The organism is Phocaeicola faecalis, assembly GCF_021730445.1.
Taxonomy (GTDB): Bacteria; Bacteroidota; Bacteroidia; order Bacteroidales; family Bacteroidaceae; genus Phocaeicola; species Phocaeicola faecalis.
The window spans coordinates 57,672-115,342 of sequence record NZ_JADNRM010000006.1 but is presented as its reverse complement, the minus strand read 5'-3'; the positions used below and the strand labels follow the sequence as shown (position 1 = coordinate 115,342).

Annotated in this window: 40 protein-coding genes (2 of these 40 cut by a window edge); 17 read left to right on the top strand and 23 right to left on the bottom strand. The window is 43.7% G+C overall.

Annotated features, from left to right (window positions below; translation table 11 throughout):
- Positions 1–670: the start of a BT4734/BF3469 family protein gene (locus IR173_RS08430; RefSeq protein ID WP_237039212.1), read on the bottom strand. It extends 1,421 nt beyond the left edge of the window; only the first 670 of its 2,091 coding nucleotides appear in the window; it begins with the start codon at positions 668–670; its stop codon lies beyond the left edge, outside the window.
- A gap of 155 nt (positions 671–825) precedes the next feature.
- Between IR173_RS08430 and IR173_RS08425 the strand changes: the two genes are divergently transcribed.
- Positions 826–1,269, top strand: coding sequence for a DUF6078 family protein (locus IR173_RS08425; RefSeq protein ID WP_237039211.1), 444 nt, complete (start codon positions 826–828; stop codon positions 1,267–1,269).
- A gap of 365 nt (positions 1,270–1,634) precedes the next feature.
- Here the strand turns inward: IR173_RS08425 and IR173_RS08420 are convergent, their stop codons facing one another.
- The gene (locus tag IR173_RS08420; RefSeq protein WP_237039261.1) at positions 1,635–2,669 is read right to left on the bottom strand and encodes a LacI family DNA-binding transcriptional regulator; all 1,035 of its coding nucleotides are present in this window, start codon (positions 2,667–2,669) and stop codon (positions 1,635–1,637) included.
- A 150-nt stretch (positions 2,670–2,819) separates the two neighbouring features.
- On the opposite strand from IR173_RS08420, the gene IR173_RS08415 reads away from it, so the two are divergent.
- From IR173_RS08415 to IR173_RS08405, 3 genes are read left to right on the top strand one after another with little or no spacing between them, the layout of a single operon-like run.
- The gene (locus tag IR173_RS08415; protein WP_237039210.1) at positions 2,820–3,752 is read left to right on the top strand and encodes an aldo/keto reductase; all 933 of its coding nucleotides are present in this window, start codon (positions 2,820–2,822) and stop codon (positions 3,750–3,752) included.
- A gap of 12 nt (positions 3,753–3,764) precedes the next feature.
- Positions 3,765–4,688: an amidohydrolase family protein gene (locus IR173_RS08410; protein WP_237039209.1), complete on the top strand. Its 924-nt coding sequence runs from the start codon at positions 3,765–3,767 to the stop codon at positions 4,686–4,688.
- A gap of 29 nt (positions 4,689–4,717) precedes the next feature.
- Positions 4,718–5,740, top strand: coding sequence for a zinc-binding alcohol dehydrogenase family protein (locus IR173_RS08405; protein WP_237039208.1), 1,023 nt, complete (start codon positions 4,718–4,720; stop codon positions 5,738–5,740).
- Between the two features lie 100 nt (positions 5,741–5,840).
- Here the strand turns inward: IR173_RS08405 and IR173_RS08400 are convergent, their stop codons facing one another.
- Entirely contained in the window at positions 5,841–9,935 is a 4,095-nt protein-coding gene (locus IR173_RS08400; protein WP_237039207.1) for a hybrid sensor histidine kinase/response regulator transcription factor, read from the bottom strand.
- Positions 9,936–10,205: 270 nt separating this feature from the next.
- Between IR173_RS08400 and IR173_RS08395 the strand changes: the two genes are divergently transcribed.
- From IR173_RS08395 to IR173_RS08365, 7 genes are all read left to right on the top strand, one after another.
- The gene (locus IR173_RS08395) at positions 10,206–13,496 is read left to right on the top strand and encodes a SusC/RagA family TonB-linked outer membrane protein (RefSeq protein ID WP_237039206.1); all 3,291 of its coding nucleotides are present in this window, start codon (positions 10,206–10,208) and stop codon (positions 13,494–13,496) included.
- 10 nt (positions 13,497–13,506) lie between these two features.
- Positions 13,507–15,528 carry a RagB/SusD family nutrient uptake outer membrane protein gene (locus IR173_RS08390; protein WP_237039205.1) on the top strand — a complete coding sequence of 674 codons (2,022 nt, stop codon included), beginning with the start codon at positions 13,507–13,509 and terminating at the stop codon, positions 15,526–15,528.
- A gap of 36 nt (positions 15,529–15,564) precedes the next feature.
- A complete protein-coding gene (locus tag IR173_RS08385; protein ID WP_237039204.1) occupies positions 15,565–18,045 on the top strand; it encodes a hypothetical protein in 2,481 nt (826 codons plus the stop codon).
- Positions 18,046–18,060: 15 nt separating this feature from the next.
- The gene (locus tag IR173_RS08380) at positions 18,061–19,683 is read left to right on the top strand and encodes a glycoside hydrolase family protein (RefSeq protein ID WP_237039203.1); all 1,623 of its coding nucleotides are present in this window, start codon (positions 18,061–18,063) and stop codon (positions 19,681–19,683) included.
- 116 nt (positions 19,684–19,799) lie between these two features.
- Positions 19,800–20,645, top strand: a complete 846-nt coding sequence (locus tag IR173_RS08375) for an alkaline phosphatase family protein (RefSeq protein ID WP_237039260.1) — start codon at positions 19,800–19,802, stop codon at positions 20,643–20,645.
- Between the two features lie 86 nt (positions 20,646–20,731).
- Positions 20,732–22,264 carry an alpha-L-fucosidase gene (locus tag IR173_RS08370; RefSeq protein WP_237039202.1) on the top strand — a complete coding sequence of 511 codons (1,533 nt, stop codon included), beginning with the start codon at positions 20,732–20,734 and terminating at the stop codon, positions 22,262–22,264.
- Between the two features lie 41 nt (positions 22,265–22,305).
- Positions 22,306–24,768, top strand: coding sequence for an outer membrane protein assembly factor BamB family protein (locus IR173_RS08365; RefSeq protein ID WP_237039201.1), 2,463 nt, complete (start codon positions 22,306–22,308; stop codon positions 24,766–24,768).
- 286 nt (positions 24,769–25,054) lie between these two features.
- Here the strand turns inward: IR173_RS08365 and IR173_RS08360 are convergent, their stop codons facing one another.
- The 9 genes from IR173_RS08360 to IR173_RS08320 all read right to left on the bottom strand — a co-directional run bounded on the left by IR173_RS08360 (position 25,055) and on the right by IR173_RS08320 (position 35,513).
- Positions 25,055–26,368: a hypothetical protein gene (locus IR173_RS08360; RefSeq protein ID WP_237039200.1), complete on the bottom strand. Its 1,314-nt coding sequence runs from the start codon at positions 26,366–26,368 to the stop codon at positions 25,055–25,057.
- A gap of 11 nt (positions 26,369–26,379) precedes the next feature.
- Positions 26,380–27,939: a WG repeat-containing protein gene (locus IR173_RS08355; RefSeq protein ID WP_237039199.1), complete on the bottom strand. Its 1,560-nt coding sequence runs from the start codon at positions 27,937–27,939 to the stop codon at positions 26,380–26,382.
- Positions 27,936–29,525: an FHA domain-containing protein gene (locus tag IR173_RS08350; RefSeq protein WP_237039198.1), complete on the bottom strand. Its 1,590-nt coding sequence runs from the start codon at positions 29,523–29,525 to the stop codon at positions 27,936–27,938. Before IR173_RS08350 ends, IR173_RS08355 begins: the two co-directional genes overlap by 4 nt.
- Before the next feature lie 23 nt (positions 29,526–29,548).
- On the bottom strand, positions 29,549–30,139 hold the full coding sequence (locus IR173_RS08345) for an FHA domain-containing protein (protein WP_237039197.1): 591 nt from the start codon (positions 30,137–30,139) through the stop codon (positions 29,549–29,551).
- 17 nt (positions 30,140–30,156) lie between these two features.
- The gene (locus IR173_RS08340) at positions 30,157–31,545 is read right to left on the bottom strand and encodes a PP2C family protein-serine/threonine phosphatase (protein WP_237039196.1); all 1,389 of its coding nucleotides are present in this window, start codon (positions 31,543–31,545) and stop codon (positions 30,157–30,159) included.
- The gene (locus tag IR173_RS08335) at positions 31,542–32,513 is read right to left on the bottom strand and encodes a serine/threonine protein kinase (RefSeq protein ID WP_237039195.1); all 972 of its coding nucleotides are present in this window, start codon (positions 32,511–32,513) and stop codon (positions 31,542–31,544) included. Before IR173_RS08335 ends, IR173_RS08340 begins: the two co-directional genes overlap by 4 nt.
- Positions 32,510–34,213: a serine/threonine protein kinase gene (locus tag IR173_RS08330; RefSeq protein WP_237039194.1), complete on the bottom strand. Its 1,704-nt coding sequence runs from the start codon at positions 34,211–34,213 to the stop codon at positions 32,510–32,512. Before IR173_RS08330 ends, IR173_RS08335 begins: the two co-directional genes overlap by 4 nt.
- Positions 34,214–34,251: 38 nt before the next feature.
- Complete coding sequence (locus IR173_RS08325; protein ID WP_237039193.1) at positions 34,252–34,956, bottom strand: FHA domain-containing protein; 705 nt, start codon at positions 34,954–34,956, stop codon at positions 34,252–34,254.
- Positions 34,957–35,150: 194 nt separating this feature from the next.
- Positions 35,151–35,513, bottom strand: a complete 363-nt coding sequence (locus tag IR173_RS08320) for a YkvA family protein (protein WP_237039192.1) — start codon at positions 35,511–35,513, stop codon at positions 35,151–35,153.
- 116 nt (positions 35,514–35,629) lie between these two features.
- Between IR173_RS08320 and IR173_RS08315 the strand changes: the two genes are divergently transcribed.
- Complete coding sequence (locus tag IR173_RS08315; RefSeq protein ID WP_237039191.1) at positions 35,630–37,129, top strand: sensor histidine kinase; 1,500 nt, start codon at positions 35,630–35,632, stop codon at positions 37,127–37,129.
- A 9-nt stretch (positions 37,130–37,138) separates the two neighbouring features.
- On the opposite strand, the gene IR173_RS08310 is transcribed toward IR173_RS08315, so the two are convergent.
- The 5 genes from IR173_RS08310 to IR173_RS08290 all read right to left on the bottom strand — a co-directional run bounded on the left by IR173_RS08310 (position 37,139) and on the right by IR173_RS08290 (position 44,751).
- A complete protein-coding gene (locus IR173_RS08310; RefSeq protein WP_237039190.1) occupies positions 37,139–38,329 on the bottom strand; it encodes a mechanosensitive ion channel family protein in 1,191 nt (396 codons plus the stop codon).
- Positions 38,330–38,415: 86 nt separating this feature from the next.
- Entirely contained in the window at positions 38,416–41,532 is a 3,117-nt protein-coding gene (locus IR173_RS08305) for an efflux RND transporter permease subunit (RefSeq protein WP_237039189.1), read from the bottom strand.
- Between the two features lie 3 nt (positions 41,533–41,535).
- Positions 41,536–42,672: an efflux RND transporter periplasmic adaptor subunit gene (locus IR173_RS08300; protein ID WP_237039188.1), complete on the bottom strand. Its 1,137-nt coding sequence runs from the start codon at positions 42,670–42,672 to the stop codon at positions 41,536–41,538.
- A 48-nt stretch (positions 42,673–42,720) separates the two neighbouring features.
- A complete protein-coding gene (locus tag IR173_RS08295; RefSeq protein ID WP_237039187.1) occupies positions 42,721–44,112 on the bottom strand; it encodes an efflux transporter outer membrane subunit in 1,392 nt (463 codons plus the stop codon).
- Between the two features lie 96 nt (positions 44,113–44,208).
- On the bottom strand, positions 44,209–44,751 hold the full coding sequence (locus IR173_RS08290) for a hypothetical protein (protein ID WP_237039186.1): 543 nt from the start codon (positions 44,749–44,751) through the stop codon (positions 44,209–44,211).
- 184 nt (positions 44,752–44,935) lie between these two features.
- On the opposite strand from IR173_RS08290, the gene IR173_RS08285 reads away from it, so the two are divergent.
- From IR173_RS08285 to IR173_RS08265, 5 genes are all read left to right on the top strand, one after another.
- On the top strand, positions 44,936–45,316 hold the full coding sequence (locus tag IR173_RS08285; protein ID WP_237039185.1) for a DUF4891 domain-containing protein: 381 nt from the start codon (positions 44,936–44,938) through the stop codon (positions 45,314–45,316).
- Between the two features lie 129 nt (positions 45,317–45,445).
- Complete coding sequence (locus IR173_RS08280) at positions 45,446–46,339, top strand: electron transfer flavoprotein subunit beta/FixA family protein (protein WP_237039184.1); 894 nt, start codon at positions 45,446–45,448, stop codon at positions 46,337–46,339.
- A 5-nt stretch (positions 46,340–46,344) separates the two neighbouring features.
- Positions 46,345–47,364: an electron transfer flavoprotein subunit alpha/FixB family protein gene (locus tag IR173_RS08275; RefSeq protein ID WP_237039183.1), complete on the top strand. Its 1,020-nt coding sequence runs from the start codon at positions 46,345–46,347 to the stop codon at positions 47,362–47,364.
- The gene (locus tag IR173_RS08270; RefSeq protein ID WP_237039182.1) at positions 47,364–49,070 is read left to right on the top strand and encodes an acyl-CoA dehydrogenase family protein; all 1,707 of its coding nucleotides are present in this window, start codon (positions 47,364–47,366) and stop codon (positions 49,068–49,070) included. The genes IR173_RS08275 and IR173_RS08270 overlap by 1 nt, the downstream gene beginning before the upstream one ends.
- Before the next feature lie 184 nt (positions 49,071–49,254).
- Positions 49,255–49,863 (top strand): histidine decarboxylase, pyruvoyl type, encoded by a 609-nt coding sequence (locus tag IR173_RS08265; RefSeq protein WP_237039181.1) that lies wholly within the window; start codon positions 49,255–49,257, stop codon positions 49,861–49,863.
- 124 nt (positions 49,864–49,987) lie between these two features.
- On the opposite strand, the gene IR173_RS08260 is transcribed toward IR173_RS08265, so the two are convergent.
- From IR173_RS08260 to IR173_RS08235, 6 genes are all read right to left on the bottom strand, one after another.
- Entirely contained in the window at positions 49,988–50,398 is a 411-nt protein-coding gene (locus IR173_RS08260; protein WP_237039180.1) for a PaaI family thioesterase, read from the bottom strand.
- Between the two features lie 3 nt (positions 50,399–50,401).
- Positions 50,402–51,493, bottom strand: coding sequence for a DUF2027 domain-containing protein (locus IR173_RS08255; protein ID WP_237039179.1), 1,092 nt, complete (start codon positions 51,491–51,493; stop codon positions 50,402–50,404).
- A gap of 168 nt (positions 51,494–51,661) precedes the next feature.
- A complete protein-coding gene (locus tag IR173_RS08250) occupies positions 51,662–52,249 on the bottom strand; it encodes a hypothetical protein (RefSeq protein ID WP_237039178.1) in 588 nt (195 codons plus the stop codon).
- A 4-nt stretch (positions 52,250–52,253) separates the two neighbouring features.
- Positions 52,254–54,800 (bottom strand): GH116 family glycosyl-hydrolase, encoded by a 2,547-nt coding sequence (locus IR173_RS08245; RefSeq protein ID WP_237039177.1) that lies wholly within the window; start codon positions 54,798–54,800, stop codon positions 52,254–52,256.
- 19 nt (positions 54,801–54,819) lie between these two features.
- The gene (locus IR173_RS08240) at positions 54,820–56,451 is read right to left on the bottom strand and encodes a RagB/SusD family nutrient uptake outer membrane protein (protein ID WP_237039176.1); all 1,632 of its coding nucleotides are present in this window, start codon (positions 56,449–56,451) and stop codon (positions 54,820–54,822) included.
- Positions 56,452–56,462: 11 nt separating this feature from the next.
- A protein-coding gene (locus IR173_RS08235; protein WP_237039175.1) for a TonB-dependent receptor crosses the window boundary here: on the bottom strand, positions 56,463–57,671 show its final stretch. Its footprint extends 2,022 nt past the window's final position; the window shows 1,209 of its 3,231 coding nt (coding positions 2,023–3,231); the start codon falls outside the window, past its right edge; it ends in the stop codon at positions 56,463–56,465.

The window sequence follows — 57,671 nt, the reverse complement described above, 5'->3', positions numbered from 1 at the left end:
ACCAAGATTTTCCGACACTCTCCACAGGTGTCAATTTATGAAAATTCTCTTGAAATCCCGTTTCCACAGGCATTTGCGTAGGTTGTTCAAGATGAATGGCAAGCGCCTGAGAGTTATGATAGACTTCAGGGTCATAACTCAGACGGCAACTTTGGGCGAGATGAGGTTCCTTCAGTTCGATGGGATAAGACAATCTGGGTTCGTAAGTTTTGACAGCATGACGAAAAGCATGCGCATGAAACAACGCCGCTTCCGTTTCCGTTTGCGGCAAGGTTCCGTCAGGACGGGTGTAAGGAACTACAAATTTCACACTTCGCCCGCTTGCCCCCACAAAAGCCCACAACGTTTGAGGATAGGCAGCTATTTGAGCACGCAGTTCACGTGCCTCTTCCAATCCTTTCAAATGTTTGATTTCCAGCAAGACACACCCGGTATACTCTTTTAGGAGCAACCGTTCTCCATCCATTTTGAATATTCCCGCAAAGAGCAGCCGAGGAATTCGCTGTATAAATTTATAAGACCTATCGGGCATTGCCGACTGTAATTTTTCACGAACTTTCTCAATTAGTGTTTGTGTATTACCGGCCGTAAGAAGAGAGAGTACACTTTCGTCATCCAATTTCCGATGTGTAGTTTTACTTCCTCTACATCCTAATTTTGTTATCTTCATCCATTATTTTATTAGTCACTGTAAAAGTAATGCTTTTCTTCCACAAAAACAAATATACGCCCGCTTATCATTAAAATAATATTACTTTTCTTCTATTTGTTTTTCCGATAGTTTTTGATTACCTTTATACACTTTAAACTTAGAATAAAAACAAGATGAAAACAAAAGAATTTGATTACAATTCAGTTCCCCAAGGCTTCGCTCATTGCCTGAATGAGCAGTGTCCGCAATCCGCTGACTGCCTGCGCCGTAAAGCGGCTCTTCATATCCCGGCAGACTGCCAGTTTATCAAAATAGTGAATCCTACCTACACTCCTGAAACGAATGCGGAATGTCCATATTACCGTTCGGGAGAAACAGTCCGATTCGCCCGCGGAGTGGCGCACCTGTACGACAACCTTCCACACAATGCGGCTATTGCCATCAAACAGAGTTTATTGTATTATTTCGGCAGAAGCGGCTATTATCGTTTTTATCGCAAAGAATCTCTTCTTAGCCCGAAAGACCAAGCATTTATCCGTCAGGTATTCCGTAACTACGGCATAACATCCGAACCGGCTTACGATGACTTCGTGGATCAATACGTTTGGTGGCAATGATAGCTCCTTTCGGCAGCGGTGAAATATGCAATTATTCGAATCAATGTGTTTCCCGAATGATACAGATTGTTTTCCCCTATTAAACAACCTGTTTCTGCCTATTGAACACATTGTCCTCCGCCCCGGAACAGAGTGTTTCAACCGCATGAAACACATTGCAGGAAAGTATGTAAGTGAAAAAAGCAAAGGAAGAATGTATCAACTTGTATAGCAGGAAGTGCACAAAAGATACAGCATTAGGCAAAAGTGAGAGCATCGTTCTCACTTTTTTGCTTATCTCTCATCTCCATCTCTCACCCCTGAAAGTCTTTGTCCATCGACACTTCAGCTATATTGATGAGAGTATGAGAGCAAAAAATCAAAATTCATTCTATTTTGGAGAAAGGCTGTTTTACAGACGACCCCCGCACTATCAGACGAGTAGGAATCACTACCTTCTTCGGCCTTTGAGTTTTTTGCAAATGTTGCAGGAGCAAATTACATGATGCCACCCCCATCTCATAAGTTTGATGGGTAATGGCTGTCAACGCCGGTTCCACATAATTAGAGTGCAACTCATCGGTATATCCAATTAATGCCACATCTTGCGGGATGCGCAGTCCTTGCTCTTTTATTTCTTTCATCGCAGCAAAAGCCAACGTGTCATTCATGGCAAGAATGGCTTCGGGAGGACAGGGCAATGCCAGCAACTTCCGAGTTGCCCCACGTCCCTCTTCATAAGTCATTTTTCCACAAACAATCAATTCCCTCTCAATGGGAATCTGATATTGCCTCAGCGCATCCAAATATCCATGCTTCCTTTGTTTTACTATATCCAGATGATTCGCTCCGCCAATAAAACCAATCCGTTTCACCCCATGCTGCAAAAAATGTTCGGTAGCTACCTTACCCGACTCTGCATTATCGGCAACTACGCAAGAGCAACGACTGTGCAGACACACCCGGTCAAAGAATACCAAGGGCACACGCTGCATGGTCAGAGATTCAAAGTGGGCATAGTCCGTCGTTTCTTGTGAAATGCAGGCAAGAATTCCTTCCACACGAATATTCACCAAATCTTCCACACACTGCTTCTCCAGCTCATATTGCTCATAAGAAGAGGTAATAATAACAGAATAATGATTTTGGCGCGCCACATCGCTAATGCCGCTAATAATGGAAGAATAGAAATGAGTCACAATATCCGGCACAATGATTCCGATGATTCGCGGGGTGTTCTTGAGCAGACTCATTGCAAAAGGATTGGGACGATAATTCCACTCTCCGGCCAACTTCTTTACTCGTTCACGCATCTCCTCCCCTATCTCGGGGCTATCTTTCAATGCCCGTGAGACAGTAGATACAGAGACACCCAGCTCTTCTGCCAAATCTTTTAGAGACACATGCTTTTTACCACTCATACCCATCCCAATCAAACTTTCCACAAAGGTAACCATAAGAATTGTTTACGCAAAGGTTTGCGTGCTTTTTCTCAAGGGATACCCTCACACTTTAGCCATATATTGCCTTAATTTGAAGCCATTAACTGATTAAACAACATTTTACAACCAATGAAATACAATGAAATCGGAAAAACCGGAATGTGCGTTTCAAACCTCAGTTTCGGTGCATCTTCGCTGGGAGGAGTATTCCATGATACCACTGAAGCGAGAAGTATTGAAGCCGTATTTACCGCAGTGGAGAAAGGAATAAACTTTATCGATGTGTCTCCCTACTACGGTCATTATAAAGCAGAAACGGTGTTGGGGAAAGCACTGAAACAGATTCCGCGCAACAAGTACTACTTGTCTACGAAGGTAGGACGTTATGGCGAAAACGGAGTCAATAAATGGAACTACTCGGCGAAATATGCCACAGAGAGTGTCTATGCAAGTATGAAAAGATTGAATGTCGATTATATTGACCTTATCAATGTACACGATATCGAATTTGCCGACTTGCATCAAGTTGTGGATGAAACACTGCCTGCATTAGTTGAGCTGAGAGACAAAGGCATCGTGAAACACGTAGGCATCACCGATTTGCAACTGGAAAATCTGCAATGGGTAGTAGAACATTCTGAGCCCGGCGTAGTGGAGAGTATATTGAATTTTTGTCATTATTCTCTAAATGACGAAAAGCTGAGCGATTACTTCAACTATTTCGAATCGAAGAATATCGGCATTATCAATGCTTCTCCTCTTTCAATGGGATTACTTTCGCAACGTGGCGTTCCCACATGGCATCCGGCCCCGAAAGCACTGGTCAGAGCATGCCAAAAAGCGGCCCTGCATTGTATGTCCAAAAATTACCCGATTGAAAAGCTGGCAATTCAGTATTCCACCGGTAACCCGCGCATTGCCACTACTTTGTTCAGTTCCGCCAATCCCGACAATGTATTGAAGAACATCGCTTATGTCGAAGAGCCTGTCGACTGGAATTTGGTGAAAGAAGTACAAGAGATTATCGGCAAGCAAATGCGTGTCAGCTGGGCCAATTCGTAACGAAGGAAAGATATGGACTTTAAAATAATAGATGCTCATTCTCACCTTTGGCTCCGGCAAGACGCGGAAGTCGACGGCATGCCCATCCGTACATTGTCCGACGGACGTTCGCTCTTCATGGGTGAGGAACGCCAGATGCTTCCGCCTTTTATGATTGACGGACGAAACAGTGCGGAAGTATTTCTATCGAATATGAACTATGCACAAGTTTCGGCCGCCGTTGTCACTCAGGAATACATTGACGGCATACAAAATGATTATTTGCTGGAGGTGACCGAAAAGTATCCCGACCGATTCTTTGTATGCGGTATGTGCGAATTCCGAAAACCCGGTTTCTTACAACAGGCCAAAGAACTGATAGCCAAAGGATTCAAGGCGATTAAAATTCCTGCCCACCGCCTCTTGCTAAAAAAAGGCAGAGTGATGCTGAACAGTCCCGAAATGGTGGAGATGTTTCGATACATGGAAGCACACGGCACGATTCTTTCCATTGATTTGGCCGACGGCAATACCCAAGTTGGGGAAATGGAAGAAATCATCAGTGAATGCCCCCGGCTTAAGATAGCTATCGGGCACTTCGGCATGGTAACTACTCCTCACTGGCAAGAACAAATCAAACTGGCGCGCCATGAGAATGTCATGATAGAATCGGGTGGCATCACTTGGCTGTTCAACGACGAGTTTTATCCGTTTACCGGAGCTGTGAAAGCCATTAAGGAAGCGGCCGATTGGGTGGGAATGGACAAACTGATGTGGGGTTCGGACTACCCACGTACGATGACCGCCATTACCTACCGCATGTCTTACGATTTCATCCTGAAATCGAGCCTGCTGACGCAAGAAGAGAAGGAAGTGTTTTTGGGTGGAAATGCAGCACGATTTTACGGCCTGCAAAATCTGTGCTCGCTGCCCTATATAAAGAATATGTCTGAATAACCCTAAAAATCAATTGATAAAATAATAATATGAAAGCTATTCAAATTACCGCCCCCCACAACATGGGAGTGACAGAGATTGAGAGACCAACCCTGCAGCCGGATGAAGTACTCGTGAAAATAGAATATGTAGGATTCTGCGGCTCAGACCTCAATACTTTTTTAGGCCGCAATCCGATGGTGAAACTGCCCATCATCCCCGGACACGAGATTGGCGCCGTTATCGAAGAAATAGGAAGCGCCGTACCTGCCGGCCTGTCAAAGGGGATGACCGTCACCCTCAATCCTTATACCCATTGCGGCAAATGCACTGCATGCCGCAATGGGCAAACAAATGCCTGCGAGTACAATGAAACATTCGGTGTGCAACGAAATGGTGCCATGTGTGAATACAAGGCTGTACCTTGGAGCAAAGTGATACCTGCCGATTCCTTGTCAACCCGCGAAGTCGCTCTGATAGAACCGATGAGTGTAGGTTTTCACGCCGTATCACGTGCCGAAGTGACAGACAGTGACACGGTGACGGTAATAGGTTGCGGCATGATAGGCATAGGTGCCATAGTGCGTGCCGCCCTGCGCGGTGCAACGGTCATTGCCATCGATTTGGACGACAGCAAACTGGCACTGGCCAAACGGGTGGGCGCGCATTACATCATTAACTCGAAGACAGAAAATGTACACACACGTTTGTCAGCGCTCACCAATAGTTCCGGCCCGGACGTAGTAATAGAAGCGGTAGGTAGCCCTGCCACTTATGTCATGGCAGTAGAAGAGGTTGCCTTTACCGGACGAGTAATATGCATCGGATACGCCAAGTCTGAAACCTCTTTCCAGACCAAGCTATTCGTCCAAAAAGAAATGACAATCAAAGGCTCGCGCAATGCCACGCCGAAAGACTTCCGTGCCGTCATTCACTATCTACAACAAGGAACTTGTCCTATAAACGAACTCATTACAGCTTGCGTGAAACCGGAAGAAGCATTGACCGCCATGAAACAATGGACAGATACGCCGGGAAAAGTATTCCGCATCCTGGTAGATTTCACACGATAGCCCAAACGAATAAATGGAAGGCCTGCTAAAGGACAAACGCTATCTTGGTGGCTTCCTGACCATAGGGACCGTAAAATATCCAAACCCGGTCCCCCTGTTTTCAACCTGGTATATATTCACTCGGATTCACCCCAAATTCCTTCTTAAAACAAACGCTGAAATATTTCGGATCACTAAATCCTACTGCATACGCCAGTTCAGAGATGCGAATATTCTTTTTCTCTTCCATTATCCGGCAAGCAGCCTTCAAACGTACATTCTTCACAAAATCCGTATAAGTCATCCCCGTAAGTGATTTCAACTTACGAAATGCTGTCGAACGACTGACTGCCATATCATTCACAAAGTCATTCTGACTATAATCGGCATCATCCAAATGCTCGTTGATACAAGCAAAAGCCTTTTGCAAGAATTCCTCGTCCATACTGGTATATTCCAGCTTTTTCGCCTCGAACACAAATTGCTTTTTAAAGTCACGGTTCATTTGCTCTCTGGCTTTCAACAAATTACTGATACGTGCGTGCAACACACTTAAGTTAAAAGGCTTGCTGATAAATGCGTTGGCACCAGAATCATACGCCTCTATTTGATCTCTCTGCTGATTCTTTGCCGTCAATAAAATAACAGGAATATCGCACGTTTCCATATCGCTTTTAATGATTTTGCAGAATTCTATTCCGTCCATTTCGGGCATCATTATATCCGAGATAATCAAGTCTATGCTGTTCTCTTTTAATACATCCAATCCTTGTTTACCATTTTCCGCAGTAAAGACCTTATAGTCCACTTCCAGCAGGCTTTTCATCAGATGTAATAATTCCACTTCATCTTCTACTAACAAGACGGAGTAATTTCTTTCTTTTTCCTCCGTTACAGGCTCCGTTTCCTCTTCCACAAGAGGCTGAGAAAGTTCGGCAGACAGAGGAGCCGAAGGAATAACGAATTCATGATCCACCTCTTCCGGAGTAAAAGCATTCTCATCGACAGGCAGAATGATTTCAAAAGAGGTACCTTTCCCTACCTCACTTCTCACCCGGATGGTACCATGATGCAGGTTTACCAAATTCTTAGTCAATGCCAATCCGATACCGGTCCCTGTGGTATTGAATCTCCGGTAATCCCCTTCATAGAAGAAAGAGAAAAGTTTCTCTTGCTGCTCTTGGGTCATGCCCAAACCATTGTCTGTCACAGAGAGGCTTATCTGCTCCTTCTCCGGTAAGCGCTCAAGCCGCACGCAAACCCGGCCTCCGACACGATTGTACTTTATGGCGTTTGAAAGCAAATTATAGACTATTTTATCTATCTTGTCCGGATCAAAATACGCCGGAAGCACTTCATCTGTACTTTCAAAAGAGATTTCTATTTGTTTCTTTTCGGCAAAAGGGCGAATGCTGTCTACGCTGTTGCGGACGAACAAGGCGATATTTCCGCGTGACACCTTCAGTTTCAAGTGTCCGGTTTCCGCCTTTCTAAATTCCAGTATCTGTTGGATAAGCCGGATAAGGCGATTTACATTGTCACCTATAATAGTATCATACTCCGACTTTTGGTTACCCTGTTTCCGGTTGTCCACTGCTGCCGAAATGATGGCAAGTGGAGTCAGCAACTCATGAGTGATATTGGTGAAGAACTGCAGTTTGGCATGACTCAGTTCTTCCAACTTGGCATTTTCCAACTCGCGCATACGGATTTCATTACGAAGCATCATGCGGTTGCGTAGTGTCCTGAATATTAAAAATGCAGCCAATATAGCAACAAGCATATAAATAGTATAAGCCCACCAAGTGAACCAAGGCGGCGGTAATATACAAACTTCTATACTCTGCGGCATTTCCATCCACCCTCCATTTCCGGTATTGGCTTTCAGATGAAAAGTATAGCAACCGGATTCCAAATTATTATAATAGGCAAAGGGACGCATTCCGTCTGTGTGCACCCAGTCCGGCTCCACCCCTTCCAAACGATAAGCGTATTGCACATCATCCAGTCCGGCAAATTGCAGTGTGGCAAATTCAATGCTGAAATTGTTCTGCTTATAATTCAAGGTTATTTTACGGGTGAACTCGGGGGCAACGAGAGATATCTTATTTCTTTCTTCTTTATCCAGTGTCCGCCACGAACGGTCGAATATCTTGATATCCGTTACAATAACGGGGATTTGCAAAGTATCCTTTTTCAATCGTTCCGGGAAAAAGGAATTGTATCCGTTATTACCACCGAACAGAAGTTCGCCGGCGGAAGTCTTGAAGGAAGCGTTCCGGTTGAAGATATTTCCCTGCAACCCGTCGGCGGTAGTATATAAATAATAGGTGGATTGCGAAATGTCTTCGGGTATATTCAGTTTCACCAGTCCCACATTAGTTCCCAACCACAGGTTTCCTTCATTGTCTTCTTCCATACTGAAAAAGGCATCGCCGGGCACTCCCAGTTTCTCATCCATCTGGACAAATCTGTCTCTATCCTCCTGATACAAGAACAATCCTCTCACTTCGGAAGCTGCCCAGATACGCCGATATCTGTCCTGACAGATGCACGAAATGGCAGAACTTCCCAGTTTTCCATCATAAGGCAGATAAAAGGACATATCGGGCACCGTATCCTTACCATTTCCATTAATGCGTACTATTCCATTATTACTGCTTGCCACCCATATCCGTTTTCGTTCATCTTCCATTATCTGATTAAACTGATAGGTGCTTCCTCTTTCACCGTTCAGATAACGCGAAGCGAAGCTATGCTTCTCACCTTGCGCATTGAGCATAGACAGCCCCATATTAGTAGCGAACCAATAATTTCCACGTGAATCCTCTAAGATGTCGTTTACCACACTTCCTATCCACGAATGATAATTCCAATCCCATACTGTCAATCTCTTACCCGCATCAGCTCTCTTATCATAAATCCATACTCCTTTGCCATAGGTTCCCAACCATACCCTTCCGTCTGCAGGTGACTGCATAATGCAAAGAATGTTTGTTTCCAATGCCAACAGTTTCTCTAAATCCTTATCTTTATAGGGCATTCCGGTTTTCCGGTCCTGTATCATGACCCCCTTCGAGCCACTCCCCAACCATAACAAATCATCCTTATCCACCAAAATGCTTTGCACCGTATATGAGGTATTCTTTCCACCTGTTTCCGGTTTAAACTGATTCAGTCCAATCTGTTTCCGCCGCGCATTGACAAAATTCATTCCGCCGCCATACATTCCCAGCCACATGTTCCCCTCACGATCACAAACGATGGAATATATTTCATTATATGAAACAGTCTTTCCCAGTTCACCGGGCAGGTAATTCTGAAAAGACACCGTCTTGTCATCTTCATGCAATATGCTAAGTCCGCTGCGAGTGCCAAACCACAAATCGCCCGAATATTTGTCCTCTACTATTGAATAAATATAATTGTCGGATATGCTTTTACTGTCCAAAGCACTATATTTGAAGTAGCGGGGAGCAGCTTTTCCATCTTGATAAGGATTCTCCAACAAAATTAATCCTTGTCCCCATACGGCTATCCACATCCTGTCCTTCCTGTCTACGTAAAGCGCCGAAACATTTAAATTTTTATCTAATCCGGGAAAATGATGAAAGCTGTTCTCTTTCCTGTTATAGCAGGTTAAGCCATCGGCCCATGTTCCTGTCCAAATATTACCATATTGGTCCTCAATTATTGTGATGACACTTCCGCCGGGGAATTTTGCTCTGCCTTCCTGACCATCAAACTCCTGAAAAGTCCGCTTCTCTGCATTATATCTAAACATTCCATATTCCGTACCTATCCAAAGCTCCCCTTTGGTTGTCACAAGGATTTGCTGAATGCCGGTATTATTAAAGTCTTTATAGTCCACACACGACATATTCCAGGTTGTCTTATCTATGACCGCCAACCCCATCCGTGTCCCTACCCAAAGATTATGGTTGTTGTCCTCGGCTATGCAAAGAATTTCGTTATTAGGTAAAAAGTTCTCTTCATCAGCCATTCTGACAGGAATTGCCTTATAACCGTCATACATAAACAGTCCGTTAGGAGTTCCTATCCACATATACCCTTCCTTATCCTGATAAAGACACCTTATATAATTGGTGGGAAGTTTGTCTAGAGCAGGAATGGAACTGAAACGTAAGTTCGAATCAGCAGACATCAAATTACAGGCAAAGCACAAAAGAAGGAATAGAAAAAAAATACGCTTCATAATCACAAATTAGCATTAAGGATGCTCAAAGGTAGAAATTTGAGATAAACTACACAATTTTTCTTGAAATATATTTCATTCATTTTCTTCAATATCAGATATTTCCTTCAATACTCCAAACAGGTGGTGGACACATGTTTCAATAAAGGTAGAAAAATATGTCTTTCCCCCTGTTTCTCCCTTTCTGAAACAAGAGAAGCCCCTATGTAAAAGAGATCAGGCTACATTTGCCGGCAACAAACAATATGTTTTATTTTAATCTTAAATGTAATGAAAAAACATGCCTTCTATTGTAAGACATTACCTGTTGTTTTCTTATCAGGTATAATTTGTTCCGTTCCTCTTACGGAAGCAAGAGCCGAAAAAACGGAAATAGAAATCGTGCAGCAACAATCGGTCAAGATTACAGGTAAAGTAGTCGATGCCGCCGATGAGCCTGTCATTGGTGCTAGTGTAACCGTGAAAGGTAACACTTCTTTAGGTACTATTACTGATATTGACGGCAATTTTACTTTATCCGTACCGGCCCATTCCAAACTTGTCATCAGCTACATAGGCTATGCACAACAGGAAATAACGGCAGTATCGAACAAACTGATGAAAATTACGCTGAAAGAAGACAGCGAAATGCTGGAAGAAGTAGTTGTAGTAGGTTTCGGCACACAAAAGAAAGTGAATCTTACCGGAGCTGTCAGTACTGTTTCGGCCAAAGAAATCAAGGAACGCCCGGTAGTCAATGCAGTACAGGCCTTGCAAGGAGTAGTGCCGGGCTTACGCATCTTTCAAGAAAACGGAAGTCTGGAAGACAAGCCCAGTATCAATGTACGTGGTACAGCGACTATCGGTGAGGGAAGTAGTGGTGACCCGCTAATTCTAATTGACGGTATGGAAGGTGACTTGAATTCCATCAATCCCCAAGACATTGATAACATATCTGTATTGAAAGATGCCGCTGCCTCTTCTATCTATGGCTCACGTGCACCCTTCGGAGTCATTCTGGTCACAACCAAATCAGGAAATACAGAAGGTAAAATCCGAATCAACTACAACAACAATCTACGTTGGTCCACTCCCATCAATCTTCAGCATATGATGAATTCCGTAGACTTTGCAAGTTGGTACAATGATACTCATACCAATGGAGGTGGAAGTATATTTTTCAACAACGAGCATATGCAAAGAATTGTCGCTTATCATAATGCAAAACCTTATGGCAACGGTAAAAGAATAGCTGCAGATGGCACTATCCTGACAAACCTTCCGGTTGCCTCTGATGGAGTGCATTGGGCAGATAAGTACGACCATGGAAATGACGATGTGGACTGGTTCGACAAGATATATAAAAAATGGAATTTCGCACATGAACACAATCTGAGTGTTGACGGTGGCAGCAAGAAATTAAATTATTACGCCTCTATGAACTACATGAAACAAGAGGGGCTGATGAAACTAGGCAACGAAGCATTGAACCGTTTTACAGGAACGGCAAAAATAAATTCTCAAATAACAGATTGGATGGAGTTTAACTACAGTATGCGTTTCACTAGAGAAGATTTTGTCCGCCCTTCTGATTTACTAGAAGGTATGTATGCCAATCTAGTCAGACAAGGCTGGCCTACGGTTCCTTATTACGATCCGAACGGCAATGAAATCACATCCTTCGCCACAGGATTGGAGCACAGCGGCAATGACAGAAAACAGACCGACAACACTTATCACCAGCTAGGCTTCTCTATAGAACCTATCAAAAACTGGATTACCAGCGTCAATTTCAATTACCGTATATTGTCAGCCAACCGCCATTGGGACAAGCAAAAGCTTTATGATTACGACATCAACGGTAATCCCTATGTCAACAATGACAACAAAGAGACGAATGTACATGAAGACTTATACAAAGAAAACTATTACAACTTCAGTGTCACCTCACAATACAGTCGTCAGATTATGGAAAAGCATAATTTCCACACTATGGTGGGATTCCAAGCGGAAGAAACCAAACAAACTCAATTCGGTTTACAGCGCAACGGTATATTAATTTCCGGCAAACCGGAAGTGGATATCACTACCGGACTGGATGCTAACGGCAATCCTGTCACTCCCTCTGTAAACGGATCACGCAATGAGTGGGCAGTAGCAGGATTCTTCGGACGACTCAATTATGACTATGCAGGAAAATACTTGTTGGAAGTAAATGTCCGTGCCGATGGAACATCCCGTTTTCGCAAAGGCAATCGCTGGAAAGTATTTCCATCCGTATCCTTGGGCTGGAACATTGCGCGTGAAAAGTTCTTCGAACCCATCAATCATGTTATCGGTACATTGAAGGTTCGCGGTTCATTTGGCTCACTGGGTAATCAAAATACAGGAAACTGGTATCAGACTTATCAAACAATGTCTGTAAAGACTGCAGACGGCAAATGGCTCATGAATGGTTTAAAGCCCAATATTGCCTCTGCACCGGGATTGGTATCCACCTCATTGACATGGGAAACAGTAAAGAACTATAATATCGGCTTAGACTGGGGATTATTAAACAATCGTCTGACCGGTTCTTTTGAATACTATATCCGCGATACAAAAGATATGGTAGGTAAAGCTCCGGACCTTCCTTCTCTATTGGGTACTGATGTTCCCAAAACCAATAATACGGACCTACGTACTTCGGGCTGGGAACTTTCCATAGGTTGGAACGACCGACTCGCCAATGGAATAACATATGGTGCCAAATTCAATATCTATGATTCACGTACCAAAATAACCCGTTATCCCAACAATCCGACCAACTCCATTGACAGTTACATCGCAGGATGCTATACAGGCGAAATCTGGGGATATACCACTATCGGACTGGCCAAGACCAATGAAGAGATGCAACAGCATTTGGCATCACTTCCCAATGGCGGACAAGATGCAATCGGTTCCAGCTGGGCAGCCGGTGACATTATGTATGCCGATATAAACGGTGACGGAAAAATAGACGGCGGTACTGGCAGACTGGGTGATACAGGCGACCGCACCGTCATTGGTAACAGTGCTTCCCGCTATATGTTTGGCTTGGATTTGAACGCATCTTGGAAAGGATTCGACCTTCGCATGTTTTTCCAAGGAGTGGGAAAACGCGACTACTGGCAGGGCAGTTATGTAATGTTCGGAAGTAATAGCAGTGGACAATGGCATTGCGCCGGACTGGAAGCTGTACATGATTATTTCCGCGATGAAAATACTTGGTCTGTAAAAGAAGGATATCAGGCTGCCAACACAGACGCTTATCTTCCCCGTCCTCTTTGGAACGACAAAAATTTACGAACACAAAGCCGCTATCTCCAAAATGCAGCCTACATTCGTATGAAGAATCTACAGATAGGATATACATTGCCGAAAAAGATAACCACACGTTGGAATATCGAGAATATACGCCTATTTTTTTCAGGCGAAAACTTGTTCACTATTACTTCACTGGACAAGCAATTTGACCCGGAGACACTCAATGGCGGATATGGAGGCAATGCTTATCCTCTATCCAAAACTTTATCTTGCGGTTTAAGTGTAACATTATAAAAATAGGAATATGAAAACTCAATTATTAAAATACTTTACCATAGCGTTTACTGCTATATCCACCATTTCTTGTGAAGACTTCTTGGACAAAGAACCGCCTTCATACGTAGTACCCGAAGATTACTATCACACCGAAGAACAAATTCAGGCCATAGCCAATAATTTTTACGAAAATCTGCCTTCACATGGAGACAGCAGTTGGGGCTATGGTTACTTCGATGATGACAACGGTACAGACAATCAAGCCGGTAACAGTGCCGATGGAAAATATGCGAAAGGCCAATGGAAAGTAGGAATGGGCAACGACAACTGGTCATGGGGAACCATCCGCAATGTGAATTACTCATTAAATACCATTTTGGAACATTACAACCAGGGAGGCATTAGCGGATCTGACAGAAATATACGACATTACATAGGCGAACTCTATTTTTTCCGCGCCTACGCCTATTTTGGTATGTTACGCAGCTGGGGAGATTTACCTATTGTAACAGAAGCATTTCCCGATGACGAGGCCATTTTGGTGGCAGCCAACAAGCGTATGCCTCGTAATGAAGTTGCCCGTTTCATTCTTTCGGATTTAGACAATGCCATAGCCTATATGAGTGACATTGATAACCGACGGAATCGCTTGTCACCCGATGTGGCACAACTGATAAAGTCACGCGTCGCATTATTCGAAGGCTCTTGGCTGCATTATTTTAAGGGAACGGCATTCGTTCCTAACGGAGAAGGTTGGCCCGGCAAGTCCAAAGACTATAATGCCAACTATGAGTACCCTACCGGAAGCATTGAGAAAGAAAGTGAGTATTTCTTTCAAGTAGCAGCCGAAAGTGCACAAATTGTAGCCGAAAAATATAAAGGAAAACTAACTGCAAACACGGGAAAAGTCCCACAAGCCATGACAGATGCAGCCAATCCCTATATGGAACTCTTCGCTAGCACAGACCCATCGGGATTTGCAGACGTATTACTATGGAGAGAATACAACTACGGACTGGGCATTTATCATAACGTAGAAGTATCTGTACAACATGCCAATGACGGAGTAGGGCTGACACGAAGCATGGTAGAAGGCTTTGTAATGAAAGACGGAAAACCTATTTATGCCTCTCATGAAGGGTTCACTTACGATGATACCACTATCGAAAATGTAAGGACGAATGCCGACCCCCGTCTTCACATATTTCTCAAATCGCCCAACCAAAAGAACGTATTCAAGAACATGGATGCACAGACAACCCACTCTGTTCCCATAGAGCCCATTCCATCTATTATGGCGACAGGCGACCGAAAATATACTACCGGATATTGTCTCCGCAAAGGAGGGTCATTTGACAAAGCACAATGCGGTAATGGTCAGGGCAGTGTAGCCGCTGTTTCTTTCCGAGCCACAGAAGCATTACTAAACTATATAGAGGCTCAATATATGCTCACAAACGACATCAATTCAGGACATGTATTAGAGTATTGGAAAATAGTTCGTACGACCGCCGGATTTACAGGAGATGCTGCAGACCCACGTATAACCATTGCCGCTACCGATATGACAAAAGAAAAGCTGGACTGGGGAGCATATTCAGGAGGTCAATTGCTTACCGATGCTACATTATATAATATCCGACGCGAACGTCGTTGCGAACTAATGGGAGAAGGTAGCCGCTGGAGAGATCTTATACGCTGGAGGGCTTTAGAACAAATGAGTAAAGAACCTTATTTTGTCGAAGGATTCCATTTATGGAACACCCCTATGCAAACATGGTATGAAGCCCAAGAACTAATTGCTGACGGAAGTTCATCAGCAACGGTGTCTAATGCTTCTCTAAGTGAGTATCTGCGTCCTTACCAACGAGACATGACGGCTAACAATCTGTACCGTAACGGATTTACTTGGTCAATGGCACATTATCTGCAACCTATGCCGCTCAAACAATTCTTGCTGACAGCACCGGATCATACAACAATGGAATTATCACCTTTGTACCAAAATCCCGGTTGGCCAATGCAACCCAATATGCCTGCTGAGTATTAATATATCCCAACGAATAAAAAAATCGACTTTGCAAAAATGATGATTTATAAGTCCAGATATTATTTAATAGTAGCTTTATCGCTATCCCTTATAAGTTGTTCATCAAAAAAAGACCTGAAAGACACTCCGGAATCTATTTCCGGAGTGTACCCCGGTCTTGCCATGTACAACAATGAAGGCGAATGCGGAACAGGAGCGGTAGTGCCCTGGGCCGACCGCTTATGGGTGATTACCTACGGGCCTCACTTGCCTAACGGCTCTTCGGACAAACTTTACGAAATCACTCCAGACTTTCATCAAATCATAAAAGATGAAAGTATAGGCGGAACACCTGCAAACCGCATGGTACACAAAGAAAGCAACCAGCTTTTCATTGGTCCATACGCAATTGACAAAACAGGAAACGTACGTGCCATACCTTATACTACTATGCCCGGACGACATACCGGCAATGCCCGCCACCTCACTGACCCGACCAACAAGATTTATTATGGAACCATGGAAGAGGGATTTTATGAGGTAGATGTAAATACATTGGAAGTGAAGGAACTTTATACAGATGGCAACGGAGATAAAGCCTACGAAGGAGCCGGTCCGCAAAATGCCTTACTTCCGGGTGTACACGGCAAAGGCTTATACTCGGGACAAGGAGTCATGGTTTTCAGCAATAACGGTGAGGGAACTATGGAAGCCTTGAAAAAATTCGATGTAGAAGCCGGAGTGTTGGCCGAATGGAACGGCAAAGACTGGAAAGTGGTCCGTCGCAACCAATTCACCGAGGTGACAGGTCCCGGCGGCATTTACGGCAACCCAAACCCGGACACCGACCCGCTGTGGGCTACCGGATGGGATTATAAATCTGTATTGTTAGGCGTACGAGACGCTGAAAAAGGATGGTCGTTCTTTCGTCTGCCCAAAGCCAGCCATAGCTATGACGGCGCACATGGATGGAACACCGAATGGCCCCGCATCCGTAATGTCGGTACGGACGAAAAGCCGGAATACCTGATGACCATGCACGGCATGTTCTGGCATTTTCCCGGACAATTCACCGCAGACCACAGTTCAGGTATCCGCCCACGTTCCGCTTATCTGAAAGTAATAGGTGACTTCGCCAGATGGAACGAGCAACTGGTTTTTGGTTGCGATGACTCTGCTCAAAAAGAGTTTTTGAATACCCGCAAGGCAAAAGGAAACATAGAAGGTCCGGGACAATCCAATTCCAATCTGTGGTTCACCTCTTCTACCAAACCGGACGAACTGGGACCTACTACTGCCGAAGGTGCCGTGTGGGTAAAAGAAATAATAAAAGCAGGACAGACATCGGAACCCTTTCTATTCGCCGGTTGGACGGAACGCATGAGTTGGATAAAAAATTATGGGAAAGAACCTGTTACTTTTACTTTTGAAACAGACGCAACAGGAACCAACAAATGGAAAATGCTAAAAGCTATCTCCGTTGCTCCCGGAAAAGCCGCAAACATTATTTTCTCCAAGCAGGACAAAGGAGAATGGATACGTGTAAAGACTGATAAAAGAACATTGGCAACCCTAACTTTTTCATATACTTCTCCTGATAATCGTACAACAACCCCGGATGATATGTTCAAAGGGTTAGTAGCTGTGAACTCCACTGCACATTCCGAAGGGTTGTTGTACGGATTGGGAGATAACCGCCGCGCATTAGGACTTTTGGCCACTTCGACTGAAAAAGGAGAAACGGTGGAAACCGGTTACTATGAAATGGGCGACAAACTGACATTAACCAAGAAAGAAGATTCTAAAACCGCTGATTTCATCCGCAACAAGTTCTCCATTCCGCAACAAGTGGTCAACATAGAAAAATCATCCGTGCTGATTGTGGATGATTTAGGAAGAAAATGGCGCTTGCCCTTAGGAAATGAAGCATACACATCCTTGACAAACGAAGGAAAGGTGCGCATCTGCCGCGAAGTGGCTACCGAACGCGACCTCTTCTCGTGCATGGGTACTTTCTATGAACTGCCCGCTGAAAATGCGGACGGTTATGCCAAAATCCGCCCTATCTCCACTCACGGATATCGCATCAACGATTATGCTTCTTATCGGGGAATGCTGGTGCTGACCGGAATTAATCCCGAAGCAGGCAAGGACAATGAACACATCATTGTATCCAAGGACAAAAAAGCGGCTGTATGGGTAGGCGTAATTGATGACTTATGGAAACTAGGAAAACCGGTAGGAAAAGGCGGTCCGTGGATGAACACAGACGTAAAAGCCGGAGTACCTTCCGACCCTTATCTGATAGCTTGCTACGATAAAAAGGAAATGCAATTGTCTCACCAGTCACAAAAAAACATTACCTTTACAGTGGAAACCGACCCGACCGGATGCGGCGACTGGATGGAATATGCTACCTATACGGTGAAACCGGGCGAGACCTTGAAACAAGTACTGCCAACCGCATTCCAAGCACGATGGATTCGGTTCAAAACCGATATGCCGACCCAAGCCACTGCTTGGCTGGAATATAAATAAAAAACGAATGAACCTATGAATGCAAAAATAAGAAGAATAACAAGTATAACCATAGTCGCATGCGCCACCGCTCTCTCGGCATCGGCTCAAATCACCGAAAGACAACGCCCTGCCGAATGGGATAAATTAATACCGGGCGGAAAATATGTAGACCGCTTTGAAGCCATGCAAGGCAGCAAACTATCCGATAAGGTGTGGGGAGCCCAAGAAGTACTTCCCCGGTTCGTGGACAATGGAATAGAACATCCGGATATTTCTTTTTGGGGTGGAAATATTCTAAAGGGAAAAGAGGGGAAATATCACCTCTTCGTATGCGGATGGCCGGAAAATGCAGAAAAAGGGCACATGGAATGGCCTAACTCTACCGTTTATCATGCTGTCAGCAAGCAACTCCATGGGCCGTATGCCATACAGGACACCATAGGAAAAGGCCATAATCCCGAAGCATTCACTTTAACAGACGGTCGTATTGTGGTTTATGTCATCAATGGTTACTACATAGCCGACAGTGTGGATGGTCCATGGGAATTCAAACAATTCGATTTCAACCCACGCGACCGGAAAATCATAGAAGGACTTTCCAACCTTACCTTTGCCGAACGTCAGGATGGCTCACGCCTGATGATATGTCGCGGCGGGGGAGTATGGATAAGCCGTAGCGGTCTTTCACCTTATAACCAAATAACCGAAAGACGCGCCTATCCCAATGTGAAAGGCGAATTTGAAGACCCGGTAGTATGGCGTGACTCACTGCAATACCACCTGATAGTGAACGATTGGTTGGGAAGAATCGCCTTTTACCAACGTTCTCTGGATGGGGTTCATTGGGTTACGGAACAAGGTGAAGCGTATGTACCCGGCATCTCCCGACACAAAGACGGGAAAGTGGAAAACTGGTTTAAATATGAGCGTGCCAAAGTATATCAGGACAAGGAAGGACGCCCCATACAAATGAACTTTGCCGTGATAGACACCATCAAATGGGAAGATTATGGGAATGACCACCATAGTTCCAAAAATATCTGTATTCCGCTGAAAAAGGACTTGCTTCTATCAGTGCTCAATACAGCGCCCATCGATGCTTCCACTCCGACTATCGAAGTAAGGATAGCCGCTGAAAAAGGATTCAATCCGTCCAGACAATTGGACATACCCTCTTTGCGTTTCGGTTCCTTTAATGAAGTGAACTTCGGCCGGGGATGCAAGCCATTGAGCTGGAAAAAGGAAGGAAAAGACTTAATCGTCACTTTCGAGGGAAAAGAGAGTGGTATCACTGCCGAGGAATTCGCTCCTAAGTTAATAGGCAAGGATAAGAAAGGCGAATTTGTCATCGGTTACGCTCGTTTGCCTTATATCAATTATACACCGGCTATCCTCTCTGCTTTGCGCCCTCGATATGATGAGGCAGAGAAGCTATGGAAGGTGGAAGTACAAAACTTCGGGCTTTCCACTTCGGAAGAAACGACATTAAAGATAACTTCCAACGGACTGACCGTGGTAGAAACCTTATTACCGCCATTAAAGCCTTACGAAACCAAGACACTCTCCATAAAAGGCGAGAATCGACTGGAAGACCAACGGTTACTGAGCGTCAAATTCTATCGAAACGGCAATGAAATAGCCGTGAATAAATTTTAGATTTTCAATAGGTATCAATCATATTGAATTTAATACTTCATGTCAAAATGAAAAGAATATACACAAAAATCATATTGGCCGTTGCCGCCTTGTGCATATTGGGAATCCATTCCTCTATGGCACGTTCCAAAGCAAAAAGAGTGGTGATTATCGCTCTTGATGGAATCTCCGTACCCGGTTTCACCACGGCCAAGACTCCCAATTTGAACGAATTGCTAAGTGAAGGTGCACTATCTATGACTACCCGCGTGGTGATGCCTTCGGTAACTTTGCCCAACTGGACCAGCCATCTGACAGGAAGCGGTCCCGAACAGCACGGAGTAGTAAACAACGATTGGGAAATAGACAAAGAACACTTCCCCGCAGTAGTGACTGATAATCAAGGGTATTATCCTTCTGTTTTCCAGATTCTAAAAGAAGAAATCCCCACATGCAAGACTGCTTTTTATTATAATTGGATTAATTTGCTCTATCCATACAATAAGCAATATTTGGATGAAATAAACTATTTGGAAAAAGACGCTTATATTCCCAACTATGAAAAAGCTTTCAATTTTATTATCAACAATAGAGATTTTCCTACCCTCGTTTTCTTGTATTCCGTACATACTGACCATGCCGGTCATGCCTTCCAATGGATGTCACCCGAATATATCCGTTCTATCGAAGAGGCTGATGTGGAAATAGGTAAGCTCATTGAGAAAATGAAAGCCGAGGGATTGTATAAAGACACCCATTTCTTCTTCCTCTCCGACCATGGAGGAATCAATTATGGACATGGTGGAATGAGCGAAGATGAAATGATTGTTCCATGGGGGATTACCGGTCCCGGCATCCGCAAAGGATTTAAGTTGGCGGAACCTAATAACACAGTGAATACGGCAGCTACAATCTTATATCTGTTCAAGGTTAAAAAGCCATTGCCCTGGACAGGTGAAGTGCCATTCTCTATATTTAAATAGTCATTTTTATTTTATCCAACAAAGATAGCATACTAAGTTTTCAATAGGTATTCAAACAATATTCAACCCACTTAACAGTCAATTACATGAAAAAGATTTTCGCATATATAGCCCTTACCGGAGCTTTGGCTGCTTGCAGCAATCATGCTGACACTTATTCTCCAGACATTACCACTGTTGCCTCACCCAAAGGGACAACAACATTTCAGCCGGACTCTGCTTCCATAACCCAACATTACCAAGAGCCCGAATGGTTCCGCGATGCCAAATTCGGTATCTTCATCCATTGGGGAGTTTATTCAGTACCTGCATACGGCAGTGAATGGTATGCCCGCTTCATGTATCAAAAAGGCAGTGACATCAACCAATATCACGAAAAAACGTATGGCAAGTTGACGGAATTCGGTTACAAGGATTTCATCCCCTTATTCAAAGCCGAGAAGTTCAATCCGGATGAGTGGATGGAAATAATCAAGGCTTCGGGTGCACAGTATATCGTCCCGGTGGCTGAGCATCACGATGGATTCGCTATGTACAACAGCACTTTCAACAAATGGAATGCAGTAAACATGGGTCCCAAACGCGACATTATCGGCGAACTGAAAAAGGCCGCCACAAAAGCGGGACTTCGTTTCGGCCTATCCTCACACCGCTGTGAGAATGCATGGTTCTATGAATATGGAATGCAAACTCCTTCGGATGTACAAGACACCACCATTACGCTGTATGGCGAACGTCTGCATGAACCGGACGGTCCCCCCGGTGGCATGAACCCTGCCGTGGACAAATACGAAGGCACCAACGCACGTTCCAGAGAACAGTTTCTGAAGCACACCTACGAACTGATAGACCAATACCAACCCGATTTAATCTGGTTTGACTGGACGGTGGGAAAGACTTCTTTTCAACCTACTTTCTACAAGTTCATGGCCTACTATTATAACAATGCAAAGGACTGGGGCAAGGAAGTGGTAGTAAACACCAAATTCGGTTATGGCGACAACATTCAGGTATTCGACATAGAACGGGGAAAGAGTGATGAAATACGCCGTTTCCCTTGGCAGACTGATACCTCTATCGGTAAAAAATCGTGGAGCTATTGCGTAGGCGAGGAAAATAAAGACCCGGACCACATTATTGATGATTTTGTGGACATCGTCAGCAAAAACGGAAATCTGTTACTGAACATCGGTCCGAAAGCCGACGGCACCATCACCGACGAACAAAAACATGTATTACAAGAAATAGGCAAATGGTTGAAAGTGAACGGAGAGGCTATCTATGCTTCCCGCCCTTGGGTAGTATCCGGAGAAGGAGACACCAAAGGAACTTCGGGCTACATGACCGACAACCAAAAAACGGCATATACCGCACAAGACATCCGTTTCACCACCCATGAAGAAGCTTTATATGCCATCTCTCTAGCGTGGACTGATGGAAAAATAACAATCAGAAATCTGGCAAAAGGCAATGCTAATATACCGGAAATCAAATCCGTATCCATGTTGGGTTGCAACGAAACGTTACAATGGGAACAGACGCTAAAAGGATTGGAAGTACAATTTCCCAAAAACGCACCGACCGATTACGCACATGTGTTAAAGATAGAATATAAATAAACCGGAATAAATATGTAAGACTCAAAATGAAAAAGCAATATATGAAAAAAATTCTCTTATTATCCGCTTTATTAGCCACCGGCTCCTCATTATCCGCTTCCTATACCGGAAGAGTTTTTGTTGATAAAAACAACAACGGAATTTGGGAGAAAGGAGAAAAGACATTAAAAGGTATCAAAGTTTCCGACGGACTGAATGTAGTAGAGACCGCCACAGATGGGACCTATACGTTACCAGGACATGGTCGTGAAAAATTTATCTTCATCACCACCCCGTCAGGATACAAGACAATGAACCGCCATTACCACAGAATAGAAACCAAGGAAAAAGGATACGATTTCGGTCTAATCCCCTATAATCCGGGCATACGTAAAGATGGTTCGCACCGATTCATCCACATCTCGGACACCGAGATATTCAACACCACTCATCACGAAGGCTGGGTGAATAATGTGCGCGACTATGCCGCCAACGAGCAGGCCGCCTTCATTGTCCACACTGGAGATATCTGTTACGAAAAAGGTCTTAAAGCACATATCCGACTAATGAATACGGAAAACATGAATTGTCCTGTATTCTATTGCATCGGTAACCATGACTTGGAACGGGGGAAATATGGAGAAGAAATCTTTGAAAGCGTGTACGGTCCGGTCTATTATTCCTTTGATGTGGCGGGAGTGCATTACATCGTTACTCCGATGCCCTATGGAGACGCCCGCCCGGAATACACCACGGAAGATGTGTGTAACTGGTTGAAAAATGATTTAGCGCACATCAAACCGGGTACACCCATCATGATATTCAACCACGACCTGCTGACCAACGATGACGCCTTTATATACAAAGGGAAAAATGGCAACAGCATCAATTTGAACGACTATAATTTGAAAGCATGGATTTACGGTCATTGGCACATCAACTACATGAAAAAACAAGGTAATGTATATACCATCTGTACCAGTTCGTTAGATAAAGGTGGAATAGACCATGCCAAAAGCGCTTATCGCGTGATGACTGTCAACCCTAAAGGAAACCTTTCCACCGAACTGCGTTATACCTACCTGGACTGCAATCTCCGTATCGCTTCTCCACAAGGAAGGACAGGTACTAAAACAGTAACAGTAAACACCTACTCATCTACATCACCGGTAGCCGAGGTAACTTACACTTGTTTGGAAAACGGGAAAACGATTATTCCCTATAAAAAACTCTCTCAAAAGACCGACTGGAGCTGGACAGCAATAATGCCGCTGCATGACACCTATGCCGGAAAAGAATTGGTAATGAGGGTACGCACTCGCTTTAAAGACGGAAGAACTGCTGAAACCGATAGTAAGTTCGTCTATGAAAAGAGTTCTCCAGAAATAACCTTAAACACAGACTGGAAAAACCTGTTGGGAAATGCTACTCACACAGCCACCGCCGCCCCACTGGAAGGTGACTTACAACTGGCGTGGAGTACCAATGTGGGAGCGAATATTTTTATGACTTCTCCGCTAGTATATAATAATAAGGTATATACCGCCTCTATCGACGAAGATTTAAAAGGACGCGCCGCCATCTATGCCTTGAACGGAAAGGACGGTTCCCTTTTATGGAAATATCCCGTAAGAACCTCCATCAAGAACACCATCGCCATAGAAAGCGGAATCGTTTTTGCGCAGGATGTACAAGGTAATCTGTATGCCGTAGATGCCGAGACCGGTAAACTGTGTTGGGAAAGTCAACTGCCGGTAAACGGTCTGCCCAACCTGATAGACGGTCTGGTTACCGATAAAGGTATCGTCTATGCCGGAAGTGGAAAGGCTCTTTCCGCTTTCGAGGCTACAACCGGAAAACTGATATGGAGAAACAAAGACTGGGCACAACGTGAAGGAACAACTTCAACACTGACCGTAGGAAATGACGTTCTGGTGGGTTCCGTGCAGTGGACCGCCCTTTACGGCAATGACGCAAAAACAGGCAAGATGCTATGGAATATATCCGACCATGGGCTACGCAATCGAGGGGCCTCAGCCGCCATGCACGGCTCATTACTATATATCATTGCTGAAAAGAGTTTCTTTATCCTAGAAGCCCGGACAGGCAGAATCATCATTCGCAAGCAACTTCCCTATAATCTGGATGTAACCTCCACGCCTTTACTAACCGAAAAAGAAATCATCTTTGGTACAGCCAACAAAGGACTTGTAGCATTGGACAACCAGACTTTGGAAGAAAAATGGAATTGTCCGGTAGAAGATGCATTGATTTTTACAGCTCCTTATACCCGGTCTTTCTCGGGAACGATAGAGACCAGCCCCATGTTGGCAGGAAATGCAGTCTATGTGGGTGCTTCCGACGGAACCGTATATGCCATAGATGCAAACACAGGAAACAACCTTTGGAAATATAAAACAGGAGCACCTATTTTCGGAACAGTCGCTATTTCAGGCAATGCATTGATTGTAACTGATTTTGGCGGGAATGTATATGCATTCCGCACTATGTATCATAAAGAATAAAAAGGCCGTCACCTTTTGGGAAGAGGATGAAACCTATTAATTCATAAGTTTCTGTATGAAAGTAGTCTTCTTTGTATCCTTCACACTGAAACACCTATGAACAAAGGAGTTTAATAGGTGTGATGTGTGAAAGCAGCTCTTATCAACATTCTCTTTGTGAGAAAACGAGCAGACTTATCTCTATGAGATATTGTTGAGAATGAGGTCATATCCCCCATAGCCTCTCCCACCTGCACTCCATTTTTAATGTATCAAGAGGATGCAGGTGGGAGGATATGAGGATATTTTATTCTATTGACAGAAAGATGCCGGACTGTCCTTGCGGGTCATACAGTATATATTTCCCCTTACCTACAGCATAGGACAATTTTAAAGTTCCGTTGACACTGACCACCGACTCTTGCGGCTGTACTCCATTAGTCACCAGGTCTTCATAAGTAAACACATTACAGAATCCTTTTCCTTTTACTTTCATAAGAACCAGTTTGAGCAGGATAGGTCTATAAGCGGAAGATTCATTCTGTTTTTCCACAATCAGCATACCGCCGATGGAATCGGCCGACAAGACAGTGGCCCGGGAAGCTGTATCCACTATCAATAACCCTTCCTGTTTTTCAATAATAGCCTTTGCCGATTCTTTCCGATTTACCAGTATTTCACCTTTACCGACTATAACATCCGTCAAAGGTTTATAATTCGGATTCGCTTGCTTTCTTGTTTCCGTGACAGCAATACTGTTCTTGCGCAAAATATCTCCCCGCTCATTCTGAATCAATAAATAGCCGGACTCCTTTTCGCCTCCATAGTTCTGCTCTACAATGATACCGGTATCCTCATCCTTCTTTATACAAACCACATCCAACAACGGACTTTGCTCAAACAACGACTGATTAGGGTTCAATTTCTTTTTCTGCTGAAAAGCAATCTGTCCGGCATTGATAACTTCCACTATGCCGTCATTCTTCAGCAAGCGGATTCTCTCTCCCGGTATCTGTTCGATGATTTGTCCTTCATACTTCTCGCCCGTACGCAATGCCACCACATCAATCAACCCTGTCAAATCAGTTGCAGCTCTGGGGGCACGCTTTATAGCTTGTATATCTTTCCAATCCAGATAATAGGAATTAGGAGTAAAATCAAGATATTTGATGACTTCTCCTTTTTCCAATATACGCACTTTGCGGGGAACAACATTCCAGTTTGAATAAAGCGGGGCCTTCGCTTCCCGAACGAGGGCAGAATCGAGGGCTATTGTATCATTCTCTGCTGTTTCCGCCAGAATGATGTCAGTCATTTGCAAAAACTTGCTGTTTCTGACAGTCTTTACCAGCAATGGGTTATCCCCTGCCCAAGCTTTCCAAGAGTCGGACAGTGTTTCTATCTCGATATCATAATCTAACATAGACTTCACCTGTTTCACCGGAATATAAACCGTTGCCTTTTCTGCAAAAAAGATAATATCTTTTCCCGGATGCTGAACAGAAATATAACCTTCGAGCACAGAGCCGTTTTTCAACACAACTGTCTCATAAGGCTCGGCAACGGCAGTTAAAACCAACAGGTTTAATAATAGTATCCAACAAATTCTCTTAGTTTTCATCATTTTATCCTTTAAAAATTGACAAAGAAGGGTTCTACAGTTATGCTCTTACTTACTTTATTCATATCAGGAACAGTAACCGTCACGACGCGTTTCTCTTCTTTTATGATTTTAGTAAATGTAGCATAAATCTTTTTGCTCTGTCCGGCATCCAGACTCACCTTTTCTTTCTTCGTTATTAATTGATTGCCTGTTATCACAGCCTCAAATTCCACCGGACCTCCTGTTTGATTTGTCAGGGTAACTACGACCGAAGCAACATCGTCTGCATTCGCTTTCACCTTAGAAGGAGCAATGGCAATGCCGACTCCGGTATTATTGTTCGCAACATTTGAAGTGTTTTTTATCATGTTGCTATTCCAAAGCTGCAGGTTTTCTCCTTCAAGCGAAAGATTGCGGGTCTCCTTTTTAGGTAAAACCAGCGAAAAGACGCGGGTGCTTTTCGCATTCCCGGGCTGGCTGAGATTCACTTTCTCGTCACGGTCATTGGAACAGAAAAGTTCCAGTTCCGTCTCCTGCCAGGCCTGAGGCACTGTCACTACATAGTCCACAGACTCCATTCCTGCATCCACCGACTTTAACGAACCTACGGAAGAACGGCATTGGAAATATCCCGGATAAAGTTTCAGCAAACCATATTTATTATCCTTAGAAGCAATGGCATATCCTCTGCTGAAGGGTTGCGCATCGTCAAATTGTGCAGGTAATACGATAGTGCTTCCCCGTTTATAACCATACAAATCATCTTCCGAATAAACAGTCGGGCCATCATATACGATTCTGGATTTAGTTCCCTTTGCTGATTTATCCGCATGCTGTCCAATAGCATAATACTCATCAAACGACAAGACAATATTATTGTCTATCTTAAGCAACTGCCCTGAGGTATTGATGACACAATAACGATTGTCTTTTGTTATAACCAACGCTTCTCCATTCTTAAATGTCGTCCCTGTATATATATCACCTATATCGGATTGCAACACCAGATTTTGTCCGTTTTCGTTTACATAGAAGACTTTGTCCTTGTTTTTTGCATTCAGTAACCCGCTGACAGCATTAAGCCCTGCGGAGAAAAGATTTTTCCCCTTGCAAACAGAAGCCCAACCTTCAGAAAACGGATGCGCCACACTGTATGCAAAATCCAGTATCACCCGGCCATTAGGCCCAATGTATCCAAATTTTCCCTTCTTGTTGCAGACCGGCAATTTGCCTTCAGAGAAGAAAGTATAGTTTCCCACATACCATTCCTCGGAGATTTGTGAGGTAGTCTTATCCTTATGTAAGATGCTCACCAGCTTGTTCTTACCATCTACAAAGCGTAATACCAGTGAGCAGTCTTCAACCATATTGGTAATAGAATCGGCATACACACCAACTATTATTTTACCGTCTTTGTCCACCATTCCCACTTGCTTTCCTATTTTCACCTTGTACATGTCTTCGCCATACGGAGTGATAGACGAATACTGAGGAGCTATCGCCCACTTAGCCGTTTGAGCATTCATTCCGCACGGAATGAATGCCCAAATCGTTAATAGCCAACAGGCATACGTCATTACTTTATTCATAGGCCCACCTCCTCTTCATACATTTCTTTCAGATACCTAGCCTGACATGCCAAGCCTAAAGTAGACCCCATTTTCCAGCCTCCCCAAAGAACACCTACCAATTCGCCATGTTTATTGAAAATAGGTGACCCGCTGGCTCCGCCGACAGCTTCTCCCTGGAATTCAAAATCATATCTTCCCGGCACTTTGCTACACATTGTTTCCCGAATATCCGGTTCGAGTGAATGGTTGGTCTTCTCCACCGCACGATACGTACCTGCCGGATAACCGATGGTATACAATTTTTCTTCCAACGGTTTCAGTTTCTCTGTATTAAATCGTTTTACATCGAAAATATATTCGATGTCGGATGGAGTTTTCTTTTTGTTCAACTGCAAGATAGCGATATCCTTTTCATCCGTATCAGAAGCCTTTACAACATAGCATCTCTCAAAGTCATCATAATGGGTATAGTTTTGTCCGGGATAGCCTACCGATATATAATCGGATGCACCGGATATGGTATACTTCGTTTGTCTTACTCTGTTAATCAAAGCATTGAGTGACTTTACCCTTTGTCTGGGACTTTCTCCCAACGCTTTTTCTATTAAAACAGTACCGACGGAACTCGATGCCAGAAGTGTCAAATCGCTGTCTGTCTTTACTTCCTTTGTCGGAATCAGTTCCTCCAAAAATTCTTCTATAGCCTGCCTTAACATATCTTCCGTTTCAGGATTCATATAAGCCTTGTCCCAAGGATAGGCCACATGTCTGTTAGTCCCCATACGCCCTTCCCGGTCAATAAAAAATGCCGTCGCCGTATAACTGAACTTATTATACCCCTTAGGTATATTGTCGGAACCTACAACCCGGGCATGCTTGCCATCCGTCGAGCACAGAACGGTATAAGGCTGACTGCCCAACAGAACATCGTCAAATGTAACCGTATAATAATAATTAGCCATTACCCAAACAACCGCCGGTCTGAATTTGGTAGGGTCAACGGTCTTACGTCCCAATATCCATATTGCCCCAAAAAGAACCGCAGCAGCCACACCGACAGCAGCTACCCATTTAATCCACGGATAAGGGGTGGGGAAAGGTAATTGCTCGGTTACATCCACATCTCCACAGAGAACAATATCTCCCTTTTTCACCCTAATTTCTTTACCCGGTTGTATCTTTACACCATTCACTTTAGTGCCATTTTTACTTCCCAAATCCGTCAGATAACACTTTCCGTCTTTTGCCACCTTGAACATAGCATGAAAACGGCTGACAAAGGCACCGGAAATAACCAAGTCATTCCGAAAGTTCGTACCGATATTAAGAATCGATTTATATTTGCTGGTATTTTCTAAAGCAGGAACTCGGCTCCATTGCAATTCAACATCAGCAAATTTCACATAATCCCCCCGTTGAATGGTAACTTCCTTGTTGGGAGTAATTCTCTTGCCGCCCACAAATGTTCCGTTTGTACTGTTTTTGTCTTCCAAAATGATTTCACCACTATCCAATAATAAGATTTCTGCATGATGGTTACTCACAAATTCGCTATTCAATACAATATTCGAGGAAGACGAACTTCCAATTTTTAATAGTTTCATTGTATATTGTTTTTTTATTAGTATTAGTATATAATAGGTACAGCCTGTTCTTTCTTGGATTCAGAATCATTCTCTTTTTTATCTCCGTTTTTCTTATTCTCCTCTTTCTTGTCCTCCGTCTTTTTCTTAGGGAAGAAATGATTCGACACATCGCTCTTCTCTTTCTTTTCAGAGAGAGAATCCTGCTTCTTCTTTGTCTCTGCCTGTGGTGCCACATCCTTTTCCGGAAGCACCTTTTCATTCTGCGGACATTCAACAACCGGAAACTGGGGAGTATCATCCTTCATATCCTGTATAACGACAATGGCTGTAATGATTACCGCCAGAGCTATTACCGCCATAATGCCATATCTGTAATATCTTTGAACATCAGGTACCTGATTCCAATCCAATTGGCGCACATGTGCAAAAGAAACCACATCTCTTCGGGTGATAGGATAGACAGTATCCGATTTCAGCTTAACACCATTGACAAATGTTCCATTTTGCCCCATACTAATAATCTCCATCTTTCCGGTTGCATGGATTTTTAAAATAGCATGGCGCCGACTGACTGTACTATCCGACAAAACGATATTACAGCTTTCATCACGACCAATAGTTAGTATCTTCATATTCATTAATTTTATGGCTATTTTATTTTATCTCTAATCTCTTTTATCCTATTTATAATAGAATCATAATGACTTTGTGCTCTACCGCTGTTTTCTTTAGCTATATTTTGTTTCAAAAGAAGTAAAATGCCGTATTCGCGTCCATTCTTCTCTTTACCATTAAACTCTTTTTCAGAGATGCCATATTTCTTTTTCAATTCAGGTTCCAGTTCCTGAACCATTGTCACTGTTTCTTTCAACTTTTGCTCTTTTTCCTTCCCCTCGGAAACATTACGTAATTCCTGCAAATTATTAATAATATCATCCAACCGCTCTATAATATCATATTGATTAATTATAACCGCCATATATTCTTTCGCCTTGCCCGGATTATTGGTAATAATCCGCGATAACGAATCTATAGTTTTCTTCTGTTCCTGTTCTGACTTTCTCAGCTTTTCATCAAACTCTGCCTGAAGTTTTTCACTCCATACCTTTTGCAAAGCTTCTATATCCAACTCTTCATTCTTGGAGGGAGCCACCGCTTGACCCGGTAAATAAAAGCCCTGAATGATATTGCCTGCTATACTGACACAACAGATAAATATCAAAGCAAATAATATATTCCTTATTTTTGTACTCATCTTTTCTTTTAATATTGAATTAAAATTTGTTTCAATTAATGCAACGGTTAGATTATCATGCTTGCCGCCATTTGCAATTCCCTCTTCATCCACACGAATCACAATACTTTCGACAGCCCCTCCCAAAGAAGGGGTACCCGCCACAATATCAATCAACTTCCGTTCCGGAAACATTCCCCATATTCCATCCGTACACAGCATAAAACGGTCTCCCTTTTCATAAGGCAGTTCCACGATATCCGCTTCAATGTCACTATTAGCGCCCAAGGCCTTAGTAATCATGTTTGACTGTTCCGACAAACGTGCCTGCTCCTCATTAATAGTACCGTTTTTAACCATCTCGAAAACCATTGAATGGTCAAATGTGCGGAACTTCTTATGTCCTCTGCGAAATTGGTATATCCTACTGTCTCCGACATAAGCAGCAATGGCCGAATACTCATTAATCAGCAAAGCAGTAACCGTAGTCCCCATACCGCGTAATGCAGGTTTCTTCTGTATCTCTGAAATCAATGCCTGATTCGCCATCTTTATGGCTTGTTGAAGAACTGTCAGAGGAGAATCCGAAGACTTGCCGGAACGCACTGTCTGAATAATTACATCAGTAGCAGTAGACGAAGCAGCCTTACCCGAAGGACCTCCCCCCATCCCATCGCACACAACGACCAATAATCCTAATGGAGTATCGGCATATCCGCATGTATCCTGGTTCTCAGCCCTACCACCTTGTCTGGAGTCAACAAAACCGACAGCAATAGGCAATTGTGTATTTATTGGTATCATAAGGCAAACATTAATAATATAATAATTATTCCAACCAGACAACCCACGCCGACCATGACCAACCATGTCGGCACCACCGATGGAGGAGGAGCACTTAAAGCCTTTTGTAAAGCCACCTTAAACTCTCCCGACGACTGGAAACGCTCGTGTTGCTGTTTTTCTGTCGCTTTGCGAAGCACATCCACAACGGCTTTCGGTACTCCCTGTATATCCGGCAATACTTCCATTCGCTGTCTTTGTATAGTCTCTTCCCTTGTAGAAGAATCAAAAGGATTATAGCCGGCCAACAACTCATACAGTGTTACTCCCAACTCATAGATATCCGTTGTTTTATCTACAGTCAATTGGGTCTGTCCGGGTTCGATGATTTGTTCAGGAGCAGCATATTTGGGAGTACCTATCAAACCCGGAGACGTCATACTGACAGAATCGGGGGTATAAGCAATACCCAAATCCATTAACCTTATATTAGAACCGTGCTCTATCATAATATTAGCCGGTTTTATATCCATGTGAACGATTCCTTTCTGATGAAGATAATCCAAAGCATCCATCACAGGATAAAGACTTTCGCAGATTCGCTTTACCGCATCTTTCCTATTTCGTAAATGAACATTAACATGCTCGTCCAATGTTATTCCCTGCACTAGTCTGCTCACTATAAATATCGGGCCATTATATGGATTTAACTCGCAATATCCTATCATCTCTACCAAGTTACGATGCCGGAAAAGCAATGACGCTTCCAATTTGGCTCTTTCACGAATACTTGGTATATTGGCATATTTATCCACAACGCGCTTAATTGCCACCCTTTCCTGAGTCTGACAAGAACGCCCCAAATAAACAGTGCCCATAGCACCGGCGCCCAAAGGTGGTTCTGTCTGGTTGTAAAAGAACCATTCACCGTTTACGCATAAATAGATTTCATCGCCTTTTTGTACTATATTTCTATAATTAGGTTTCATTGGAGTGCTTCTATTCTTCTAGAACATTTACTTATATATTCATTATCATTCGCTTGTGTGGCAAATGTCAATCCTCGTTTGAAATACTCTAAAGCTTTCGTCAAATCCCGGCTATCGGCTTTACCTGTACGTATTTCACCGGCTAAGAAATCACAGCCCAATTCATACAAAGCTTTATAATAAGTCGAATCTGTTTTTACAATACCACTCATCATCTGATGTGCATCCTTACCGTCTTTTTTCAGCGCCTCCGATAAATAGTTCTTTATTTGTTGAATAGACTCAGACGAATCTTCTCCCGGATAGTGCAAACGCGCTATCAAATAAGCTGCATCCATAGAAGAACGATATCCTTTTTGAGCTACTTTCTCCAATAAATTCAAGCCATCGACTGCTTTACCCGAATCACCCAACAATTCAAAAGCTTCTTGTGTGAGCTGAGCGGCAGTCTTTACCATCACACTATGCCCTGATATAGAATCTGTCACCCTTTGTTCCGAGGGAACTGAAGAATCCAAAATCGTATTATTCATTTCAGCTTCCCATGCTGCAATTCGTTTCTCGGTTTCTATTCTTTCAAGTTCCGCCCGCTGCTCTTCCTGATTGTCGGCTATGATTTTCCAAGTAATGCCTCCACCGACCAACGCAACTACAATGAGCACTGCAACCCATACATTCTTTTGCCCCATCTTGCCCATAATTGCCTGAACAGTCTCCATAATATTTCCGGACTTTTCCTGTTCCGTTGCCAAAGGCATGGAAATCTTACTTATTTGCTCTACTGCCACTCTAAACTCTGCTGCCGATTGATACCGGTCTTTCTGTTTCTTGGCTGTAGCTTTGGCTATAATTTTTCGAATTTCTTTCTGTGGCACTTGTTGCAGAGGCATCTTTTGATGCAACTGCATTTCTAGAACTTCATGAGTAGCCCCTTCAAATGGTACATGCCCCACAATAAATTGAAACAGCATTATTCCGATGGCATAAATATCTGTTGTTTCATTTTGGTGCACCACATCGCCAACAACTAATTCAGGAGAAGCGTATGTTGCTTTTCCCATAAATTGTCCGGCGGTAGTCAGTTGCTGGTCTTGTGTAGTCAGTGTAGAAAGCTGTTTAGCAATACCATAATCAATAATCTTTATTTTCCGATCTGATGTAATCATAATATTACTGGGGTCAAGGTCACGATGAATATATCCTTTGTCGTGCAAAGCCATAATCCCCGATAATATATTTTTGATGACAAACAGTGCAAAGCCACAACGATCCGTCACATATTGATTATATAACTCCTGTGCAAAAGGAATATCCACTCCATTGCTATCTGTTGTTTTTCCTTTTAATAAATCACACAAAACTACTCCGTGCAACAGTTCACTTACCACATGATAATGCTGATGAACAACGGTTGGAGAAACCACTTCATCTATCTGAATAAAGCCAAACATTTCCACCAGATTTTCATTATGAATCTGGATAGAAGCTTCTCTCCGCGCTCTTTCGATGACGTGTGCAGGCAAATCGTCAAACAAGAATTTGATGGCTACATCCACACATACACCGGTCTTTTCTTGAATCCGCTTACCACGATACACCGACCCCATTCCTCCCACGCCAAGGGGCTGGCTATCCGTATCCACCTCGTAACGAATGTGGTTTTGTTTTTCATTTATGCTTTGTATGCAAATAATAGACATATCTTTTTCTTCATTTAGATTAAAAAGGGCTGAGCCTGTTACATAAACTTAGTTTTTCCCGGTTCTGTACCTTGAACTCCGTCCATTGCGACTGTTCCATTATTCATTGGACGATTATTATGGTCATACGGGTTAAAGCTGTCGCCTGTACCTTTAGGCGCAGTAAAAGGAAAATCCACATCCTCTTCTTCCTCTATAGGTATAAAGTTTTCCGATACGGTCAACCCCAAGGCTTGCGTGTCAATCAAAATCAGGAGCAATCGATAATTAAGACCGATTGTAATCAAATCATTATTAAAACACTCATGAGCGCTGTAATCCAGCTCCTCTTCATTTACAAATATGCCATTTTTGGAACCTATATCCTTAATTGAAGCCAATATCTTATGTGTAGTTTTCATCTGCTTGATATTCAGTTCCGCATGAATATCCGATACAGTACCTTCCTTCAAACATATATCACAATTACTTGAACGCCCGATTTTATTTGAGCCGATATGAAGAGGCCAATATTCACCAATACCCTGGCGGGATATAGAATACAAAAATCCGACTACCGGAGCCCCCCCTCCTTTAGCACTCGATTCGTGCCGGCCAACATTAGGAGCCATCTCTTCCATTCCGGGAACCATTGTTCCGCGACTTCCCATGTCAGGAGTTGTAGTTCTCGAATACATATTATTCTTCTTGTTTGCATAGTATGAATTTTCCATACCCGGTACAGATGTTTTTTCTTGTGACATAGTATCTATTGTTTTAATTGTTCCTTATATAATTTACAAAGATTGTTTTTTTTTAATATATAAAAAAGCCACACAACGCGCTTAAGGCGTTATGTGGCTCTTATGGGTATCCAAACAGACGAAAATAAGGATTATTCCTATGAAAATATTATTTAGAGAGTCAAACTAATTTCCCTTGTTATTCTAGTTCGGCATCATTCCTGTATCAGTTCATACTTCACTTCAGGAAACCATCGTTCCAATATATTGTCCACTTCCGATTCTATCTCGGGAGTGACATACCTGCACACTTTCTTATAAGCATAAACTAAAGAAAACGCCTCGTCTATCCAGCCGATAACAGGCAACCGTTTGGCGGAAATCAAATCTATCGGAAGTATTAAATAAGATAAAGCTGCAACAATCAACATTTTGTCTGATGACGGAGTTTCGTTACTTCTCAACACATAATACAATAAAAGTACAGGGCGAGCCGTTGTTCTTCCCGCCAGCTTTGCATAATCTACTATCTTTTCCCACCAAAAATCATAATCGATTTTATTCATAATTCTTTTCATACTCGCTTTTTTATATGGTTTTCTACCCTTTTGACGCGAGTGTTCTGAAAAAAGTTGCACTTTTAAGAACATTTTTTAAAAAATGAGGTTATATTTGCAGAAAAGCAGTATTACAAATGAAAAAAATTCTTCTAACATTAGTACTTGCTTTCTGCGTATTGGCAGGGCAAGGACAGACTTCTACGACAGCGTCAGGCGTTAATACAACAGAACTGAATTCCAAGTGGACCAAATTTACCCAACTGGCAGAAAAGAAACAATATAAACAAGCCGTAGAAGAAGGAGTGCGCGTCAGCATACTCTTTACCGAAAACAGACAATATAAAGAAGCTTTCGCCACTTGCCGTCAGATGGATGCATTGATTTATGCCAATGAACAAGAGACAAAACAGGCAAATTATCCACTCCGCTATCAGGTGGCCAAAGAACGCTTACGCATGTACACTCGCCTGAAAAATGCAGAGCAATGTAAAAACCAACTCAATCAACTACATACTTATGCAGACCAAATGAAATCGGATGCCTTGTCGGAAGACCTTCTCTTTACCGAGGCTAATTATTATCAAACATTCGGTATGCCGGACAAAAGCTTGGCATGCTATAAAGAATTGTTTCAGAAACGTTCGACAGGAAAAGACGAAAAAGGCATAGACCAATGCTATAAAGATATGCTGAGTTATGCAGAACAGAATAACAATGCGCCATTGGCCAGTGCTATGCGCAAGCTTTACACATCTTGGCAAGATTCCATCCAAGCAGTTAAAGCTGCTCAGGAACTGACAACTCTACAACAAAAATATGATGAAAACCGGCAATTGCTACAAGAAAAAGAAGATAAGATAAGTACCAATCTTTTCATTATCATTGCACTTTGCATCCTGACAGCCATTCTTGCCGCTGCACTTGTGTTTCTTGCCGCTTTACTTTTCAAACATATACGCCAAGTAAAGAAGTTAAAACACAGTCTGGGTATCGCCAATGAGAACAATGAACAAAAATCAAGATTCATCAGTAACATCAGTGCGCAGATAGAGCCTACCCTGAGCACAATGGAGGAAGCGACTACAGAAGTATTCTCGGTCGAAATCTTACAGAAGAATATAGACGCTTTGAAAAAACTCATGACTGATATTCAGACATACGTCACTTTGGAAGAGACGCGTGAGGAACATTATCCCATCAAAGAGATGAACATAAATGCTTTGTGCGAAACCATTATGGAAAAAGCCAAGGCAAACTTCAAGCCCGAAGTGGAAGCCGTAGTCAATGTGCCGAGAGTAAATATTAAGACAAATGCAGAAGCATTGGAACGTATCTTACTTTATTTATTGGGAAATGCCGCATTACATACGGACAACGGCAAAATCACATTAGAGTTTAAGAAAAGAAGTGCACACACAGGACAGTTTATCATCACCGATACCGGTACAGGCATACCGGCTGAAATAAAAGGAAAGCTATTCAAGCCATTTGCCGAAATCCATGATTTAACGCAAGGCAATGGGCTGGGCTTACCGACCTGCAGCCTCATCGCCTATAAACTTAACGGCACCTTGCATCTGGATAACGAATACAAGAAGGGAACCCGATTTGTACTGGAATTACATGATAAATAAGATACCCGCTTACTTTGAAAGAGCCAATATATCAGTTCCCGTAGGACTTTGAAATACTTTCAATCCAAACTCGGGAAGCACAGCCAATACATGGTCAAAAACTTCAGCTTGCAGACGTTCATAAGGTATCCAGTCCTTATTGGCAGAGAAAAAATAAAGTTCGATAGGCAAGCCTTGCGGAGTAGGCTGAAGTTGCCGTACCATGAGAGTAAGACTTGTATTTACGCGGGGGTGATGTCGCAAGTACCGTTCCAGATAATGACGGAAAACATGCAGGTTCACCTCCTCCTTTCCGGTTCTTTCAAACCCTTCCAACCAGCCGCGCTTCTCAAAGTTCTTCAACTGTTGAGGGGTACAGAAGTGCACTGTCGTCATATCAATATTCAGTGAACGCTTTATTCTTCGCCCGCCGCTTTCTCTCATGCCGCGCCAATTCTGAAAAGAATCACTCACTAAAGCATACGGAGGAACAGTCGTGATGGTATTATCCCAGTTTTGCACTTTCACGGTAGTTAATGTCACTTCTATCACCGTACCGTCAGCTCCATATTTAGGCATCGTAATCCAGTCACCCGGACGAAGCATATTATTGGCTGAAAGTTGTACTCCGGCAACCAATCCCATGATAGTATCCTTGAACACCAACATCAGAATAGCGGCAGAAGCCCCCAAACCGGTCAGAATATTCACCGGATCTTTATCAATCAACGTACTGATGATGATGATTACACCTACACATATCACTATCAGTTTCAGCATTTGATACACCCCCTTCAACGGATGGTTCTTCAACTTCTCGTGCTCGCTGGAAATAGTATAAAGTGAAGTGAGAAAAGAACAAATCAAGCGCATTGCCACAGCAGTAATATATACCCAGCATAGCTTGAGGATGAACGTCAAAGTCACAGGTTCATACGGAAAAGCAAAAGGAAGCAATGCATATAATATAATAGGCGGGATGAGATGGCACATATTATCCAGTACGGCATCATTGAATAGATAATCATCCCAGGTAGCCTGTGTCTTTGCTGTCAGTTTCTTTATGGTAGGAACTACTATTTTCCTACAAAAAAAATCTGCCACAAAAGCAATGATAATAATACCGGCTATAATAATGATACGGTGAGTCATCCCCAGGCTTTCCTGATGTACCCCCATCTGCTGAAGTAAACTGGTAAGTTCGCTATTTATTGTATCCATACTACATTCGTTTTCCGCAAAGATAAGAAAAACGCCCTATTACCCGCAAAGGCAACAAGGCGTTTTTTCTTTCCGGTTAAGAACTATTATTTTTTCTTCGTCAACCACTTTTCCTGAATATTCTGCATTACTTCATACCAGTTAGGAATATAAACCGTTGCAAATATTGTGTTCACAGCCATGCCGAATACTACTGCCGCACCCAATGCCACACGGCTGCCGGCCCCTGCGCCCGTAGCAAACAACAATGGCATCACACCCAGCACGAAGGTAAATGAAGTCATTAGAATAGGGCGCAACCGCACGTGCCCCGCCTCGTATGCCGCCTCACGGATTGGATTGCCGGCTTTACGGTAATCACGAGCGAACTCCACAATCAAGATACCATTCTTTGCCGAAAGAGCAATCAACAGAATGATACCAATCTGCGTATAAATACTCACCGGAACTCCCATTACCCAGCAACCGAGCATCGCTCCCAAAATAGCGACCGGTAAGCCCATCACAGCAGCCACCGGGCTTGTCCAACTTTCATATTGGGCAGCAAGAACCAGATAAGCCACCAACAATGCCATAATCAGGATAATGGTAGTGGTATTGCCGGCCTGCGTTTCCTGATAAGCAACGGAAGTCCATTCATAACCAAACTCATTGCCCAATTGATTCTTTATCAGACCCGACACTGCCTCTATCGCCTGACCGGAACTACTGCCTGCTGCCGGAGTACATGTGATGGAAGCAGCCGAATACATATTATACCGGTTAATCTGATCCATTCCCAACTTCTGTTCTATCTGCGTAAAACTACTGAAAGGCACCATCTCTCCTTTTGAGTTGACCACACTCAGTTTCAGTACATCATCAATCACCTTCTGTGCCTGTTCGCCGGCTTCCAGCTTCACCTGATAGATACGACCGAACTCCACAAAATCATTCACGTATGCCTGTCCCATATAATATCCCAGTGTAGAGAAAACCTGATTCAATTGTAAACCCATCAGCTGAACCTTGTCACGATCTATATTCAGAAAATATTGAGGTACATCCGCCTGATACATACTACTCATAGAGGCAATAGCCGGCTCTGTGTGATAATTAGCCAACAAAGCCTCAACCGCCTTTTGTAATTCTTCCGCACCCAACGACTTGCGGTCTTCCAGTTCGAGCTGCAATCCGCCCGTATTACCCATGCCCGGAATAGCGGGAGGAATAATACCAAAGACTTGGGCTTCCTGTATCATGGCGTATGCCTGTCCGTTAAAACGATTGACCACCGCTTGAGCTGTATGCTCTTTACCCGCACGCTCTTTCCAATTCTTCAGTACCACAAAATAGGTGGCAGCATTGGGCAACTGCCCGCCTCCCATAATACTGAATCCGTTTACGCCTAAATAAGTCTTCACCTCGGGATACTCTGACAAAATAGCATCAATCTGCTTGCCTACCATCTGCGTACGCTCCAACGAAGAAGCAGCCGGAAGCTGTATGGCAATCATAAAGTACCCGTCGTCTTCTTCGGGGATAAAGGTGCTGGGCCACTTCACAAACATCAGAATAGCAATGACCGATATAACAATGTAAGAACCGATAGCAATGACCGGACGTGCCAACAACCATTTCACTGAAGCGTCATAAACCCGCTGCATCCAGTCGTTCATGCTGTCGAACCAACGGAACAAACGTGCTTTATGCGCCGGAGTGGGACGCAACAGCAAGGCGCAAACTGCAGGAGTCAGTGTCAGCGAATTAAAACCGCTTATGACCGTAGAAGCTGCGATAGTCAATGCGAACTGTTTATAAAGCTGACCGGAAATGCCACTAATCAGTGTCGTGGGAATAAATACGGCAAGCAACACCAGTACCACTCCCACAATAGGTCCGGTAATCTCTCCCATAGCCTGCTCAGTAGCAGCCCGGGCATCCAACTTCCCTTCATCCAAAATGCGGGTGGCATTTTCAGTCACCACAATGGCATCGTCCACCACAATGGCAATCGCCAGTATCAGCCCGAACAACGTCAGCGTATTGATGGAAAAGCCCAAAGCAGCCATTACCGCCAATGTTCCGATAAGGGACACGGGAATAGTAAGACATGGAATAAGAACCGCCCGCCAACTTTGCAGGAAGAAAAAGATAACCAGCACCACTAGAATAATCGCCTCCACGAAGGTCTTCATTACTTCATCAATGGAGTCATGAACCACATCTGTAGTGTCCAATGTCACATTGTACTTCACCCCTACCGGAAAAGTTTCAGCCAGTTCCGCCATACGTGCACGCACTCCTTTAGACACATCCAGCGAGTTACTGCCCGGCAACTGATAGACGGCAATACCTGCCGTAGGCTGTCCCTTCAATCGGGAAACAACTCCATACTCGGCACTTCCCAATTCAATTTTAGCAACATCCCTCAAACGGAGCACCTTCCCCTGATCCTCCACTCTCAATATGATATCTCCGAACTCTTCGGGCGTAGAGAGTCGTCCTTTCACATTCAGTGTATATTGAAAATCATTATTGGCCGAAGTACCGATAGGCTGCCCCACATAACCGGCGGAAACCTCCATATTCTGACTCTGAATGGCCGAGTAAACCTGTTGCGGAGTGATATTGCGAATACGCATTGTTTCGGGGTTCAGCCACACACGCATAGAATAGTCGCCTGCTCCCATGACATTCACCGCCCCCACTCCCGGCACACGGGTCAACTGGTCCACCAGATTCAAATTAGCATAATTAGTAAGGTAAAGACCATCATAAATACTGTCACCGCTCAATGTAAGCATCATCACAATATTAGACGATTGCTTCTGCACAGTCACCCCTTGTACCTTCACTGCCTCAGGCAGAGAATTCAATGCCACACTGACCCGGTTCTGCACCATCACGGTCGCCATATCGATATCCGTTCCGACCTCGAATGTCACAGTCAATGAATATGCACCGGATGCAGAAGAGTTAGAACTCATATAAAGCATTCCGTCTACTCCATTCACTTGTTGCTCGATTGGAATACCTACTGTCTGTGCCACAGTTTCGGCATTAGCCCCCGGATACACAGCACTGACTTGCACCGTAGGAGGTGTAATGTCGGGATACTGCGCCACAGGCAATATATTTAATGTAACGAGCCCGGCCACCACAAACAGCAATGCAAGCACAGTGGCAAATATAGGCCGTTCGATAAAAAATTTAGAGAACATACGCTATTGTTTTTTGGTGGTTTCACTTTCCATTACCGGGTCAACTTTCATTCCTTGACGTACTTTCAGCAATGCTTTAGTCACATATCGTTCATTCGGAGAAAGTCCGCTTTTAACGATTCTCATATTTCCATCCGTCAACTGTCCCGGTTCGATATGACGGTAATTGACAATATTACTATCATTGACCACATACAGAAATTTTCCGAGCTGGTCTGTACCGATAGAAGCATCGTTCACCAATATTGCATGATCCGCCTCGCCGTATGGCAGCGTCACACTGACAAACAGTCCGGGGCGTAACGTCCCTTCAGGGTTATCCAGTTCGGCACGCAAACGAAGTGTTCCTGTTGTCAGCGTCACATTCGGAGACAAGTAGTCCAGTTTAGCCTTCCATGTCTGGCTACCATCCGTACCCAAACTTAATGTAACGAAATGAGTAGCAGCCGGAATCTTGCTGTTGTTCTCCTGTACCAACTGATAAGTCAGGTATTGATTGTCCGCGATATTAAAATACGAATACATCCGATCGTCTTTATAAACCGTTGCCAACTTCACCGGCTGCAAGGCTCCCCCGATGTAAGCACCCACCGAATAATTGGAAATATCCACCACTCCGTTACAGGGAGCTTTCACATAGCAATAGCTGAGATTGGTACGTGCTGTTTTCAAGGCAGCCTCCGCATTACTGACTGCCGCCTCACAGGAAGTAACGGTACTCTCGGCCTGCAAATATTGTATGCGGCTGACCGCATCACTTTTAATAGCCTCTTTCATACGCTGATAACTGCTAACGGCATAATCGAGATTAGCTTGAGCCGTTTTAAGTTCAGCTTCCGCTTGCTTGACAGCATTTTCATAAAGTGTCGGTTCAATCACAAACAATACCTGCCCCTGCTTCACTCGCGAACCCGGAACAAAGTTTTTTGCCTGTAACGTACCGTTCACCCGTCCTACCAGGTCTACGGTTGATTCCGCTTCCAGATAACCCGGATAATCCTTCGTTAGTGTGACATTCTGTACCAGCGGGCGTGCTACATCAATAGGCAAAGCTCCCATTGTCGTGCCGGAAGACTGTTTCTTATCGCAAGCCGTCAGAGTTAGGGCGGTCAGTGCGATGGTTATCATTAGTTTTTTCATATCTTGGTATAGGCTTTAATTTATTAGTTTACTTTTATTATATGAATTTTACCACCCTCCTCCCAATGCCTGATACATTTGTATAAGACAAATCAACGAATAACCCTGTGCCTGCACTAAGGCATTTTCATAAGAAAGAAGCGAGCGCTGTGCATCCAAGACGTTTTGAAATGGGCTCAACCCTTGTTTGTACAGGTCGAGAGAAAGTTTAAACGCTTCTTTGCCCTGATTCACCATCTCACGGCAAGCCACAATCTGCTTGATAGAATTCCGATAGCTGCTCATGGCATTATCCACCTCTTGCACAGCCGTCAGCACCGTATTATTGAATTGATTGATTGTCTCATCCAACTGAGCCCGTTGCAGTTTCACCGCGTTCAGACGCTGCCCTCCATTAAAGACAGTCCAACTCATAGAAGGAGCAATACTCCAGGTCATGCTGCTTCTTTTTGTCAAATCTTTTATATCATGCGAAGCATAACCTAAAGACCCGTTCAGAAAGAAAGAAGGTAACCAATCCGATTTGGATGCCCCAAGCAATGCAGCTTGCGCATTCACCTGCCTTTCTGCAGCACGTACATCAGGACGACGCAGCAAGAGTTGTCCCGGCACCCCTACCCCCACCGGTTCTATATAGTCGGGCAATGGGCGACCGTCTTTCAAAGACGACGCCACATCCTGCGGATAAAGTCCCAACAACACGGCCAATGCATTGGTATATTGGATAATGCTTGATTCGACAGAAGGAATGGAAGCCAATGTGCTATAATACACAGACTTGGCCTGCGCGACATCCAGTTTCGATACCAAGCCGGTGTTATAGCGCACTTCGGTAATTTCCACCACCGCTTTCTGAGATAAAGCATTGCGCTGCAATACGCCCAATTCTTGCTGCGCCTCCCTCAGATTAAAATAAGCGGATGCCACTTCTGCGCAAAGAGAAACCATTGTGGCATTATATTCTTCACGGCTGGCCGCAAAATTCTCTTTCTGCGCTTTCACACGCTGGCGAATAGCACCAAACACATCTATCTGCCAACTCATATTCACTCCGGCATCAAAATATCCCACACGCGACTGAGGCTGTCCGGTTCCGGTATTTCCACTGGTTTGCTGCCTGCTCCACCCGGCATCGAGCGATAAAGAAGGATAATATCCCCCACGCGTCATCCTCAGATTCGCTTTTGCCATGTCCATGCGGTTCATAGCCATCAGTGCCGAAGGATTCTGCTTTATCGCCACACGGATGAGCGAGTCAAGGGTAACATCTTCAAACACTTTCCACCAATGGTCGTCCATCGGCAGAGTCTGTTGAAACATGGCATCCTGTTCCTGCCATCCGGAAGGCAAGGGATGAGCCAAATATTTTTCCGCTTGCTGTCCCTTCACCCCCAGTGAAGAAAGAAGCAACATAAAAAGAACAAAACGTATTCTCGCCATAATCTTATCACTTAATTTTCAAAACATAGTGATAAACAGCGTAGAATACGTTTTGTTTGAGAGGTGAGACACTTTAACTGCCTCTATGTATAATGCTTATTTTCCAAACAAATTATTAATCACCGACATAGAGCCTGTCAACAATCCTCCCAATTCATCCTGATTGAACGTGACCGCATAATTGGATGGAGACAGTTGGAAGTCGATTTGGCTAATGCCGTTCTTGCCTACTTTCTTCAAGTCTTTCGCCTTGATATTATAATAGCCGAAACGACGGAATGTCTGGTACACATCGCCCCACTCAATATCAATGGACTGCAATACCGAAGCGCCTCCCGAAACAGTAGGCAGTTCCAATACTTTTCCATTGCCCAGAGTCAGCAGACATTGGCTGTCATCCGGAATTTCCACTTCATGTCCCGAACCGATTGTCACAGCCAGAGAATAACGAATCGTACTTTTATACTGGAAGCCCGCCAAAGCTACATATACACTCATCCCATTAGACACTCCCAAATCCATACCCGAGCACACTACGGTACGTACTCCCGCATCATTGGTTTTATCATAAATCACATCCTGTGCCATAGCAGTGACACCAAGCATTGCCATTACAAATAAAAATAATAATTTTCTCATAATCCATTTATTTAATGTTTCTTTTATCACAGTGCATACCCTACTATTTGTTATAACAAACTACAGCTTAATAGGATGACAAAGCTAACAATTATTTTGCAAAATAAAATTTATCCTCTTCTATTTCGTTCATTTTCAAAGAAATTCCTATCTTTAGGCAGTTTAATATAAATCCATATCAAATATGAAAAACATTCTGTTAATCCTGTTTATGGCATTGTCTGCTACCGGATATGCCTCTACCCCGAAAAAAAATGCCATGACAGTTTGCCATGAGGTGATACAAACCGGTAAGTTCCCCAAGGCTTCCGTTATCTTTTGGATAGACTTGGATAAAAGTAAATCCAACATGGGCAAAACGATTCGCAATGTCAAAGCAAAAGTTTCTATAAATAAAGAAGGAAAGATAAATGTGTTGGAATACGAAAAGAAACAACCTTCACTGATTACCAACAAAATAGACAAATGTCTCAAAACTTTCCGCGTAAAACCCGAATGGATAGCAAGCGGAAAGGTAAAAACCGGAGAAAATATTGTTTTCCTGCGCTTCCTTGACGAATACTAGCATGCAGACAAATTGCTCAAACTTCACAAGAATGTGCACATTTTCTCGTCATATCCTTTTGTCGCTTAAATAGTTTGCTTAAATTTGCCGCCAAAACAGATTTTACTAATACCAAATATATATAAATATATGAGTTTAAAAATTGTAGTACTGGCAAAACAAGTTCCCGACACACGCAACGTTGGGAAAGATGCCATGAACGCTGACGGCACCATCAACCGTGCAGCACTTCCGGCCATCTTCAACCCGGAAGACCTGAACGCCTTGGAACAGGCACTCAGACTGAAAGACACACATCCCGGCTCCACTGTTACCATTCTGACCATGGGCCCCGGACGCGCTGCCGAAGTCATTCGTGAAGGACTCTACAGAGGAGCAGACAATGGATATTTATTGACCGACCGTGCTTTTGCTGGGGCCGACACCCTGGCCACTTCGTATGCCATCGCCACCGCTATCCGCAAAATAGGCGAATATGACCTGATTATCGGCGGACGCCAAGCTATCGACGGTGATACCGCACAGGTAGGCCCGCAGGTTGCAGAAAAACTGGGATTAAGCCAGATAACTTACACTGAAGAGATTCTGAATGTAGACGAAACTGCCCGTCGCATCACGGTGAAACGTCATATTGACGGTGGAGTGGAAACAGTGGAAGGCCCTCTGCCTATTGTGTTGACTGTAAACGGAAGTGCAGCTCCCTGCCGTCCGCGCAACGCCAAACTGTTACAGAAATATAAACGTGCCCTCGGTGCACAGGAAAAAGCTGCCATCACCAAAGAAGGAGCAGCGCTGCCATACGCCGAACTATACGAAAAGTATCCTTATCTGAATATTACTGAATGGAGTGTAGCCGATGTATGTGGCGATACCAAACAGTGCGGTCTGTCAGGTTCTCCCACCAAAGTGAAGAAAATTGAAAACATCGTCTTCCAGGCTAAAGAGAGCAAGACCATGACAGGAAGCGACCAAGATGTAGAAGGATTGATTGTAGAACTGTTAGCTAACCACACAATAGGATAACGATTATGAATAATGTATTTGTATATTGCGAGATTGAAGGCACAACAGTGGCCGATGTGAGTCTCGAACTTTTAACCAAAGGTCGTAAATTAGCTAATCAGTTAGGCTGCCAGCTTGAGGCAATCGCTGCCGGAACCGGCCTTGAAGGAATTGAAAAACAAGTATTGCCCTACGGTGTCGACAAACTTCATGTATTCGATGCTCCCGGCTTATTCCCTTATACTTCACTGCCCCACACTTCTATCTTGGTGAATCTGTTCAAAGCAGAAAAACCGCAAATCTGCCTGATGGGTGCTACCGTTATCGGTCGCGACTTGGGTCCGCGCGTTTCTTCGGCACTGACCAGCGGACTGACTGCCGACTGTACTCAGTTGGAAATCGGCGCTCACGAAGACAAGAAGAACGGCATTACTTACGAAAACCTGTTGTACCAGATTCGTCCCGCCTTCGGTGGTAACATCGTTGCAACCATCGTCAACCCCGAACACCGTCCGCAGATGGCGACCGTTCGCGAAGGTGTGATGAAGAAAGAAATTCTGGATGAGAACTACAAAGGTGAAGTGGTGAACCACGACGTTGCCAAGTTTGTTCCTGAAACAGACTATGTAGTGAAAGTCATCGACCGCCATGTAGAAAAGGCCAAACATAACCTGAAAGGCGCACCTATCGTGATTGCCGGAGGTTATGGTATGGGATCTAAAGAAGGTTTTGACAAACTGTTCGAACTGGCTAAAGAACTTCACGCCGAAGTGGGTGCCAGCCGTGCGGCTGTCGATGCAGGTTATGCAGACCATGACCGTCAGATTGGCCAGACAGGTGTTACCGTCCGTCCCAAACTGTACATCGCTTGCGGTATCTCCGGACAAATCCAGCACATCGCAGGTATGCAGGATGCAGGTATCATCATCTCTGTAAACAGTGACCCGAACGCTCCTATCAACACCATTGCCGACTATGTGATAAACGGCACTGTGGAAGAAGTCGTTCCAAAATTGATTAAGTATTATAAAAAGAACAGTAAGTAATGGCAAACTTTTATACCGATATACCGGAACTCAAGTATCACTTGAACAATCCGATGATGGAGCGCATCTGCCAACTGAAAGAGCGCGACTATAGAGATAAAGACGAGTTCGACTATGCACCGCAGGATTATGCCGATGCAATGGACTCTTACGATAAGATTCTGGAAATCACAGGTGAGATAACAGGTGAAACCATTGCTCCCAATGCCGAAGGGGTGGACGAAGAAGGTCCTCACTGCGGAAACGGACGTGTGGAATATGCTTCAGGAACCAAACAAAACCTGGATGCCATGGTAAAAGCCGGACTGAACGGTATGACCATGCCCCGTCGTTTCGGTGGCTTGAACTTCCCTATCACCCCGTACACCATGTGCGCTGAAATTGTTGCCGCTGCCGATGCGGGCTTCGGAAACATCTGGTCTTTGCAGGACTGTATCGAAACACTGTATGAATTCGGTAACGAAGACCAGCACAGCCGTTTCATTCCCCGTATTTGTGCCGGAGAAACCATGTCTATGGACTTGACCGAGCCCGATGCCGGTTCCGACCTTCAATCAGTGATGCTGAAAGCCACTTTCGATGAGGCCAACAACTGCTGGCGCCTGAACGGTGTAAAACGTTTCATCACTAATGGTGACGCTAATCTTCACCTGGTATTGGCACGTAGCGAAGAAGGAACAAAAGACGGACGCGGTTTGTCTATGTTCATCTATGACAAAAACGAAGGTGGTGTAGACGTTCGCCGTATCGAAAACAAATTAGGTATCCACGGTTCTCCTACCTGCGAACTGGTTTACAAGAACGCGAAAGCCGAACTTTGCGGTGACCGTAAGCTCGGTTTGATTAAATACGTGATGGCATTGATGAACGGTGCCCGTCTGGGTATCGCTGCCCAGTCAGTAGGTTTGTCACAGGCTGCTTACAACGAAGGATTGGCATACGCCAAAGAACGTAAGCAGTTCGGTAAAGCGATTATTGACTTCCCGGCAGTATATGACATGCTGGCTATCATGAAAGCCAAGCTGGATGCAGGCCGTGCATTGCTTTATCAAACTTCGCGCTATGTAGATATTTATAAAGCATTGGATGATATTGCCCGCGAACGGAAACTGACTCCCGAAGAACGTCAGGAACAAAAGACTTATGCCAAGTTAGCCGACAGCTTCACTCCGCTTTCAAAGGGTATGAACTCTGAATATGCCAACCAGAATGCATACGATTGTATCCAGATTCATGGTGGCTCAGGTTTCATGATGGAATATGCTTGCCAGCGCATTTATCGCGATGCACGTATCACCAGCATTTACGAAGGTACTACCCAGTTGCAGACCGTAGCCGCTATCCGTTACGTTACCAACGGTTCTTACATCGCTACTCTTCGCAACTACGAAGCCATCCCTTGCAGTGAAGAAATGCAACCGCTGATGGACCGCGTAAAAGAAATGGCCAACAAGTTTGACGCATGCACCAATGCTGTAAAAGAGGCTCAGAATCAAGAGTCACTTGATTTCGTTGCACGCCGTCTTTATGAAATGGCAGCTGTATGCATCATGTCACATCTCCTTATTCAAGATGCGACAAAAGCACCTGAATTGTTCGCCAAATCAGCTCATGTATATGTAAACTATGCAGAGGCCGAAATAGAAAAGCACTTCAACTTCATCCGCAAATTTAAAGTTGAAGATTTGGCTAACTACCGCCAGTAAACACCGCCACCCCGACAACATAACGGGAAAGCGAGAGAGATAAGAATAAAAGGGAAGAGGTATTGAAACTGATACTTCTTCCTTTTTTTGTATCCCCTTTCACAAACTTTGCCGTTCTTTTATAATCTTTTCCTGCTTTCGGCGTGTTGGTAGTGGGAAAAAACAAATAAAAGAACCTTGACTTATGAAAGAATTAGAATTAACTAGCAATGCCGCACTGACAGATGTGGTATACGAAGCTGCCCTAAACGGTAGTTTTCTGAATGTCAAACTGGTAACCGGAGCTGTCGGCGATAACGAAGCCGGAGGATTGATACCCGAAGTAGACCACTATCATGTCACTCACCCGAGAACAGGTGAAGAAGTTTTGTTTGAACAACCATTGGATGCATCCGATGACAAGGCTTCGGTATATGGATTGGGACAATTGATTCAGTCGTCTGCCGGCGGTTGCCACGGCACGTTGGCAAAAGGAGAAAGCCGCACAGCCACAGCACGTAAAGTGGTTGCTCATGGGCCGATGTGGATATATGTTGCAATAGCTATCGGTATGGATAAAGCAGGTACGGAATCACCCTTCATGGTGGTGCAAAGTGCCGGCACGTATGGCTCGGAAGAAACTACCGAAAGTGAAATGATTGGTTATGTAGACGGACGCATACACGAAATGACTGCCCTGCTGGTACGTCGTGCACGTCTCGAAGCATTGAATCTGGCTGCTATCCGTGTAGGATATAAATATTTATTCGTCGAACCCGGCCAGATTGGAAAAGCGAAAGTAAAAGAAGGATAATAGATACCTGTATGCAAATGTGTCAAAACTTCCCTTTTATCGAAATCACCCTCGCTACAACTGCCTGTAGCGAGGGTGATTTTTAGTTTATGAGCGTTTCGACACACCCTCTTCTTACTGTATATTATTCCAACTCCTCCACCGGCAACTCCGTTTCTTTTCTGTAGCCCGATGAGGTAAATATAGCAATCAATTCGCCTTTTTCATCCGTTATCTTCACTTCCACAAAAGGAATACGGTGGTGATTAAACACCTCCGTGGCATCTGCATACACATATCCCAGTCTTGCAGAACGCAGGAAAGTAATATTCGCTGTCACGGAAAGTGTAAGCCGACGATGGCTGTTTGCCACGGCAGCAAAAGCCAAATCCGCCAGCGTAAACAATGCCCCTCCCTGACACACTCCTCCACCGTTAAGATGCCGTTCCGTAACCAACATACGCGCACGTGCATATCCCGGTTTTATTTCCAGCAGCTCCACACCGGTGCACGAAGCAAACTGATCTGTTTTCAGAAACTCTTTTAATGTCTGCATATATTAACGAATCGTTACCATAGTCGCTCCAAAGCCATATTCACGGAAAGAAGCGTCCTGACTTTGATAGTTCTTATACTTATATTTCAATTCTTGTAAAATGGCTTTGCGCAAAACGCCGTCGCCCTTGCCATGAATGAAAACAATCTTCTGCCCTTTCTTGTTCCTGTATTCCTCCAAAGTCCTGCGGAACACATCGAGCTGATAGTTCAGAATCTCACTATTGCTCATACCGGCAGTAGAGTCGAGCAACTCATGGGCGTGAAGGTCTATCTCCACGATATCACTCTGCGGAGCCTTTACCTCGGGCTTTCGTGCCGGAATAGTATCAGCAGCTTTCTTCGCCAAAAGCGCCCCCTTAATATCGTCCGCATTTAAAAAGGTCTGGCGGGCAGGCATATCATCTTTCACAATATCATAAATCAATGACGGTTCTTCAAAGAATATGCTTTCGCGGAACGTATGGAGTTTATAAAACTTGACCGTGTCTATACGGAGTTCCACCGATACGGCCGGCTTTATCATAAAGCTTTTGTTATCTTTAAAAGCAAGCACTTGTACAGCCACATGCTCCAATTCATTCAGAATGCTCTTGTCAAACTCTTCAATATAGAATTTGGTATTCGGCTGCACTGTTCCACAACTCCGCACACGCCAATTATGACCTTCGGCACAGAGGTAAGCAAAGGAAAGCGTATAATTACTGTCATTGATAATATAAGCATCAAAACCGGTGCTCGAAATCGCCTTGATGCCTTGCGGAACAAAGGCCAACATTACATTAAGCACATCTCCTCCTTTACGCTCGGCGGCACGGTAAGTGATGGGGCGCTCGTCTTCCTCCTCCTCTTCCATTGTTTTTTTCACAGTCTGCACAGCTCCTTTGGATTTGGCAGCACCGGGCACCTCTTTCTGCGCAACAGGTTTGCGCTTCATATTATAGTCATCAGCATCTATTACCACACATTCTTTAATAGGCATCGGAATATCAAACCCATCGGCATCTTCTACCAATGCAATATCTTTCCCCTGAAATCCTGTCACAATGCCGCCACCCACTTCACTGAGAAAACGGACTTTATCTCCTATTTTCATATTGTTTTCTTTTTAGTTCGCACAAATATCGGTACTTTTGCGCAAATTACAAAAAGTTTGTTCTAATATACTGTAGACGGCTTTTTAATTAACATGACTCGCACTTGTCTTATCCTTTTACCACATTGCATGACAACCTTATGGAAAACATTACAAAATACGGTGTAGTCAATGGTTATCTACCGTATCCTTAGACAGTTTCCTTATAGTTACTTCCCGAACTGCATCCCAATATTTACAATCCAATTCAAAAAAAATAGATGTGTAAGGCAATGTCAAAGCTGTTTTAATGACAACTACCTGATAGAGCTTGCTGACGCTATCCAACTTTGAAATCAGTTCTTCGTGGGGAAGAAAAGTCACTTTCCCTCCACCATCTAATACTTTACCTAACGAATTTCTGTATGCCGTCACACCGAGACACAGATCTTCCGTCAAGGCCAACTGCTCACGGTCCTGATATATATGTGCAAAGACATGCTCCGACCGACGAATCTGGTCCACTATAAAAGCGACAACATTTCCAAAAGTTTCAGGAGCATATAAAGTGATGATACCCGGACCAACCTGCAAGGGATATGCCATATCTGTAGCAACAATCCAATTACGATGCCCCAATAAAGGCAGCTTTTCTTGCAAGCTTCCTTTCCAATCAGCCATCGGCATCTCTTCCAGATGCAGAGCATTGCCAGCCTGTTTATGACAGGCCGGCAACATAAGACTGATACAAACCAATAAAATACACCAATAACGCATAAATTTACAATTTTATACTCTCGGACTCTCCTGCCGCGAGTTGCTTTTTCTTCGTTTTCACAGTCACATCCCCAATGCGGAGGCGTTCAATGCCCAAAGTTCCTTTCAGTACCTCCAATGTAGCTTCACCGCCAGAAATCCGGCACATTCCCCATGCGTAACCATTGCTCCAAAAATAGGTTCCGGGAGCAGACGTAAACTGCATTTGTTTGTCTACTGCCGAGTAGTGAAATCCACTCAGCGCGATTACACTCGCCCAACTAGCCATTGAACGAGCATAATGATGTCCACATTCTGGTTCACTGAACGGATTACGCTTGGCACCATCAAAACGGTCACGGATAGAACGGATACAAGTCAATGCCTCATCCGTCATTCCTTCATATATCATACCCACAGCCGCACAATATTCAAATCCGGTCATCACCTCCGCAAAATAAGGGAAGGGTACCTCCAAACGTCCTTTAGGCCATGAAGCCATCAGAAGCCCTGCTTCCCTACCCATTACGTAAGAACGCATATTGTTGAAATGCCGGCTGAAATCGGATACATAGTTATATTTCATAATGCTTTCCATAGTTGTATGAATATGCTTTTTGTCTCCTAAATATCCTAGCCCACAAATATGTGCCATATACTGCCCCACTAGTTGGTCAACCAGACACCCTTTGCCCAACTGGAAAGCCGGAATTTTACCTTCTGCATCTTTCATATTGATGAATTCAAAAGTTTCAGGATCAGTAATGTGATGTTCATAATATTCGCCGTTAAACAAATGCTCATCCATCCACCGACTCCCCTGTTCAAACAACCTCCGGCACTTCTTGGCAAAAGATTTATCTTTCATAGCCCATGCCATTTCCTCGGCTGCCCGCAATGCCCCCATATACCAGAATCCCATTTGAGGATTAGGACCAAAATAATTCACATCCATTGTGTTATGCTGTGACCCTTCCATCACTCCATCTTGATTGCCATCCCATCCTTTCTCTATCCAAGCATAAGAGAGTACTTTTTTAACCTGTCCCCAGTTTTTCCGGAGAAAAGCATAGTCACCCGACAGTTGCCATTCCCGATACATCTTCATGATACATCCCATCTGCCCATCAGCTGCAGCCGAAGTCCCCTTTGCAGCTTCCGACAAAGGCAAATCAGCCCGAAAGTTCATCAACCCATTCTCTTTCGTGGCATAGTTAAATTCCACATCGCGCATAGTCTGTGCCAAACCACCGAACAAAAAGGGAGTAGCCATCTCATAATTCCAGACATGGGTACATGACCCTTGGCAAGAGCCAAAACGATCCATTATTCCTTCCCAACCCATTAAATGGCCACTAGGCAAACGAAATACTGTCTGCGAGCGCAATGTAGCCAAGTTAAACAAAGCTGCCTCTTTCACTGTTTCAGGATAAGAACTACCCAAAAATGAATTAACAAACAAGAGAGTCTCTTCTTCCAATTGCCTCATACGGGGAATCACCTTCTCGGCCACTTCCCACGCATCAGCAAACTGTCGGCTATAATAATTGCCTACTATGGTAGATGACCATCCTTTACGGTTCGGGAAATTCCAAGTCAGATAAAAAACAAAAGTTTCCGTAGCCCGAGGAGCAATTGTTTTTTTTACTGCCAAAGAAGCCATCGGATCTTCATCTGCCGGCCGCTCCCTTTCTACCATAATCCCATCTTTGCTAAAATCGTCCCAAAAGTTCAGAATAGCATTATTCCATGAATCAGCTTTTGAAGAAGTCCGATAACTTACTTGTCCTGTTGAGGAAGTCACCAAAGCGATTGTCCCCCATGCCGGATCCTGTTTATCAACCCCTTCAGAGTATAAATAAATACCTTTCCGATTTCCGCTTTCCCGATACTCATTCCTGTTCTTCTCAGCACCAACCGGAATATAATCTCCTTTCCAGTCTGTCCGAAACTTACTACCATCTTTCCCAATAAAATTCCTCATAGAGCCACATACGGAAACCTCTAAAGGAGTATTCCCGGTATTCGTAACCTCATAGGCAAGCACCGCCACCGGCAACCCGCTGTCATCAGCATTTCCTGGAAGCAATGGGTTGAATCCCTTTATCTTTACAGTAACCGGTAATTCTGCATCCGAAAGATTCACTTGCCCGAACGGGTAAGCCCCATCGAAAGAGGCCTTGGCAAAACGGGGAAAGCCGTGATGGTTAACCGGCCGGCCTTCATAGTGCAAATATTCATGGCTGTAAAGAGGACCTTCCAGCAAAGTCGTCACAGGAATATTATCCTGTGACTTAACATAAATAGAAAAAAAAGGAGCATTATTACCTGTAGTTACCGTGCTATATTTCTTCCCCGGAACATTCATTATTTCCCAATCACGCAATTCTCCTCTTCCACCAAGAGATACGGTACCTGTTCCTATTCCACCTAAGGGAAGAGCTATCTGAAACAAGTGGTCCTTATCATAATGCTTCAATGCAGGCCAATCAGACGGTTTCCATTCCTGAGCAGACAATGAACCCGCTGCCAAAAAGATCAACAAACTCCATTTCTGTAAATGTGTAATCATATATTTTTAATTTTAGCTATTACCAATTAGGATTTTGAGTCAAATTAGGATTCTTATCTCTTGCAGACTGGGGAATCGGCCACAGATAATGTTTTTGCGGATCGAATGTGCGTTCCTGCCCAAGGAATTTTTCCTGAGTATAATCTCCGATAGCAGTGTGCTCATCCTTATTGATACCATATCCGGGTTGATTCAATACAACTTCTGCTGTTTTCCAGCGCAAAATATCAAAATAACGCTTATGTTCACCAACAAATTCGTGTCTTCTTTCTTCCCTGATAATAGTACGCATCCGTTCCTGATTTCCAAGTTGACTGTCCACTCCGGGCAAACCGGCACGCTTCCTGACTTGATTGACCGCCCATACTATTTCTGCATTATACGGATCATATTCGTTCAATGCCTCTGCATAAATCAATAACGTTTCCGCATAACGATACAAACTGAAATTCGTCCATGAAGCATCAACTTTCTCTAATTCCAAATCGTTATATTTCAAATACATATATCCCGTTATTCCGCCACCCTCATTATTAATGCGTTCCGGATTATTATAAGCCGGATGAGGCATATACGGAGTATAACTTCCATCTGGTCTGAGAATATCCAGCCCCGGCAACATAAATGTTTTCTTCAAACGTACATCCCGGTTCTCCCATGGGTGGTCCATGTCATACAAAGAGGATTCATAAATAGTCTTTCCATCAGTCATCTCATACGAATCAACCAAATCGCGCGTCGGACAAAAACTAGCCCAGCCTTGACCTGTCACCCCAACTCCTGATGGCGAACATAGCACAGGCAACATATGTGTCAATTCATCCTCCATATACTGATGGGCAAGAATAACTTCTTTATTGTTATTATTGGCTGCAGCTGTGAACAAAAAGGCAAAATCATTTTCCAAGCCATATAAATTAAGGTCAATCACCTTCTTTGCCTGCGAAGCAGCTTCCTTCCAAAGTTCTTTTGCATCCTCTCCCTGATGAAACTTTTTATAACTTGCCATATCCAGATACATATCAGCTTTCAACATCAAGGCTGCTCCTTTAGTAATACGACACACATCATCTCCCGAATAAGTTTCCGGTAAATATTCTATCGCCTTATCCACATTTTCAATGACATAGTCCAAAACCTCCTGCTTAGGAGAGCGAGGCAATGTAGCCTCTTCCAAAGAAACAGGCTTTTCTTTAATGAGAGGAATATCCCCAAAATGCCGAGCCATCCTGTAATATTTCAATGCTAAAATAAAACGTATCTCTCCTTCAAAACGCTGTTTCTTTTCTTCTTTTATTTCCATTCCCTGAAGTTTATCCAAACAATAAAGGATGCGATAAATATGGTCGTATTTCCATTCTTCAGACAAATAGCCTGTAGCCGCATTATGTATTCCCTGGCAAATATATCCTAAACCACTCTCTCCCCACGAGTTCGTCATCAAGGAATTGTCACTTTCACAATCTCTCCAAAAATCCCTTTCACCTGGCAATAACGGATATAAAGCATTTACTCCTTTCTCTGCATCTACTTCTGTTTTCCAGAAAGTATTTGCAGAAGCTTGTTCCAACGGATCACGGTCTAAAAAATCTGCACAACCAGTCAATGTAAGCACAGCAACAAATAAAATATAAAAACTATAGTGTCTCATACTATCTATTATTAGAATTGAAGATTTATACCAAATGAAAATGTTCTAGACAAAGGATACCATCCACCCTCCGGGTCAAAACCATCGTAACCGGTAACGGTCGCTAAATTTTGTCCCGATAAATAAAGTCTCAGATATTTAATATTCACTTTCTCCAATAATGTTTTTGAGAAGGTATAACCAATCTGCACATTTTGGATTTTCAGATAATCAGCATTACGCAACCAATAGCTATTATATTGAGTGTCATTAGCCGTATTCGTTAAAGTAAGACGAGGATAAGTGGCATCCGGATTATTTTCACTCCATGCATCCAAATGCATAGGGCGTGCATTCTGAGATAAATAGAAAGCCCATCCTTCATAACCGGATATGTACTTCTTCACATTCAATTTACCATACATATTCATAGAGAAATCAAAGTTTTTATATCCAAAATGCAAATTGACCCCATAATCAATCGGTAACTTATCATTCAAGATAACACGGTCATTACCGTCAATAACTCCATTGTCATCTTGATCTTTAAATTTTATATTGCCAGGAAGAACATTTCCTTGCTTGGCATGATTCTTTATGTCTTCTTCACTCTGAAATAAGCCCTCTGCCTCATAACCGAAAGGTAATTGGTACCGCCCATTTAAGTAGGTCACCGCATTTCCTTCAATCCACTTATCTGAGTTCCCCATTTCCAATACTTTATTTTTTGAGAAACTCGTATTCATATCTACTCCCCATGAAAAATCCCCTTTGCCGTCATTATAAGATACCAGAATATCCATTCCTTGATTTCTCATTCTCAACAAATTTGAAATTGGGGCAGAAAGTCCGAATTCAGAGGGAACAGGAGGAGTATATAATATATTACGACGAAGATTATTAAAATAATCAACAGACAGTTTGATACGTTGATTCCACATCCCAAAATCAATCCCCATATTGGCCAATTCTGATATTTCCCAAGTTATATCAGGATTTATAGCAACATTATTATATGCACCACCAACCAGTTTCCCATTAAACGAATAGATTTTAGGATCGTAACTTAAGACTTGCGCAGTCGGATAATAACCAACTTTTTCCGCATCTCCCAATGTTCCCCAAGATCCCCTAATCTTTAATTCGGACAACCACGAAGATGCACCTTCCATAAATTTTTCACGATGAATATTCCATCCGGCAGAAAATGAAGGGAACACACCCCATCTATGCCCCTCTGC

Coding starts and splice junctions, on each gene's coding strand:
- IR173_RS08280 (WP_237039184.1), top strand. CDS start 45,446: ATGAGTTTAAAAATTGTAGTACTGGCAAAACAAGTTCCCGACACACGC.
- IR173_RS08285 (WP_237039185.1), top strand. CDS start 44,936: ATGAAAAACATTCTGTTAATCCTGTTTATGGCATTGTCTGCTACCGGA.
- IR173_RS08355 (WP_237039199.1), bottom strand. CDS start 27,939: ATGAATAAAGTAATGACGTATGCCTGTTGGCTATTAACGATTTGGGCA.
- IR173_RS08275 (WP_237039183.1), top strand. CDS start 46,345: ATGAATAATGTATTTGTATATTGCGAGATTGAAGGCACAACAGTGGCC.
- IR173_RS08260 (WP_237039180.1), bottom strand. CDS start 50,398: ATGCAGACATTAAAAGAGTTTCTGAAAACAGATCAGTTTGCTTCGTGC.
- IR173_RS08375 (WP_237039260.1), top strand. CDS start 19,800: ATGGCACGTTCCAAAGCAAAAAGAGTGGTGATTATCGCTCTTGATGGA.
- IR173_RS08270 (WP_237039182.1), top strand. CDS start 47,364: ATGGCAAACTTTTATACCGATATACCGGAACTCAAGTATCACTTGAAC.
- IR173_RS08350 (WP_237039198.1), bottom strand. CDS start 29,525: ATGAAACTATTAAAAATTGGAAGTTCGTCTTCCTCGAATATTGTATTG.
- IR173_RS08290 (WP_237039186.1), bottom strand. CDS start 44,751: ATGAGAAAATTATTATTTTTATTTGTAATGGCAATGCTTGGTGTCACT.
- IR173_RS08400 (WP_237039207.1), bottom strand. CDS start 9,935: ATGAAGCGTATTTTTTTTCTATTCCTTCTTTTGTGCTTTGCCTGTAAT.
- IR173_RS08265 (WP_237039181.1), top strand. CDS start 49,255: ATGAAAGAATTAGAATTAACTAGCAATGCCGCACTGACAGATGTGGTA.
- IR173_RS08335 (WP_237039195.1), bottom strand. CDS start 32,513: ATGAAACCTAATTATAGAAATATAGTACAAAAAGGCGATGAAATCTAT.
- IR173_RS08300 (WP_237039188.1), bottom strand. CDS start 42,672: ATGAAAAAACTAATGATAACCATCGCACTGACCGCCCTAACTCTGACG.
- IR173_RS08380 (WP_237039203.1), top strand. CDS start 18,061: ATGAATGCAAAAATAAGAAGAATAACAAGTATAACCATAGTCGCATGC.
- IR173_RS08405 (WP_237039208.1), top strand. CDS start 4,718: ATGAAAGCTATTCAAATTACCGCCCCCCACAACATGGGAGTGACAGAG.
- IR173_RS08340 (WP_237039196.1), bottom strand. CDS start 31,545: ATGATACCAATAAATACACAATTGCCTATTGCTGTCGGTTTTGTTGAC.
- IR173_RS08310 (WP_237039190.1), bottom strand. CDS start 38,329: ATGGATACAATAAATAGCGAACTTACCAGTTTACTTCAGCAGATGGGG.
- IR173_RS08305 (WP_237039189.1), bottom strand. CDS start 41,532: ATGTTCTCTAAATTTTTTATCGAACGGCCTATATTTGCCACTGTGCTT.
- IR173_RS08320 (WP_237039192.1), bottom strand. CDS start 35,513: ATGAAAAGAATTATGAATAAAATCGATTATGATTTTTGGTGGGAAAAG.
- IR173_RS08365 (WP_237039201.1), top strand. CDS start 22,306: ATGAAAAAAATTCTCTTATTATCCGCTTTATTAGCCACCGGCTCCTCA.
- IR173_RS08425 (WP_237039211.1), top strand. CDS start 826: ATGAAAACAAAAGAATTTGATTACAATTCAGTTCCCCAAGGCTTCGCT.
- IR173_RS08385 (WP_237039204.1), top strand. CDS start 15,565: ATGATGATTTATAAGTCCAGATATTATTTAATAGTAGCTTTATCGCTA.
- IR173_RS08250 (WP_237039178.1), bottom strand. CDS start 52,249: ATGCGTTATTGGTGTATTTTATTGGTTTGTATCAGTCTTATGTTGCCG.
- IR173_RS08420 (WP_237039261.1), bottom strand. CDS start 2,669: ATGAGTGGTAAAAAGCATGTGTCTCTAAAAGATTTGGCAGAAGAGCTG.
- IR173_RS08410 (WP_237039209.1), top strand. CDS start 3,765: ATGGACTTTAAAATAATAGATGCTCATTCTCACCTTTGGCTCCGGCAA.
- IR173_RS08255 (WP_237039179.1), bottom strand. CDS start 51,493: ATGAAAATAGGAGATAAAGTCCGTTTTCTCAGTGAAGTGGGTGGCGGC.
- IR173_RS08295 (WP_237039187.1), bottom strand. CDS start 44,112: ATGGCGAGAATACGTTTTGTTCTTTTTATGTTGCTTCTTTCTTCACTG.
- IR173_RS08360 (WP_237039200.1), bottom strand. CDS start 26,368: ATGAAAACTAAGAGAATTTGTTGGATACTATTATTAAACCTGTTGGTT.
- IR173_RS08330 (WP_237039194.1), bottom strand. CDS start 34,213: ATGTCTATTATTTGCATACAAAGCATAAATGAAAAACAAAACCACATT.
- IR173_RS08370 (WP_237039202.1), top strand. CDS start 20,732: ATGAAAAAGATTTTCGCATATATAGCCCTTACCGGAGCTTTGGCTGCT.
- IR173_RS08415 (WP_237039210.1), top strand. CDS start 2,820: ATGAAATACAATGAAATCGGAAAAACCGGAATGTGCGTTTCAAACCTC.
- IR173_RS08390 (WP_237039205.1), top strand. CDS start 13,507: ATGAAAACTCAATTATTAAAATACTTTACCATAGCGTTTACTGCTATA.
- IR173_RS08325 (WP_237039193.1), bottom strand. CDS start 34,956: ATGTCACAAGAAAAAACATCTGTACCGGGTATGGAAAATTCATACTAT.
- IR173_RS08395 (WP_237039206.1), top strand. CDS start 10,206: ATGAAAAAACATGCCTTCTATTGTAAGACATTACCTGTTGTTTTCTTA.
- IR173_RS08240 (WP_237039176.1), bottom strand. CDS start 56,451: ATGAGACACTATAGTTTTTATATTTTATTTGTTGCTGTGCTTACATTG.
- IR173_RS08345 (WP_237039197.1), bottom strand. CDS start 30,139: ATGAAGATACTAACTATTGGTCGTGATGAAAGCTGTAATATCGTTTTG.
- IR173_RS08315 (WP_237039191.1), top strand. CDS start 35,630: ATGAAAAAAATTCTTCTAACATTAGTACTTGCTTTCTGCGTATTGGCA.
- IR173_RS08245 (WP_237039177.1), bottom strand. CDS start 54,800: ATGATTACACATTTACAGAAATGGAGTTTGTTGATCTTTTTGGCAGCG.